This window comes from Pseudoflavonifractor sp. AF19-9AC (genome assembly GCF_003478995.1).
In the GTDB taxonomy this organism is placed as follows: Bacteria; Bacillota; Clostridia; order Oscillospirales; family Oscillospiraceae; genus Lawsonibacter.
This window is the reverse complement of sequence record NZ_QUGI01000006.1, coordinates 141,013-197,378: the sequence shown is the minus strand read 5'-3', so window position 1 is coordinate 197,378 and position 56,366 is coordinate 141,013. Positions and strand designations below refer to the sequence as shown.

General features: G+C 56.8%; 58 protein-coding genes (1 of these 58 running past the window's edge). 23 read left to right on the top strand and 35 right to left on the bottom strand.

Features of this window, described 5'->3' with window-relative positions; translation table 11 throughout:
- The 18 genes from DWX58_RS11605 to DWX58_RS11520 form a co-directional block, all read right to left on the bottom strand.
- On the bottom strand, window positions 1–621 hold the 5' portion of the coding sequence (locus tag DWX58_RS11605; RefSeq protein ID WP_118644006.1) for an energy-coupling factor transporter transmembrane component T. It extends 75 nt beyond the left edge of the window; only the first 621 of its 696 coding nucleotides appear in the window; its start codon is at window positions 619–621; the stop codon falls past the left edge of the window.
- Between the two features lies 1 nt (window position 622).
- Window positions 623–1,222 carry an MptD family putative ECF transporter S component gene (locus DWX58_RS11600; RefSeq protein WP_118644004.1) on the bottom strand — a complete coding sequence of 200 codons (600 nt, stop codon included), beginning with the start codon at window positions 1,220–1,222 and terminating at the stop codon, window positions 623–625.
- A 301-nt stretch (window positions 1,223–1,523) separates the two neighbouring features.
- Entirely contained in the window at window positions 1,524–2,243 is a 720-nt protein-coding gene (locus DWX58_RS11595; protein ID WP_243093447.1) for an L-2-amino-thiazoline-4-carboxylic acid hydrolase, read from the bottom strand.
- A gap of 109 nt (window positions 2,244–2,352) precedes the next feature.
- The gene (locus tag DWX58_RS15245; protein ID WP_158579272.1) at window positions 2,353–4,869 is read right to left on the bottom strand and encodes an ATP-binding cassette domain-containing protein; all 2,517 of its coding nucleotides are present in this window, start codon (window positions 4,867–4,869) and stop codon (window positions 2,353–2,355) included.
- A gap of 15 nt (window positions 4,870–4,884) precedes the next feature.
- Window positions 4,885–5,577 carry an energy-coupling factor transporter transmembrane component T gene (locus DWX58_RS11585; protein ID WP_279229866.1) on the bottom strand — a complete coding sequence of 231 codons (693 nt, stop codon included), beginning with the start codon at window positions 5,575–5,577 and terminating at the stop codon, window positions 4,885–4,887.
- 8 nt (window positions 5,578–5,585) lie between these two features.
- Complete coding sequence (locus tag DWX58_RS11580; RefSeq protein WP_118643998.1) at window positions 5,586–6,167, bottom strand: MptD family putative ECF transporter S component; 582 nt, start codon at window positions 6,165–6,167, stop codon at window positions 5,586–5,588.
- A gap of 176 nt (window positions 6,168–6,343) precedes the next feature.
- Complete coding sequence (locus DWX58_RS11575) at window positions 6,344–7,150, bottom strand: AraC family transcriptional regulator (RefSeq protein WP_243093443.1); 807 nt, start codon at window positions 7,148–7,150, stop codon at window positions 6,344–6,346.
- 272 nt (window positions 7,151–7,422) lie between these two features.
- Window positions 7,423–7,977, bottom strand: coding sequence for an SRPBCC family protein (locus tag DWX58_RS11570; protein WP_118643994.1), 555 nt, complete (start codon window positions 7,975–7,977; stop codon window positions 7,423–7,425).
- 69 nt (window positions 7,978–8,046) lie between these two features.
- The gene (locus DWX58_RS11565) at window positions 8,047–8,487 is read right to left on the bottom strand and encodes a DNA starvation/stationary phase protection protein (RefSeq protein ID WP_118643992.1); all 441 of its coding nucleotides are present in this window, start codon (window positions 8,485–8,487) and stop codon (window positions 8,047–8,049) included.
- Window positions 8,488–8,740: 253 nt separating this feature from the next.
- On the bottom strand, window positions 8,741–9,544 hold the full coding sequence (gene zupT, locus DWX58_RS11560; RefSeq protein ID WP_118643990.1) for a zinc transporter ZupT: 804 nt from the start codon (window positions 9,542–9,544) through the stop codon (window positions 8,741–8,743).
- 396 nt (window positions 9,545–9,940) lie between these two features.
- Window positions 9,941–10,603 carry a hypothetical protein gene (locus DWX58_RS15145; protein ID WP_147382268.1) on the bottom strand — a complete coding sequence of 221 codons (663 nt, stop codon included), beginning with the start codon at window positions 10,601–10,603 and terminating at the stop codon, window positions 9,941–9,943.
- A 3-nt stretch (window positions 10,604–10,606) separates the two neighbouring features.
- Window positions 10,607–11,452 (bottom strand): metal ABC transporter permease, encoded by an 846-nt coding sequence (locus DWX58_RS11550; protein WP_087260104.1) that lies wholly within the window; start codon window positions 11,450–11,452, stop codon window positions 10,607–10,609.
- Window positions 11,436–12,158 carry an ABC transporter ATP-binding protein gene (locus tag DWX58_RS11545; RefSeq protein WP_118643987.1) on the bottom strand — a complete coding sequence of 241 codons (723 nt, stop codon included), beginning with the start codon at window positions 12,156–12,158 and terminating at the stop codon, window positions 11,436–11,438. Before DWX58_RS11545 ends, DWX58_RS11550 begins: the two co-directional genes overlap by 17 nt.
- Window positions 12,159–12,173: 15 nt before the next feature.
- Entirely contained in the window at window positions 12,174–13,181 is a 1,008-nt protein-coding gene (locus DWX58_RS11540; protein WP_118643985.1) for a metal ABC transporter substrate-binding protein, read from the bottom strand.
- A 125-nt stretch (window positions 13,182–13,306) separates the two neighbouring features.
- On the bottom strand, window positions 13,307–13,603 hold the full coding sequence (locus tag DWX58_RS11535) for a hypothetical protein (protein WP_118643983.1): 297 nt from the start codon (window positions 13,601–13,603) through the stop codon (window positions 13,307–13,309).
- A 37-nt stretch (window positions 13,604–13,640) separates the two neighbouring features.
- Entirely contained in the window at window positions 13,641–14,036 is a 396-nt protein-coding gene (locus DWX58_RS11530) for a transcriptional repressor (protein ID WP_118643981.1), read from the bottom strand.
- A 508-nt stretch (window positions 14,037–14,544) separates the two neighbouring features.
- Window positions 14,545–15,351 carry a class I SAM-dependent methyltransferase gene (locus DWX58_RS11525; RefSeq protein ID WP_118643979.1) on the bottom strand — a complete coding sequence of 269 codons (807 nt, stop codon included), beginning with the start codon at window positions 15,349–15,351 and terminating at the stop codon, window positions 14,545–14,547.
- 2 nt (window positions 15,352–15,353) lie between these two features.
- Complete coding sequence (locus DWX58_RS11520; RefSeq protein ID WP_118643977.1) at window positions 15,354–16,223, bottom strand: alpha/beta hydrolase; 870 nt, start codon at window positions 16,221–16,223, stop codon at window positions 15,354–15,356.
- Here DWX58_RS11520 and DWX58_RS15420 point away from each other — a divergent pair.
- A complete protein-coding gene (locus DWX58_RS15420; RefSeq protein WP_147382267.1) occupies window positions 16,222–16,521 on the top strand; it encodes a hypothetical protein in 300 nt (99 codons plus the stop codon). The genes DWX58_RS11520 and DWX58_RS15420 overlap by 2 nt on opposite strands.
- Window positions 16,522–16,580: 59 nt before the next feature.
- Here the strand turns inward: DWX58_RS15420 and DWX58_RS11515 are convergent, their stop codons facing one another.
- The 5 genes from DWX58_RS11515 to DWX58_RS11495 form a co-directional block, all read right to left on the bottom strand.
- Window positions 16,581–17,096 carry a hypothetical protein gene (locus tag DWX58_RS11515; RefSeq protein WP_118643975.1) on the bottom strand — a complete coding sequence of 172 codons (516 nt, stop codon included), beginning with the start codon at window positions 17,094–17,096 and terminating at the stop codon, window positions 16,581–16,583.
- Between the two features lie 60 nt (window positions 17,097–17,156).
- Window positions 17,157–18,002 (bottom strand): class I SAM-dependent methyltransferase, encoded by an 846-nt coding sequence (locus tag DWX58_RS11510; RefSeq protein ID WP_118643973.1) that lies wholly within the window; start codon window positions 18,000–18,002, stop codon window positions 17,157–17,159.
- 194 nt (window positions 18,003–18,196) lie between these two features.
- Window positions 18,197–19,927, bottom strand: coding sequence for an ABC transporter ATP-binding protein (locus tag DWX58_RS11505; protein WP_118643971.1), 1,731 nt, complete (start codon window positions 19,925–19,927; stop codon window positions 18,197–18,199).
- Window positions 19,924–21,669 (bottom strand): ABC transporter ATP-binding protein, encoded by a 1,746-nt coding sequence (locus tag DWX58_RS11500; RefSeq protein ID WP_118643969.1) that lies wholly within the window; start codon window positions 21,667–21,669, stop codon window positions 19,924–19,926. Before DWX58_RS11500 ends, DWX58_RS11505 begins: the two co-directional genes overlap by 4 nt.
- A gap of 75 nt (window positions 21,670–21,744) precedes the next feature.
- Entirely contained in the window at window positions 21,745–22,374 is a 630-nt protein-coding gene (locus DWX58_RS11495; RefSeq protein WP_118644082.1) for a TetR/AcrR family transcriptional regulator, read from the bottom strand.
- Between the two features lie 166 nt (window positions 22,375–22,540).
- Here DWX58_RS11495 and DWX58_RS11490 point away from each other — a divergent pair, with 166 nt between their 5' ends.
- From DWX58_RS11490 to DWX58_RS15690, 6 genes are all read left to right on the top strand, one after another.
- Window positions 22,541–23,161: a TetR/AcrR family transcriptional regulator gene (locus DWX58_RS11490; protein WP_071432086.1), complete on the top strand. Its 621-nt coding sequence runs from the start codon at window positions 22,541–22,543 to the stop codon at window positions 23,159–23,161.
- Between the two features lie 69 nt (window positions 23,162–23,230).
- Window positions 23,231–25,027, top strand: a complete 1,797-nt coding sequence (locus DWX58_RS11485; RefSeq protein ID WP_118643966.1) for an ABC transporter ATP-binding protein — start codon at window positions 23,231–23,233, stop codon at window positions 25,025–25,027.
- The gene (locus DWX58_RS11480) at window positions 25,024–26,763 is read left to right on the top strand and encodes an ABC transporter ATP-binding protein (protein WP_118643964.1); all 1,740 of its coding nucleotides are present in this window, start codon (window positions 25,024–25,026) and stop codon (window positions 26,761–26,763) included. Before DWX58_RS11485 ends, DWX58_RS11480 begins: the two co-directional genes overlap by 4 nt.
- A gap of 183 nt (window positions 26,764–26,946) precedes the next feature.
- Complete coding sequence (locus tag DWX58_RS11475) at window positions 26,947–27,633, top strand: class I SAM-dependent methyltransferase (RefSeq protein ID WP_118643962.1); 687 nt, start codon at window positions 26,947–26,949, stop codon at window positions 27,631–27,633.
- Between the two features lie 6 nt (window positions 27,634–27,639).
- Window positions 27,640–27,885, top strand: coding sequence for a heavy metal-associated domain-containing protein (locus tag DWX58_RS11470; protein WP_118643960.1), 246 nt, complete (start codon window positions 27,640–27,642; stop codon window positions 27,883–27,885).
- Window positions 27,886–27,922: 37 nt separating this feature from the next.
- The gene (locus tag DWX58_RS15690) at window positions 27,923–28,150 is read left to right on the top strand and encodes a hypothetical protein (protein WP_243093441.1); all 228 of its coding nucleotides are present in this window, start codon (window positions 27,923–27,925) and stop codon (window positions 28,148–28,150) included.
- Window positions 28,151–28,264: 114 nt separating this feature from the next.
- Here the strand turns inward: DWX58_RS15690 and DWX58_RS11460 are convergent, their stop codons facing one another.
- Window positions 28,265–28,660 carry a metal-dependent transcriptional regulator gene (locus DWX58_RS11460; RefSeq protein WP_087388225.1) on the bottom strand — a complete coding sequence of 132 codons (396 nt, stop codon included), beginning with the start codon at window positions 28,658–28,660 and terminating at the stop codon, window positions 28,265–28,267.
- Between the two features lie 264 nt (window positions 28,661–28,924).
- On the opposite strand from DWX58_RS11460, the gene DWX58_RS11455 reads away from it, so the two are divergent.
- From DWX58_RS11455 to DWX58_RS11435, 5 genes are all read left to right on the top strand, one after another.
- A complete protein-coding gene (locus tag DWX58_RS11455; RefSeq protein WP_087294404.1) occupies window positions 28,925–29,476 on the top strand; it encodes a DUF3793 family protein in 552 nt (183 codons plus the stop codon).
- 45 nt (window positions 29,477–29,521) lie between these two features.
- A complete protein-coding gene (locus DWX58_RS11450; protein ID WP_006575242.1) occupies window positions 29,522–29,944 on the top strand; it encodes a flavodoxin in 423 nt (140 codons plus the stop codon).
- A gap of 110 nt (window positions 29,945–30,054) precedes the next feature.
- Window positions 30,055–30,969: an AraC family transcriptional regulator gene (locus tag DWX58_RS11445; RefSeq protein WP_118643958.1), complete on the top strand. Its 915-nt coding sequence runs from the start codon at window positions 30,055–30,057 to the stop codon at window positions 30,967–30,969.
- A 168-nt stretch (window positions 30,970–31,137) separates the two neighbouring features.
- Window positions 31,138–31,413: a DUF6110 family protein gene (locus tag DWX58_RS11440; RefSeq protein ID WP_118643956.1), complete on the top strand. Its 276-nt coding sequence runs from the start codon at window positions 31,138–31,140 to the stop codon at window positions 31,411–31,413.
- A 48-nt stretch (window positions 31,414–31,461) separates the two neighbouring features.
- Window positions 31,462–33,600 (top strand): heavy metal translocating P-type ATPase, encoded by a 2,139-nt coding sequence (locus DWX58_RS11435; RefSeq protein WP_118643954.1) that lies wholly within the window; start codon window positions 31,462–31,464, stop codon window positions 33,598–33,600.
- Window positions 33,601–33,653: 53 nt separating this feature from the next.
- Here DWX58_RS11435 and DWX58_RS11430 read toward each other — a convergent pair whose 3' ends face one another.
- Window positions 33,654–33,884 carry a helix-turn-helix transcriptional regulator gene (locus DWX58_RS11430; RefSeq protein ID WP_118643952.1) on the bottom strand — a complete coding sequence of 77 codons (231 nt, stop codon included), beginning with the start codon at window positions 33,882–33,884 and terminating at the stop codon, window positions 33,654–33,656.
- A gap of 697 nt (window positions 33,885–34,581) precedes the next feature.
- Here DWX58_RS11430 and DWX58_RS11425 point away from each other — a divergent pair.
- From DWX58_RS11425 to DWX58_RS11385, 9 genes are all read left to right on the top strand, one after another.
- Window positions 34,582–34,794, top strand: coding sequence for a helix-turn-helix transcriptional regulator (locus DWX58_RS11425; RefSeq protein WP_243093439.1), 213 nt, complete (start codon window positions 34,582–34,584; stop codon window positions 34,792–34,794).
- A 684-nt stretch (window positions 34,795–35,478) separates the two neighbouring features.
- Window positions 35,479–35,619 (top strand): hypothetical protein, encoded by a 141-nt coding sequence (locus DWX58_RS15240; protein ID WP_156417376.1) that lies wholly within the window; start codon window positions 35,479–35,481, stop codon window positions 35,617–35,619.
- A gap of 75 nt (window positions 35,620–35,694) precedes the next feature.
- Window positions 35,695–37,302, top strand: coding sequence for a recombinase family protein (locus tag DWX58_RS11420; protein WP_118643948.1), 1,608 nt, complete (start codon window positions 35,695–35,697; stop codon window positions 37,300–37,302).
- A complete protein-coding gene (locus DWX58_RS11415) occupies window positions 37,302–37,757 on the top strand; it encodes a recombinase family protein (protein ID WP_118643946.1) in 456 nt (151 codons plus the stop codon). The genes DWX58_RS11420 and DWX58_RS11415 overlap by 1 nt, the downstream gene beginning before the upstream one ends.
- Before the next feature lie 39 nt (window positions 37,758–37,796).
- A complete protein-coding gene (locus DWX58_RS11410) occupies window positions 37,797–38,045 on the top strand; it encodes a hypothetical protein (protein WP_118643944.1) in 249 nt (82 codons plus the stop codon).
- A gap of 6 nt (window positions 38,046–38,051) precedes the next feature.
- Window positions 38,052–39,677, top strand: coding sequence for a recombinase family protein (locus tag DWX58_RS11405; protein WP_118643942.1), 1,626 nt, complete (start codon window positions 38,052–38,054; stop codon window positions 39,675–39,677).
- 23 nt (window positions 39,678–39,700) lie between these two features.
- Complete coding sequence (locus tag DWX58_RS11400) at window positions 39,701–40,447, top strand: metallophosphoesterase (RefSeq protein ID WP_118643940.1); 747 nt, start codon at window positions 39,701–39,703, stop codon at window positions 40,445–40,447.
- Window positions 40,448–41,016: 569 nt separating this feature from the next.
- Complete coding sequence (locus DWX58_RS11390) at window positions 41,017–41,502, top strand: low molecular weight protein-tyrosine-phosphatase (protein WP_118643938.1); 486 nt, start codon at window positions 41,017–41,019, stop codon at window positions 41,500–41,502.
- On the top strand, window positions 41,483–42,325 hold the full coding sequence (locus tag DWX58_RS11385) for a KilA-N domain-containing protein (RefSeq protein ID WP_118643936.1): 843 nt from the start codon (window positions 41,483–41,485) through the stop codon (window positions 42,323–42,325). Before DWX58_RS11390 ends, DWX58_RS11385 begins: the two co-directional genes overlap by 20 nt.
- 432 nt (window positions 42,326–42,757) lie before the next feature.
- Here the strand turns inward: DWX58_RS11385 and DWX58_RS11375 are convergent, their stop codons facing one another.
- Entirely contained in the window at window positions 42,758–43,534 is a 777-nt protein-coding gene (locus DWX58_RS11375) for a hypothetical protein (protein ID WP_118643932.1), read from the bottom strand.
- 2 nt (window positions 43,535–43,536) lie between these two features.
- A complete protein-coding gene (locus DWX58_RS11370; RefSeq protein WP_118643930.1) occupies window positions 43,537–44,097 on the bottom strand; it encodes an RNA polymerase sigma factor in 561 nt (186 codons plus the stop codon).
- A gap of 239 nt (window positions 44,098–44,336) precedes the next feature.
- Here DWX58_RS11370 and DWX58_RS11365 point away from each other — a divergent pair, with 239 nt between their 5' ends.
- Complete coding sequence (locus DWX58_RS11365; protein ID WP_118643928.1) at window positions 44,337–45,224, top strand: hypothetical protein; 888 nt, start codon at window positions 44,337–44,339, stop codon at window positions 45,222–45,224.
- An 11-nt stretch (window positions 45,225–45,235) separates the two neighbouring features.
- Complete coding sequence (locus DWX58_RS11360) at window positions 45,236–45,493, top strand: helix-turn-helix domain-containing protein (protein WP_118643926.1); 258 nt, start codon at window positions 45,236–45,238, stop codon at window positions 45,491–45,493.
- A 126-nt stretch (window positions 45,494–45,619) separates the two neighbouring features.
- Here DWX58_RS11360 and DWX58_RS11355 read toward each other — a convergent pair whose 3' ends face one another.
- The 8 genes from DWX58_RS11355 to DWX58_RS11320 form a co-directional block, all read right to left on the bottom strand.
- Window positions 45,620–47,059, bottom strand: coding sequence for an aminoacyl-histidine dipeptidase (locus DWX58_RS11355; RefSeq protein ID WP_118643924.1), 1,440 nt, complete (start codon window positions 47,057–47,059; stop codon window positions 45,620–45,622).
- A 27-nt stretch (window positions 47,060–47,086) separates the two neighbouring features.
- The gene (locus DWX58_RS11350; protein ID WP_118643922.1) at window positions 47,087–47,428 is read right to left on the bottom strand and encodes a hypothetical protein; all 342 of its coding nucleotides are present in this window, start codon (window positions 47,426–47,428) and stop codon (window positions 47,087–47,089) included.
- On the bottom strand, window positions 47,425–47,787 hold the full coding sequence (locus DWX58_RS11345) for a PqqD family protein (protein WP_118643920.1): 363 nt from the start codon (window positions 47,785–47,787) through the stop codon (window positions 47,425–47,427). Before DWX58_RS11345 ends, DWX58_RS11350 begins: the two co-directional genes overlap by 4 nt.
- Window positions 47,788–47,868: 81 nt before the next feature.
- Complete coding sequence (locus tag DWX58_RS11340; protein WP_199648787.1) at window positions 47,869–49,761, bottom strand: oligopeptide transporter, OPT family; 1,893 nt, start codon at window positions 49,759–49,761, stop codon at window positions 47,869–47,871.
- Window positions 49,762–50,006: 245 nt separating this feature from the next.
- Window positions 50,007–52,376 (bottom strand): ABC transporter permease, encoded by a 2,370-nt coding sequence (locus DWX58_RS11335; protein ID WP_118643916.1) that lies wholly within the window; start codon window positions 52,374–52,376, stop codon window positions 50,007–50,009.
- Complete coding sequence (locus DWX58_RS11330) at window positions 52,373–53,035, bottom strand: ABC transporter ATP-binding protein (protein WP_118643914.1); 663 nt, start codon at window positions 53,033–53,035, stop codon at window positions 52,373–52,375. The genes DWX58_RS11335 and DWX58_RS11330 overlap by 4 nt, the downstream gene beginning before the upstream one ends.
- A complete protein-coding gene (locus tag DWX58_RS11325; protein ID WP_118643912.1) occupies window positions 53,013–54,908 on the bottom strand; it encodes a zinc ribbon domain-containing protein in 1,896 nt (631 codons plus the stop codon). The genes DWX58_RS11330 and DWX58_RS11325 overlap by 23 nt, the downstream gene beginning before the upstream one ends.
- A gap of 162 nt (window positions 54,909–55,070) precedes the next feature.
- Window positions 55,071–56,366: hypothetical protein (locus DWX58_RS11320; protein ID WP_243093437.1), on the bottom strand; the 1,296-nt coding region annotated here is incomplete at its 5' end.

Sequence of the window (56,366 nt, the reverse complement as noted above, 5' to 3'; positions counted from 1 at the left end):
GTCCACCGGCGTGGCCCGCAGCTCCACCAGACTGGTCTTAGGTGCTGGGTCCTCGATTCCCCGGGTTACTGCCGCTGCGGACAGCTCCTCCGCAGTGCCGGTAGCGGAAACCATCAGGGGAACCATGATCCCCTCCAGCTTTGCCAATCCCCGGATGCCCCGCAACCGCATCGCATCACGGATATAGCCTGTCTCTTCCCGAATGGCGGGAAAGTACCGCAGCGTCACCGAGACGGCTACGATCAGCCGCTGAGGGAAGTGGATCTTCCGCATTCCAGCCACCAGATAGGGCATAGGCGTCCGGCGAAACATCAGAAAGCCGATCATCAGGCAGGGCATCATCCGGCGGGCATAGTTAGCGAAAATGGAAAAGCTGGTAGCAGCCCATCCCGGCGCGGCCGGCAAAATCCAGTATTGCAGGCACAGGATTCCCCCAAAAATCAAGAGGCTTTTCCCCGCCATGGCAAAGCAGTGATGGAGCAGCATCAGGAACAGGAGAAAACCGATCCATGTCATTTCCATCCAAAAAGGCTGCTCACTGAAGGCCGCCAGATTGGCGAAGACCAGCAGAGCAAGACCCACCCTGGGGTCGAACACCAAACAGCGCCGTGCCTCCTCCATGTTACAGAATCCCCGCCTTCTCAAAGTGCTTGCGGAACATTCCCTTGGCCAGCAGGATACCCAGTATCGCTCCTACAATAGGAGCCCCCACCAGAACCACGATCATACCCGGGGAGGTCAATGCTGCCAAGGTAGAGACATAGGCTTCCGGCATTCCCTGCTGGCTGATTTGCGCCAGGAAACTGTCCCGCATGATCCAGACAGGCAGCGGGGAGCCGATCATCCCCAGCGAGAAGAACACATAGGCCAGAGCATTACCGCGGAAAGACCGGTAATGGCTACAGATCCGGCAAAGCTCCGCCAGGATGCAGCTCACCGCAAAAGCAATGAGAATCACCACCGTGAATTGGCCAGTAACAAAGTAGATCAAGGCCGTAATAAAGCCCATCAGGACCACTGCGCCGGTCTTTGGCACCTTAGTACACATCATCAGGAATGGGATACCCGCAAATACGGCGATCAGGCCAGGCATCAAGATCCAAAGCAGGGGATGCAGACCGCTGAGTAGCATAAAAGCAAAGTTGATGACAAAGTAGATGGCGGAGAAAATTCCCACCGTAATGATGTCCTTTCCCGCCATCCCTTTTTTCTGCGTGTTCATGATGTACCGCTCTCCTTTAACGCGGTTAGATTATGCTAACCGTTATTTCTGAGAAAAGGCGCTTAGCGCGCCCTTTCTTACTGAGTATAGCGACACATCGCCGTTCTTTCCGCTCCGTTTGGACGACTTTGTCCTATTTGGTCGGGAGATATATGCTTTATCATAACACAGATGCACCATTTTCACCATACTGAATGGATCTGAAATTGTCATGCGAACCCTGGTGGACAACTTCAACCTATTTTGAGAGATGTGACGATAATAAAAAACCGGCAATGTGGATACATCCAATGCAACAGCCTCATTTTAGCGGATCAGACGCATCCAGAATATGAGGCGGCCATACAGATGGAATGGGAGCGCTGCGCTTAATCTTGAAGTCGCACACGCCATCCCCGGCAGAGCAGGTCTTTTCCCGATACAAGGAAACCCCAAAGGCTCGGAACATAACATAGTCCAGGTTGCACATATAGGGCAGATACTCCATGTATCCTCTCTCTTTGCAAAATTCATAGATGGGGCAAACCAGATTATGATAGATCATGGAATACTCCTCTGTGGGTTCCATGGTCTGCGTCAAAAAGCTGCCAGGATTTTTCGCAGCGTTTTCCGCGTTCCTTTTGTCCTTTTTCTTCAACGCTTTCGCAACAAGGCCGGGACAGTGGTGAAACAGTCCGCCAGCCAACCGGCGCAGAAGGCGGGGCATTTGATCAAAATGGCGCTCATACAAAGTGGTTGCCAGCCGTCCCCAGTCGTTGGTGGAGAGACCATATTTCTTGCCCACCACACCGACAGCCACAAAGAACATGCAGCCGGTCAAATTCCTGGTGCCGCTGCTGCTGTCCCCTCCGATAAAGGGAAAGTGCTCCAGCATCTCCTGCTCATAGCAGGTCCAGATCTCTGCAAAAGCCTGGGGATAGGATTTCCCGAAAACCTCCTCAATCTCCGACCTGACAAGCTTCAGATACCCGTCCATTTCCTTTTGCAGTTTGCCCTTGTTTTTTCGATAATACTCGTGCATAGGTTCTCCCCCTGTGTTTGTATTTCCATGGCAAAGCGGGAGCGTCATCTTTGCGCTGATGACGCTCCCGTTGTGGATTTCAGGCAAACAAATCGTCCTGTCGGCCATCTTATTTTCGGATCACAAGGATATCCTGGGTGCCGGAGCACAGCTGTTCGGTGCGGCTCTCAATTTTAGTGAATCCCGCCGCCCGGGCTGCCGTTTCCACTTCTCCGGCGCGTACTGCAAGATCCATGCCGTTGAGGAAATAGGGGAGATAGCCCGTCATCATGTCCCAGGGGCCGGACAGGTCCTCTGCGATTCCCTCGGAGACCACCAGAAGCACGCCGCCGGGATAGAGCGCATCAAAGAACTTTTTCATCAGCGGCTCCATACCGCCCTTGGCAAAGAGCATGACGGATACGGCCAGAATCAAATCATAGCCGCCGCCAAGATCGTCGGTGAGGAAGTTCCCCTGCAACACCTTGACACGCTCTCCCAGCCCGGCGGCGTCCACCGAGGGCTGAATGATCTGAGATGGGATCTGATCCAACAGCACACCGGAGCGGCTTGCCCCGTCGCCGATGACAGCCAGCCCCAGCAGCCCGGCAGCACAGCCCACATCCAGCACCCGGCGGATCGTGCTGTTTTCCGGAAGCTCCCGGACAATGCGCAAAATTTCCTGCTGGCGGTATCCCTCCTCGGACATGCGGAGCATCTGGCCGTACTGGGCAAAATCCAGATTCTGCTCCATCTCCATCCGGGGCATGGGCTGAGGGCCTTCTGTCAGCAGCTTTTTCACATCCATGGGCACCATGCCCTCGTTCTGGCCGTAAAAATGGATGAAACCGCCCAGATAGTCCGGCGTTCCCCGGACCAGATACTTCTGGGCTTCCTGGGAATTGACATAGCCGTTGCCCTCTTTTTGCACAAAGCCGTAGGTACCGAGCGTTGCCAGCAGATACCCGGTATTCGTCTCGTTCCAGCCCATGGCCTGGGCCAGTTCTGCAGGGGTTTTCTTCTCCTGCAGATGGGTAAAGAGATCCAGTTCCAAAGCGCTGCTCACCACCTTGCCGTACAGGTTGAGATAAGGCAGCTGCACCAGCTGATTCCATACGCTTAAATACTTCATGTTGTTCAATCTCCTTTCAGAATCAAACTCATCAAATTCCGACTCTCCGAATATTTGCCACAGACGGGCGGCGCCGTCCCGATTCAGGGAAAAGAACGCCTGGGGTGTTCCATCCTTCAAATGCAGAATGTGGGTGGCGCACTGAAAGATCAGCTCCGGGTCATGGGTGACCATCAGGGTACAGACCGCATTCCGGTTCGCGCTCGCGATCTGCCGTGCGGTGCGCAGCAGGTTTTCTCCGTCCTGACCGCTGGTGGGTTCATCGTAGAGCAGGAGCCGGCGGCCGCTGGCCAGGGCGACGCCAAGGGACAGCCGCTGCTTCTGCCCGCCGGAAAGAGATCCGGGATGGCGGCTTTCCAGCCCCGCAAGCCCCAGAGCCGCCAGGATCTCCTGGGCGTCTTGCTCTGATATGTCGGGATCGTTCAGCGTCAGCTCTCCCAGCACCGTATCGGAAAACAGCTGGTGTCCCGCCTCCTGCATCACCAGATAAGACAGGCGGGACAGCGCTTTGGGCGCTGTCGGTTCCCCTCCAACTCTCACCGTTCCCCGGAAGCGCAGAAGTCCGCTCAGGGTCAGCAGCAGGGTGGATTTTCCCGCCCCGTTTCTCCCAACCACTGCGACGATGGCCCCTTTGGGAATCTGCAAGTGAGAGATATGCAGCACTTCCCGGCGGCCCCGGCAGCAGGAGAGGCCATGCAGCTCCAGACCGGGTTCCATCCGTTCTGCCGGCCGTGCCTGGGGACAAAGGGAGAACAACTGCCCTCGATCCACGGCCCGCAGACCAAGGGCCTGGCGTGTCTGCTGATCCAGAGCCGTCATCTGTTCCGGCGCAAGATCCCCACGGAGCTTCCCGCTCTCCAGCAGCAGATACCGATCCGCCAGACCGCGCAGGTACCAGAGGCGGTGTTCGGACACCAGGATTGTCACGCCGGAGGCTTTCATGGTCTCCAGCAAGCCCCGCAGTTTTCGGATGCCCTCCAGGTCCAGATTGGAGGACGGCTCGTCCAGCACCACCACCTGGGGCATGGACGCATAGACGCTGCCGCAGGCGATCTGCTGTTTTTCACCGCCGGACAGGGCAAAGATGCTGCGCTCCATCAACGACTCCAGCCCCAGCTCCGTTACCACCTGGTCCAGGCGGCACCGCATCTGCTCCCGGGGCATATTCTGGTTTTCCAGCTGAAAGGCCAGTTCTCCCGTGGTATCCGTGTGAAAGAACTGGGTTCGGGGATTCTGAAACACACTGCCCACCACCCGGGCGAGTTCCGGCAGGGAGGCCGATGCAGGCGCCATACCGCTTACCGAAACATCCCCCTCCAATCTGCCCTGGTAAAAATGGCAGGCCAGGCCGTTGACGATGCGAAGCAGCGTCGTCTTTCCGCAGCCGCTTTTACCGCACAGCACCACACATTGTCCCTTGGGAATGTGAAATGAAATGTGGTCCAGGCTGGGACTCTGCGCTTCCTCTGACCCCTGAGATAAATATGTATAGGAAACCTCCTGAAACCGAATCATCGGGCTGCTCCCCTTTCAAAACGCCAGATTCCATACTGTGACCGCCAGTGACGCAAGGATCAAAACCCAGTCCAATACGCCCAGTTTGAGTTCCAGGTAGTTGGTCCTGGGCCGATCCTTGTCAAAGCCCCTGGCCATAACCGCCGCCGACATTTCGTCCACCACCTCCGAGCACCGGAGGAGAAACGGGACCAGAAGATACTCCAGCAGCCGCATGGGGTGGAGGATGCTGTTGATTCCCGTGGCTCCCAGCCCCCGGAGGCGCAAAGCCTGAGAAACCGCCTGCCACTCCTCCGTCATGGTGGGAACAAAACGAAACATTACGGCCATGGGGATGACCACCAACCCCGGCAGGCGCATGGCGGTAAAGGCACTGATGTAAGCCCCCACCGTCACCGTCTTTGTGACCAGGTAGAAAGAGACGGCCAGCGGCAAAAGGAACCGCAGCACATGGCAGATCATCAGCACGGCATACTGAGCCACCCCGGAAAGCCGGCTCACCAGCAAATGGTCTCCCAGCGTCATCAGAAGAAACAGCAGAACCACCGCCACCGCCCTTCCAGCTTTTTTACTCAACAGCAGGACAACGATGCAGAGGAGCAGAAGGACGATCTCCTGCATCCGGGTCATCCCGGAAAAAACGCAGAGACAAGCCGCCACAAACAGGGCCAATTTACTTCTTGGATCGGGGTGAAAACGACTGTGCACCTGCCCACTCACACTGCCCCGACCTTTGAAAAATGCTTTTTCAGCAGTTTCTTTCCGAACATTCCTCCCAGGATGCCGCCCAACAGCGCCAAAGCAACAAATACGGCAATGATCCAGTCGGACGTCAGGCGGTCAATGGCATCGGCGTACTCCTGGCCATAGTAGGTCGCGCAGGTGGACAGAAAGGCATCCTTTGCCAACAGCAGGGAGAAAAAGGGCCCCATGGATGTCAGATTGAACACGCAGTAGCTGGCGGCCAGCGCAGTGGGCGAGCGTCTCCGTTTCCCCCACGCGATCCCTTCCGCAACCACGCCCCATACCACTGCGGCGATCAGAGGGTAAATACTTGCCATGGAAGTAATGGCGCCCACCAGCAGCGCAAGAATGAAAATGGCGCCTGTTTTAGGTACCTTCACGCAATACAGCAGATAAACTGTCCCCAATACAATGCCGGCAATCAGCGGAGTGGCCAGGTAGAGCACCGGAACAATGGGCAGCACCATGGTGGAGAGCACCGTCAGCAGCACCAGATATATGGCGGCAAACGCGCCAGCGGCGATCAAGTCTTTTGTGGTCAACTTGGACTTCATATGGAATCCTGCCTTTCAAGATCAATTTCTTTTGCCCTTGGTTAGCTATGTCTAACCTTCAATGATTATATGGTATCCAATTTCTTTGTTCCACTCTAAAAAGTCCGCTGAGGGCGTAAATGCTCCAAAAGGTCAAAAACATATCCCGCGGTCAGGCGGGATATGTTGGAAAGCATTTATTTGTTTTTCCTGCCGCTCCGGTACTGGGCCGGAGTGCAGCCTACAACCGCACGGAATGCCTGGGCAAATTTGCTGGGATTCTGATACCCCAGTTCCAAAGCAATTTCTCCAATCTGGAGATCTGTCTCCAAAAGACGCTGGGACGCACAGTGCATTTTATAGCTGCGCAGATAGGCGTAGGGAGTCTCCCCATAGATTTGCTTGAACCCGGCTTTCAACTGGGTCAGGCTGATTTCATGCTCCGCCGCAAGCTCCTTCAGACTGATCCGTCCGTCCTCATTCTGGAGCATATGATCTTTCACATGTTTGATCTTTTCCGTCAGCGCCTTGGGCAGATAGCCACGGTTTTCCTCAAAAATAGTCTGGTCGGCCCGAATGTGATAGAGCAGCTCCAGCAGCTTCAGTCGCAGGAAGGTCAACCGGGGGTTGGCCAGGCTTCCGTACAGCTCCCGATAAACATGCTCCACCGCCTCATTGCGGCGGAAGACCCGGCAATGTTCCGCCAGACCGTATTTCCGGAAAATCTCCCGGGCGCTGATCCCAAGACCGGCCAGCTCCGGCACATCGTCACAGGTCTGGGGGTACAGGATGATGGTAGAGCCAAAGTAATCCTTCAGGGGGAAGGAGGCGCCGATGGGCGGGTGCAGCATGCTGTTGAGGGCAATGTCCCCTTCGCCCATATAGACGTAGTTCCAGCGGTCAAAGACGCATTCAAACCGCCCGCGGGCACAGTGATGAATGCCGATCACATCCTGTTCCATGCCATCCTGAAAGCAGGTCTCACAGGCAAAATCCGTCACCATCAGCTGTACGCCCGGAAAAATATCATAGAGCCAAAGATCTGCATGGCCATCGTCCACAGGATATGTGGCATGGCTGACAAAGGGTGCCGGCCCTGGTGTTATAACTTTATCTTTCAGGTAGTTCAGCTCCTGCACCGGGTCTCACCTCGTTTCCATAGATCACGCAGCTCCGGCAATCGACTGACTGGGAAGCGGATGGCGCGGGGCTTTGAATACCGCGCGCCCCGCTTGCGTAAGGCTTTTCCCATGTGACGCTTTTCCGGCCCACGGGATCATCTCCTTTTGCCCGGAGCAGAAGACGGGCGGCCGGGCGGCATATGCTTCAGCCGCTCCGGCGCAATCCGGGCCGGATGGGTTCCGCTGGTCAGGATCTCCGCCAGGTAGCGGTTGTCCAGTGCCATGTCGGCCCGTATGAGCTCCCAGTCGGCCTTCTTCCGGTACAAAACACGGAACAGGATAAAATTGATGATGGGGCCGATGACAGGGGCGCCCAGGCCGAAGGATTCCGTATGCGTAAAAAAGCAGCCCTTGGCGGTTCGACGCCCCTCGAAGGTAATCCGGGCCGTTCCGGCGTCGCTTCGGAAGGTAAAGCGGAAGCGATCCGTGTCCTGCTCCGATTCCACGATGGTGCCGGTCACGTCGTAGTCCCTTCCCATGACGATCTCGTAAAATCGCACTCGGTCTCCTTTACCGATCCCGCCAGTGAGCAGCTGGCACTCCAGATGATAGGGGCTCCAGCGGACGAACTCCCGCTCAAAGTTGTCCACCCAGGCGCAGAGCGCCTCAAAAGGCGCGTCGATGTGAATGCTTTCCGTTAAAGTAATCATGCCGCCTCCTGTTCCGCCGCGCTGGGCCGCCGCCCGTAACGCACCCCCCAGTGAGCTCACCTGCGTCTTTTATTTGCCCATGGCCCGAAGGAACCAGAGGGTCTTGTTGTAATCGGTGAGCTGGTCCTCCATGGCGGAGGCCACGTCATACATCCCGGTCTCCTCGGCGCCGACGCGGATTTCCTCGGCTTGAGCCTTCAGCACCAGCAGATCGCCCCGCACGACGGCCAGCGCCTCGACGGCGGGCAGCTCTGCGGAATCCAGTTCCTGAAGGGTGGCTGCGGCCAGGTAATCCTTCATAGAGGCCAGCGGAGAAGCGTCGTGGATCTTCAGCAGCTCGGCCACGGTGTCCATCACGCCGGCAAAGCCGTCGTACAGCGTCTCCAGGTATTCGTGTACCTGCTTGAAGCTCGATCCCACCACATTCCAGTGGAGGTTGTGGAGTTTCACATACTCCACGGCCACATTGGCCAGATAGCGGTTCAGGTCAGCGGATAGTTCGTGTTTCATGGAGATGCTCCTTTCAGCAGATGAAGTCTTTTTCAGCGGCCCATCAGGCCGGGATCGGGCCTCATGGAATGGAACCTGCCCCCTTGGGAGAGCCGCATCCTTTGATGTCGGTTAGCAATAGCTAACCGCTGATGAAATTATAACAACCGGAAGGCGCGCCGTCAAGAGTCCCTTGAAGCGGATCGCCCTTCCTGTGCACCGGAAACCGCCCCCTCTCCAGAGGTCGTTCAAACCGGCATTCCGGGGGAGCGATCTATAAAAACAACAGCAAGCTGACCGCCATCACCACCATGCCGGAAATCAGGCCATAGATGGACAGATGGTGATCCCCGCATTCCCGGGCGGCAGGGAGCAATTCATCAAAGGAGATAAATACCATAATCCCGGCGACTCCGGCAAACAGCACTCCAAACACGGTGTCGCTCATCACCGGGCGTAAAACCAACCAGCCAAGCAGCGCCCCCAAGGGCTCCGCCAGCCCGGAGAGGAAGGAATAGCAAAAAGCTTTTCGCCGGGAACCCGTGGCCTGATAGATGGGCACGGATACCGCGATACCCTCCGGAATATTGTGGATCGCGATAGCTACTACAATGGGAATGGCTACGCCGGGTTCCTGCAGAGCCGATACAAAGGTGGCAAGCCCCTCCGGAAAGTTGTGGATAGCAATGGCCAGTGCCGTAAAGACACCCATACGCATCAAACGCCCCGGCTGATGGGCACCCTTCTCCGCGTCCTCCATGAGCTTTACTTCGTGGGGATTCTCCGCAGAGGGGATCAGCTTATCAATGACAGCAATCACCAGCATGCCGCCAAAAAACGCCGCAACCGTTGCCCAGCTGCCGGGGCGGGTCCCCATTTCGGCAATCAACGCATCCTGTGCCTTGAAAAATATCTCGATCATCGAGACATAGATCATGACGCCGGCGGAAAAGCCCAGGGAAACCGACAAAAATTTCCGGTTGGTGTGCCGGCAGAGAAACGCGATGTAGCTGCCGATCCCGGTGCTGAGCCCAGCCAGCAGTGTCAGAAAAAAAGCAAGCAATACGGTATGATCCAAGTGAAACCTCCTTCAAGCGCAGTGGTTAGTCATAGCTAACTCCTCTTGATTTTAGCACTGCCTGCATCAGATGTCAATGACATACCGTGTATTCCTGAAGGCCGGCATCCGCAGAATAGAAGCAGATTTTTTCAGATGGAATCAGAGGTGCTATTCTGAAGCATCCGTGGATCATAATGGACATTTGCATGGGCAGAGGGTCAATCATGGCTTGGCCGCCCTGGGATCCCCATGATAAACAGCGGTCAGCGCAGGTGCTTGACAAAATTATGCCCGCACTGCCAGCAAGGGAAGGCGGGGTACGAAGAAGCCTTCCCTTGCGTGGAAAGCCGGCTTGCGGCAAGCACGCAGAAAAAACGCCGTGCCTGGCGTTTCGGGCCGCGGGATCCGGGGCGCTTATTCAAATGTCACATTTTCCAACCGGAGAAAGATCATCCCGTATTCTTCCATGGAACGATCCGCCTGAAGCTCTCCCACAACAGTCACTTCCGATTCGGCGGGGGGATAGTCCTGAGGATAGAGGGCGTTTTCGGGCATGGCGATATCAAACCCCTGCGCACAGCAGGCGGTGGCGTCCTGTACAATCACGCCACAGTAGACCTGTTTCGTCTCAGGGTCCTGATATACCGTGAAAATTCCCGTTATGCGGATGGTTTTTCCGATATAGTCATCCGGCGACATCATCATGTTGAACACTTCCGCGTAGACCATGGTGCTGCTGAGGGTGGTCAGATCCACATCCACGGACACCGTGGTCACTTCCTGAGAATCCGGCTGCGGATCCGCAGCCGGGTTTTCTGTCTCTCCCTCTTCCGGCGCGAAACCGACAACCGGAGGCGCCGGGCCGTCTCCCTGCCCATCCCCGCCTTCTGCCGGCAGCGGTTCTTCCCCGGGCAATTCGGATTCGGCGGATGGTGTACCCTCCGGAGTTGCTTCCGCCTGTTGAGAAACAGTGGGCGGTGTCAGATTCTCAGCTTGCCCAGAGCCTTCATTTTTTCCACATGCGGAGCAGGCCAAGAGTAACATCCCCGCCAGAAACAAAATTGCTTGGCGTTTCATCGGTCATCTCCTTCCTATCCATCCTGCAAGGGAGCAAAGGACAAACAGTGCAATTTGCACGGCAACAATGGTGGACCCCACCGGTGTACCGGCCAGAATGGAGGTAATGATTCCTGCGGCGGCACAAAATACAGAGAGAACAGCGGCACAGATGGTAACGGCCCGGAAGCTTTTGAACAATCTCATGGCGGACATAGCCGGGAAGATCACCAGGGCGGAGATCAGCAAAGATCCCACCAGATTCATGGCCATCACAATGACCACCGCCGTCACCACCGCCAGAATCAGATTGTACACCCTGCCTCTGGTTCCAGTGGCCGAAGCAAAGCTTTCATCAAAGGTGACGGCAAAGATCTTGTGGTAGAAAAAGAGGTACAAGAGCACCACCACCACCGATAGTGCGGCACACATCCAGACCTCGGTCTGGGTAAGAGTGAGAATGGAGGTGGAGCCGAACAGGGTGGTACAGACATCCCCCGTCAGATTGGTGGAGGTGGAAAATACATTCATCATCAAATAGCCTATGGCCAGCGCGCCCACTGAGAGCATGGCCATGGCGGCGTCGCCTTTGATTTTGGAATTCTGACCCGCCCCCAGCAAAAGGATGGCACACAGCACCGTGATGCCCATGACCAGCGGCATGTCATTGATCAGGTTCAAAACAGAGGCCACCGACATGGCCCCGAAGGCCACATGGGACAACCCGTCCCCGATAAAGGAAAACCGCTTGAGCACCAGCGTGACCCCCAGCAGCGATGCGCACAGGGCCACCAGCACGCCCACCACAAGGGCGTAGCGGACGAAGGGATAGGCCCAGTATTGGACCAGCTTCTCAATCAGCAATTCCATGGTCGCTGCCTCCTCTCGGTTTCAGAATTCCACGACCGGGAGTGGATCGGACAAAGGCATCCCGGGTTCCGAAAAACACCTGCTCCCCCAGATAGAGGATGTGGCTGGCGTAGTGGAGAGCGGCCTCCACGTCGTGGGAGATCATCAGGATGGTCATGCCATCCTTTTGATTCAGCCGGGCAATGACCTGATACAGCTCCCGGCTGGCCGCCGGATCCAGTCCGGCCACTGGCTCGTCCAGCAGCAGCATCTTCCGGGCGGCGCAAAGAGCCCGGGCCAGCAGCACCCGCTGCTGCTGGCCCCCCGACAGCTCCCGATAGCATCGCCTGGAGAATCGTTCCATATCCATGCGCCGGAGGGACTGCCGGGCCAGCTCCTTTTCCGCCCTGGTGTAAAAGGGGCGCAGGCCGCACCGCCCCTGGCAGCCGGACAGAGCCACTTCCCAGACAGTGGCGGGAAAATCCCGCTGGGCCTGGGTCTGCTGGGGCAGGTATCCGATCTCATTGGCGCCCACCCCACCGCTCAGGGTCACCGAGCCCTCCAGGGGCGTCAGCAGGCCCAGGATGGTCTTCATCAGGGTGGATTTTCCAGCGCCGTTTTCCCCCAGGATGCACAGGTAGTCCCCGATGCTCACGGTAAAGCTCAGATCCCGCACCAGAGCAGAATCATAGCCCAGGGTCAGGCCCTGGCAGTTCATCTGGATCATGTGATGGCCCTCCTCTCAGCCCAGGGCGGTTTTCAGGGTCTCCAAGTTTTGCTCCATCATGCCCAGGTAGGTAGCTCCCCCCTCCACATCAGCAGCTGTTACCGACTGCATGGAGTCCAATACCAGGATCTCCTGGTTTTTGGCGCTGGTGTTTGCCACGACGGTCTGGGCAATATTGTGCGCGGCGCCTTCGATGGTCAGCACACAGGGCAGGGACAGCTCGTCCACCTTACCGGCCAGGAAGGCCACCGTCTCAAAGCTGGCCTCCGTTTCCGCCGAGCAGCCGGAAAAGGCGGCATAGTAGGTAAGCCCATAGTCGTCCGCCAGATACCGGAAGGGGAACCGGTCGGCAAAGAGCAGGGTGCGGGTGGAAGCGGCGTCCACGGCAGCCTGATACTGCCCATCCAGGGTACTGAGCTTCTGGATATAAGCGGCGGCATTTTCGGCGTAAGTCTCCTGATGCGCGGGGTCGATGACGCCCAAAGCATCTGCAATAGCGTCGCAGAGCACCGCGGCATGCTTCAAAGACAGCCAGATGTGCTCGTCCGCATGATCGTGGTCCTCGTGGTCGTGGTCCTCGTGATGCTTTTCTTCCCCGTGGTGATGATGCTCGCTCTCCTGCATTCCCTCAACCACTTCCTCTGTTTTTACGCCGTCCCCCAGCACCTCCATCAGGTTCATGGCCACCAGATCGGGATTGCCGGCGTTAGCCAGGGCGTCCTCCACCCAGGAGTCCGACGCTCCTCCTGTGTAGAGAAACAGGTCACAGTTGGAAATGGTGACCATATCATCGGCGGTGGGCTGGAAGCTGTGGAGATCTACGCCATCATCCAGGAGCATCGTCAGCTCCACATGGTTGGCCCGATCCCCCAGGATCTCCCGCACCCAGTCATACTCCGGGAAAATGGTGGTGACGATCCGCAGCGTTTCGCCGCCGCGTTCCGGGGCGGACGCGGTGCCGCAGCCGGACATAATCCCTGCGGCCAGCGCAAGGCAGAGAGCGATAGATATTGCTTTTTTCATAGGATAAAACCTCCGAATTCATACAGAAACTGAAAAATGGGCGCAAAAATACAAGGGGCTCCGGGCATGCGCCAGAAAAGCCTGTCCGGATGGGCAGACCGATCCCCTTGTCATTGGCGTTCTGTTTAATTCAGCAGTTTTACCTTCCACAAAACCGGGGAAGAGGCAGCAAAGACGTTCCACGTCCGCAGGACGAGGAGCAGCATGGAGAAGCCGAGCACCGCTCCTCCGGCCAAGGCTGTGTGGGCCGCGGAGAGCTGCTCCAGCAGCTTTTGGCAGATGTGGATCTGATGGCAGATGGTACAGTGTTCGCCGATACAGTCGTGGTCCGCCTCAGCGACGACAAAAAATACGGAGAAGAACAGAGCAAACACCAGCAGCGCCGCCCCGCAGGCGGCGGCAAAACGCATTTTTTTCGTCATGTTCTTCTCCCCCCTTTTGAAGTCTATGAGAATGATGTTATGTGCGGTGGCAGTCCTGACACACGCCGTACAGGACTGTCTTGAAAATATCCAGGTCGAACCCGTCCAGCTCCCACATGGCGCGGGTCAATTGCGCGGTGTGCTCCCCATCCATGTGGAAGGTCTTGCCGCAGCGGGTGCAGGACAGGTGCAGATGGGAGCGGCAGCCCTCCGCACCCGCAAACTGGTAATAGGACTCTCTGCTGCCCGGCTTTACCGATTTGCGGATCAGCCCTTCCGCCTCCAGCTGGGACAGATTCCGGTAGACGGCGCTGAGGCTGATCTGCCGGGCGCACAGCGCCTGGGCGATCTGCCGTACAGACAGAGATTGATCCGGGTGCTGATTCAAAAAGTCGAGCAGAGAATCCCTCTGACGGGTATCGTACCTTTTCATCCCCACGCCTCCCTGATTTGCAAATCATTCGCAAATCAGGATACCACCATACTGGAAATGTGTCAAGAACGATGTTGGAAGGCGCGCTGTTCCCCGATGATTTCATCGGCTCCTGACGCTCCTCTTCGCGCATTCCTCCGGACAGGAAACACGTATTGGAGAGAATCCGCCCCCCCACAACCTACAGGTGGCGGACAGCGATGACCTGTGCTGCTACATCCCCTAAAAGACTGCCCACCGGGCAAACTCTTTCCACCGGATGATGAAGCTGCTCCTTTGCGGCATCCGCAAAGGGACTTGATCGTCAAGGGTCAGCACCGAAAAGCCCCGTTCAAATCTTTTGAAGTGACGTCACAATTGGTCTGACAAGTCGATGCTGCCCGCAAACGGAAGAAAAATTTTTCCGCCCTGCGGATTTTTGTGATAACGGCATACAACGGCACAAATAACCGCTCGTCTATGCGCACCCGGAAGATCCCGCAATGAGACACAGACAAAACGGTCGCTTTTACAGCTTCAAATTTATCATCTTCACCATAAAGAGCCTGTCGGAAACCGCCATGCTGACCTTCGTGGATGGCTTCAACCCCTTCCGAGGGATATGGCGGTAATAGGGCTCCTCGGCCCGCACTCTGACCCCGCCGCCGATTTTCCCGGCCAGTTTTGCCGCCGAGTCCACATAGAAAAACATCTGCGCATCCGCGTGCCCCACCTGTTTCATGTATTTCTTTCGCATCATGGCCATACCGCTTTTGCTCACGGTGTCAAAGACGATTTCGATCGCTCCAAACCCTGTGAGCATCCGCAGAAGGTCCACAACCTTCCTTTCCTCAAAATAGTGGAACAGCCCGCCGGCGGTGACCAGAATGGGAGCATCCGGCACATCGGAGCGGACCTGCCTGATCCAGTCCTCGGCAAAGGCGTCTCCGGCGAGATAGATCTCCCGCTCCGGCTCCGGCAGCAGTGCCCGCCGGTACTCCACCACATGGGGCAGATCCACCGCATACCAGCGGATCCTTCCGTTGTCGCAGCGGTAATAGGTCGTCTCCAGCCCGCAGCCCAGCTGGACGATGACGCCGTCCGGTCTGCGCTCCAGAAACGCCCGGATGAAGCGATCCATATTGGCAGACCGAGCGGCGGAGGCCAGCAGGGTATACTGGCTCTGGCCGCTCTTCCCAAGCAAGCCGGGCGGCAGTTTCTTTTTCAGTTCCAGTGCCTTTTCATCGTACAAAACCTGCGGACAGTGCTCACTGGCATAGATCCTGCCCAGCATGGGAACAAACAGCGTGTCCTCCACAATACCTAACTTGGACATCGTCATCCTCCTGTTTGAGCCTTGATAAATTTTGTCACCAATTGTACATAGTCCTCCAGCCGCACCATCAGCGCCAGGTGCCCGCCGGTCAGATCAGTGACCACCGCGGGTTCGGGCATCAGGTCGATCAGGTCCTGTTTACAGGCCGGGGTGAAGGTGGTGTCATCCTCAGAGAGGATCAGCAGAACCTTCCCCTTCCAAGGGGCAAAGTCGTCCCCGGTCATGCCGAAATGGTGCTGCGCGTCCACCAGAAAGTCGATCATGTGCGCCTCGTAGGGCTTGGTAAGCTGCTCCAGCATGGCGTCGCACAGTTCCTCCATCACGGCCTTTTCCGCCCCGGTGAAGCCGACGGTTTTCTTCTTCATCACCGCCCGCTTCATCATCCGCTTGATGAGGGAAAAGGGCAGGACCGCCAGCCACTTTTTGAACGTCCGCTGGCTCTGGATCATCTTCATCAGGTCCTGATACCCGGCCTCGCTCATGCTGCCGGACAGGGAACAGGTATTGGAGAGGATCAAACCATCCACTACATCCGGATGGCGTCGGGCGATGATCTGAGCCGCCACGCCGCCCAGAGACTGTCCCACCAGCCAAACCTTTTCTTTCAGATGGCGGAGTAACTCCGCCACAGCGTCGGCAAACTGGGCGTTGTCCGCAAACGGAATCTGATAGTCAAAGGTCAACACGGAAAACTCCTCAGCAAACCGGACAAAATGTTTATAGAACAGATCAGACAACCCAATGCCACCGGTGAGCAGCACCAGCGTGGCCTTGGCGTTTGGATTTTCATAGTAGCGGTAGACAAAGGGCTTCCCACTGCTGACCAAAAAAGTGGCCACGGGATAGGCCCGGCGGAATTCCGCAAGCGTCATGGAAATCTTCCTCTTTCTATTTTTCCTGCCGTTCTTTGTCCCAATGGGAATTCTTTTTGCAGATATAAAAGTCACAGCTTCGCTCACTCAAGTACCCAGTGCCACGTTCAGCGCCATCATGAGGGCAGAGCTGGTACCAAATAGTGCGGGTCCCACATTGGATCGCTTGTTTACTGATATCTTCGGAATCATTTCATCTAATACCGCTGAAAGCCACACTCTTCATGCATCTTTTTTGCTTCCTCCAGCGGCCCCTCTGGGGGTATGGGAAACAATTTTTGCGCCCCCATCATCTTGACTGCCGGACTGATGATTTGAAAAGGAGCAGTCATGCGGCACATCTTGTTTTCTTACCGTTCACCAAAATATATCGATGAGCAGCCCCAGCCCTGCCTGGGCTGCCGCCAGGATGGGACACATCAAAAACGGCCACTGGAGCAGGTGCTCCGGCAGAGCGTAGTCCTTCATCCAGGCGTTGAACCCGTAGCCGGGGTGCCCTTCGGTTCCCAGGATGATAAACCGGCTTTTCGCCTTCTTCTGGATCAGCCAGAAATCCAGAAAGAACAGGTCGCAGAAATTGACCATCATCCACTGGATATACCCGGTCAGGGCCAGAGGCCAGAACCCTGTTGTCCCGCCCTCCATGGTACTGACCGCGCCATAAAGCAGGAGGGGCAGCAGCTCCCCAAAACAGATCCAAATCCAGTAAAAGCGGTTTTCCGCACTGGTGGGCGGATCTTTCGCCGCCTTGATGATGGCGGGCGGATAACAGGGGAACATCAGCCGAGGCTTATACAGCGCCACCAATCCGGCAAACAGATTAAAGTAGGCCGCCATAGCGAACCCGTCCAAAACGTTGCGCGTCCAGTTCATATACATCCCCTATCACGATCATTTGCTCGTATTCCGGGTGGAAAAAACGGTTCGGTATCATCATTCTGCAAAGTCGATCCGGACGATCTGCAGATGCATCGGTCCGTCGGCCAGCTTCGCCAGCAGCCGGTGGACGGGCCGAACCGCCGGATCATGAAGCGATTGATAGCCCAGCATATAGCCCCGGCTGGAAACAGAAAACAGCGGCGACCAGGGCTCCAGCTCCCGCTTGGCGTCCTTGACGGAAAAATAGGCGCCCACATCCCGGATGCCCGCCTGCTTCACCCAGGTTTTCAGCATCAGCCGGACAGCTGTTTGCCCGGCCGCATCAAAGACCAGCCGCCCTCTTGGGAAGCGTTTTGCGGCGCCTGTGGCCAGAGCTTTGACCTCTTCTGTCGTGAAATAGTAGAAGACTCCGGCGGCAAACAGCACCGCTCCATCATCAGGATCAGTGCGGACGGCATCCATCCAGCGCGGGTCTTTCAGATCAAAGGCTAAATTTTTCTCCCGTTCCCCGGCGGGAAGCAGGCGATTCCGCAGCTCGATCACATCCGGCAGGTCGATGTTCCAGATGCTGCACCGGCCGTTGCCACAGGCCCGTCCGGTGTTGTCCAGACCGCAGCCCAGATTGATGACGGCGGCTCTGGGGTGGGCATTCAGATAGTCCCGCACCTCCCAGGCAAGGTCATTCTGGCGCATGGCCGCCTCCAGCGCGCCGAAGGTCTGCATCAGACCGTTTGCCTGCCGCTCCAAAGGGGAGAAGTCATAGTCCACCTTCTCCATCAGCATGGCCGCCGCGGCATCCCGATACAGTCCGGGGAACCGCTGCGAGCAGAGCCGCCGGCCATACAGCGGGATGATGAGCGTCTCCTGCACGGAGTCCTTCTCGATTTTGTACTTCTCCATAGGCCCTCCTCAAAAGGAACGGTACTCTATGTTTGATTATAGTTAGCAACTACTAACCAGTCAAGCGATTTTCCGTTTGCAGTATCAATTGCCCCTTCAAGCGCAATCTCCCGGACACAACAGAGGAGTGCCGCCGCCGGAATATCCCCGGTGACGGCACTCCTCTTTTCATAACGGTTTGGGCGTTTTCTCGCTCAGAGCTTCCACTGGCCGGACTCTTTACGGCCAGATACGAACGCTCGATACAAGCCCTCCTGGGCCATGAGCTGGCTGTGTGTGCCTCGCTGAACAATCTGTCCACCGTCCAGCACCAGAATCTGGTCAGCGTTACGGACCGTCTTCAGCCGGTGAGCGATCATCAGAATGGTCTTGTTCCGAGTCAGGGCTTCAATGGCCTTTTGCAGCCGGTCCTCATTCTCCGGGTCTACATTGGCGGTGGCTTCATCCAGAATCACGATGGGAGCATCCTTCAGGATAGCCCGGGCAATGGCGATGCGCTGGCGCTCGCCGCCGGAAAGACTGGAGCCACCCTCGCCGATGACGGTGTCGTAGCCTTGGGGCAGGGTGAGAATAAAGTCGTGGCAGCAGGCCTTCTTCGCCGCGGCCACCACTTCCTCATGGGTGGCACCCGGGCATCCAAACTTGATATTGTTTTCCACTGTGTCAGCAAAGAGATAGACTCTCTGAAATACCATGGAGATCTGATCCATCAGGTCCTCCAGAGTATAGTCCTTCACATTCTGACCGCCCACAAGGACGGTGCCGCTCTCCACATCCCAGAACCGGGCGATGAGATTACACAGTGTGGTTTTCCCGGAACCGCTGGGGCCCACGATGGCGGTGGTGGTTCTGTCCGGGATGGCGAAGGATACATCCCGCAGGATAGGCCGCTGGTCATAAGAGAACGAAACATGGTCGAAGGTAATGCTGTGCTCCCTGGGCGTGCCGGCCCGACCGGTCTCTGCCAGCTGGGGCATGGCGTCCGTCTCATCGGCATGGGCCATGCAGCTGCTGACGATACGCAGCAGGGACATACCGCTACCCGCCGAGGAGATCTGAGCAAAGACCAGGAAGGACATGATGACCACCATCAGGGCGTTGGCCAGGATCATGGTCCCGGAGAGATAGAACCATACCGCCGCAAGCATCATGGCCACGCTTCCCAGCTGGAGCGCGATCCCCTGCGCCATAATATAAGGGGTGAACATCTTTTCGATGTTCAGGTTGCTGCGGCAGTTGTATTCCAGTGCTTCCTGCAAGGTGCGGTCACCCCGTCCGGTGAGGTTGAAGGACTTCACCACGCTCATGCCCTGCACATACTCCAGCACCGCCTCCACCAACTTGGCCTCGGACTTCTGACGGTGCGGGGCGAGGGCGGCGGATTTTTGCTCCATGGCTGAGGTGATGAACAAATAAACTGCTGTGGCCGCCACCACAATGAGACCGATCCGCCAGTCAAAAATCAGGATCATCACCGTAAAGACCAGAGCGTTGAGCATCCCGCCCAGCATGGTCACCAACACCATGGGGGCCACAGTCTCCACATTGTCCAGTACAGTGGTGCAGACCCCGGTGAGCTCTCCCAGGCTGTTGTCGTTGAAGTAGCCCATGGGGACGGATTTCATCCGCTGCCCGATGGCCACGCGCTTATTTGCCGCCATGAAGTACCCTGCGTGGGTCTGCTCAAGCTGGGAGAAATATCTGGTCACGGCGCTGCCCAGAATACTGACTGCCAACAGGCCCAGCGCCTGCCACGCCGTGGCAGGGCCGGTTTTTCCATCCAGCAGAGCCAGGATGGTGTAGTAGATGGCGGCAATCTCAAACATATGGAATACCGCATTGAAAAAGCAGGCGATCACCGAGCGCCGGATGTTGCGCTGTTCCTTACCGGCAAACCGCCAGATACCTCTGAATGTCTCGATCATACCGTTTCTCCCTCCTTTGCGCCCATGTGAGCCTGCCACAGATCGGCGTACAACGGACAATGGAGCAACAGGTCTTCATGCCTGCCCTGCGCCTCGATGCTTCCATCCTTCACCACCACAATCTGATCCGCGCCGGTGATGGTGGACAGGCGGTGGGCAATGACGATGACCGTCTTACCCTCCACCAGTTTTGCCACTGCCCGCTGGACCACTGCTTCATTCTCCGGATCAATGTAGGCGGTGGCCTCGTCCAGAATCACCACGGGGGCGTTTTTCAGCATAGCCCGGGCGATGGCGATACGCTGCCGCTCTCCTCCGGAGAGATGGGCGCCTCCGCCGCCCACCCGGGTGTCATAGCCATGCTCCAACTGGCGGATGAAACCGTCGCATCCGGCGGCTTTGGCGACTTGTTCCACTTCTTGATCAGTGGCATTTACTCGGCCCATGCGGATGTTTTCCCGGATGGTATCGTCAAAGAGATAGTTGTCCTGAGAGACAAAGGCCACCTGGTCGTAGAGTTGTTCCAGAGGGATACGGCTTTCCTCCACGCCGCCCAGGGTGATGCGGCCCTCGGTCACATCCCAGAAACCGGCGATGAGCTTGGCAATGGTGGACTTGCCCGAACCAGAGGGACCAACCAAAGCGGTGAGGCTGCCGGCCGGAATGGTGAGGGAGATGTTGTGGAGGATCTCCTTGTCCTGGGCATACCCAAAGGAGACATGATCCAAGGCGATATCCGGTCTTCCCAGCTGTGCCGGCTGTGTTCCGTGATCCTGCTCCGGCTTCAGGAGGATCTCGTCCACCGAACCCACGATCGTCCCTACCTTGGCCAGATTATCCACAAAGCCCATGGCGGCAATGAGAGGTCCCACAATACTCATGGACAGGATGATGGTGGTGAGAAATACCTCCGCGGACAAACTGCCGTCCGTGTAGAAGATCCAGCCCACAGGCAGCACCGTAATAAGGGTGGTGGGAGCGATGGCATAGGCCAGCGCCATTCCGAACTGGCATTTCTTCATCCAGCTGTAGTAGTAGGCAGCATTGGCCCGTACCCGGGAGGAGAACTTCTCATAGGAATTCTTCCCCTGATTGAAGGCCTTGATGACTTCAATGCCGCCGATGTATTCCACAATGGTCTCGTTCATAGCCTGGGTCGTCTCCACCGCGCCCTGATAGTCCTTGCCATAGCTGCCCATGATGGCCATCATAAAAGCCATGCCCACAGGAATGGACACCAGACTCAGCAATGCCATGCGCCAGTCCAGCACAAACAGGTACGCAAGGACGCATACCGGCACCAGCAGATTGGAGGTCATCTCGGGCAGCAGGTGGGCCAGCGTCGTCTCCATGCTCTCCACCTGATCCACCACGATCTGCTTGAGCCGCCCGCTGGAGGTATCCAGAATATCTCCCAAGGGTAAGCGGGGCATTTTAGACAGAACCATCTTCCGGATGTCCCGCAGGATCTGGAAGGTGGCCTTGTGGGAGAGGGAGAGCGCCAGATTGTAAAGCAGAGTTTTGGCCAGATAGCCCCCCAGGGCCACCATACACCACAGAAGATAGAAGTTCCAGTCCCGCTGCCCGGTCAAAAGCGCTACCAGGATATGCCCTGCTGAGAGATACGGCAGCAGCCCCAGTAGGACACCCGCCACCGCGCAGAAGATGGCGGCAATCAGGCCGCCGTGATGTTCCCTGCCCAGCTGCCACAGCCGTAGCAGCGGGCTTTGCGTTTTCTGCATAAATAAGCCTCCTTTAGTTAGTTATTGCTAACCTTTGGTTCTATGAAAAGGCCGCCGGGAAAGCGGCCTTTTGCACTACCGGAAGTTTTCAGGATGAAAGATCGTCTCAAATCCTGCCATGTGATAGCGGTTGAGCTGGCGGATATAGTGGAGCGCCCGGGCCTTATCCATGCGGTGCCGCACCGGCTCAAACATTCCGTTGAAGTAGGCGGTGGTAACGATATGGATCAAGTCCTCGGTGACCTGACCGGAGCGAACGCTCTCACAGCCGATGACCTCCATGTATTTGTAGGTGTAACTGACTTCGATCTCCACCAACTCGTCAATATAGTGGGCATATTCCGTCCCGGCGGCCCGGCGGAGCAGCAGTTCAAACTCCGACAGGTGCTCATAGATGTAATCAAACAGTCCCTCCTGGGCATGGGCAGTGTAACGCCCCATCTCCTCCTGCTGGGTTTGGCCGTCAAACCGGTGAAAAGACTCCTGAATCTCCAAAAAACGGCGCTTCAGTTCTCCGGCAGCAGGCTCCACCAGGGCCCGGAACAATCCCGCCTTGTCGGTAAAGCGGGTATAAATGGAGCCGGTGCTGGTTCCCGCCGCTTTGGCGATGTCCCGCAGGGAGGCCAGAGCAAAGCCTTTTTCCAAAAATTCCTGACGGGCACAGCGGAGTACATTTTCATAGACCCCTTCGATCTGCTTTGCCATGGTATCACCTCGCAATTCAAAACAGTGTTTCATAACGATGTTTTGAATATACAACCAAAAAGCGAGTTTGTCAAGAGAGGATTTCTCCTTGACAGGGATAGAAAGGGATGCTATATTGATAATCAGATTATCGGTAATCAAATTATCATTTGTCGGGAGGGGTGTTATGGCAAGACCGGATACTTCCATCGACCCTCGGATCATGGACAGTGCCAGAGAGGAGTTTCGGACGCTGGGCTTTGAGCAGGCTTCCCTGAAATCCATCTGCCAGCGGGCTGGGGTGACAACCGGCGCCCTTTATAAGCGTTACGCCGGAAAAGAGGAGCTGTTTCGCGCTGTGGTGGCGGATACGGTGGCGGATTTGGATGCTGTTTATGAGGAGCGGACGGCGGTGCCGGCATCCGCCCTCTCCGACGAAGACCTGATCCGGGCGTGGTATATGGATGAGGAATACATGCTGTGGTGGTTCCGCTTTCTCAATGAGCGGCGGGATGGCTTTGTGCTGCTGCTCACCGGAGCGGAGGGCACCGCTTACGCCAACTTCCAGCACGACTGGGTGGAGAAAATGACGGAAGGCACCTGGACCTACTACGCCGAGGCCAGACGCCGGGGCTTGTGTACTGTGGATATGACGCAGGAGGAGCTCCATGTAGTCCTGTCCGCCTTCTGGACCACCATTTACGAGCCCTTTATCCACGCCTTCGCCTGGCCGGAGATCCAGCGCCACTGCACTTTGGTCTGCCGTCTCTTTGACTGGTACGCTGCCCTGGGATTCCCCAAGGGATGAAAAACGCCTCTGCGGAGGCTTTTTTCTCGCTAATAAGTTAGCAATAACTAACTAAAAAGGAGTGATACTGTGTTTCAAAAAGTCCTGCGCTACACTGGACGCCACCGGAAGACGACTTATGCCTCCATTCTGGTACTGGTGGCCGGCGTGGCCATGAGCGTGCTGCCCTATTTCTTCCTCTACCGCCTGCTGAGACCCCTGCTGACTGGGGGCAGTCTCACATTGGAGGAAACCCTGTTCAACGCCGGGGCCATGGCTCTGTGCATGGTCCTCTACGGCCTTCTCTATGTGGAGGGGCTGGCTCTGTCTCATCGCTCCGCCTATCATACTTTGGAAAACCTCCGGCTCCATCTCCAGAGCAAGCTGGAAAAGCAGCCCCTGGGCGCGATCCAGGAGAAGGGCGTTGGAGTCTGGAAGAAGATGTTCATTGACGACATTGAGAGCATGGAACTTCTGCTGGCCCACGCCCTGCCGGAAGGGCTGTCCAATCTGGCGGTGCCGGTGGTGGTATTTGCGGCCATGTTCCTCACGGACTGGAAGCTGGGTCTGCTCTCCCTCTGCTCCCTTCCGCTGGGCGTGCTGGCCATGGGCATGATGTACCGCTCCGGCATGAGCAAGATGGGAGACTACTACGCCGCCGGGCAGAAAATGAACAACACCATCGTGGAGTACATCAACGGCATGGAAGTCGTGAAAGTCTTCAACCGGGACGGAGAGTCATATCACCGCTTTGAGACCGATGTAAAAAACTACCGTGATTTTACTCTGGATTGGTTCCGGGCCTGCTGGCTGTGGATGGCCCTCTACACCAGCATTTTGCCCTGCGTGGCGCTGGTGCTGCTGCCAGCCGGCGGCTATCTGGTACTCACCGGCGCCTCCACCTTGCCGGATTACGCGCTGGTATTGTGCATGTCTTTTTCCGTGGGACCGCCTCTGATCCGAGCCATGAACTTTATGTCGGTGCTGCCCCAGCTGAGCTACAAGATCGACCAAATGGAATCTCTGTTCAATATTCCGCCCCTGAAAGAAGGAAAAACGGATTTCAACGGAAACGATTTGCAGATCCGCTTTGAGAATGTGCGGTTTTCTTACAAGGTGAATTCCGCCGAAGGCGGAAGAGAAGGCGGCCTGGGCCGCGAAAAGGACGAAGTCCTCCACGGCATCTCCTTCTCTGTCCCACAGGGGAGCCTCACTGCTTTGGTGGGAGAATCCGGCAGCGGGAAGTCGACCCTTGCCAAGCTGCTGGTCCACTTTTACGATGTGACGGACGGACGCATCACGCTGGGGGGGCAAGACCTGCGAGAGACGTCCCTCGCCTCTCTGAATGAGCAGATCTCCTTCGTCGCGCAGGAGCAGTTCCTGTTCAACACCAGCCTGTTGGAGAACATCCGGCTGGGAAGACCCGGCGCCACCGACGAGGAGGTGCTGGCGGCGGCGGAACGGGCTCAATGCGGAGCGTTTCTGAAACGGCTGGAAAAAGGAATCTATACCATGGCCGGCGATGGCGGCAAAGGGCTTTCCGGCGGGGAGCGGCAGCGGATCGCCCTGGCCCGGGCGATTTTGAAGGACGCTCCCATCGTGGTGCTGGATGAGGCCACCGCTTTTTTGGACCCGGAGAATGAGGAGAAAATGAACGCCGCCATTGCCGAGGTGATCCGGGGCAAGACGGTCATCGTCATCGCCCACCGGCTTCAGTCCATTGCAGGTGCCGATCAGATCGTGGTGCTGGATCAGGGCAATGTGGCAGGGATTGGCCGCCACGATACATTGCGAAAGACTTGCCCCGCCTATGAAAAACTGTGGCGGGCTGCCGAGGGAGCCGCTGCCTGGCGTGTCTCTGCGGAGAAAGGAGGCGACGAGGCATGATCGCGCTGATGAAACGAATCCTGTCCGTATCCGGCCCCTATCAGGGGCGGATCAAGCTGGCCTTTGTCTTTGCGTTCCTGAAGGCCATGCTGTCCAAGGCCCCCATCGGTCTGTCCTTCTTGGCCCTGAGCGCTTTTCTCCAGGGAACCATGACGGCACGGCTGTGCCTGTGGCTGGCGGTGGGCACGGTGGGCTGCGTTCTGCTGGAGTGCCTGTGCCAGAACATCGCCGACCGGCTCCAGGCCGCGGCGGGCTATATGGTATTCGCCGATCTGCGCATGGAGCTGGGACGGCATCTGCGCCGCCTGCCCATGGGCTATTTCACAGAGGGCAACATCGGCAAAATCAGTTCCGTTCTGTCCACCGACATGGTGTTCATTGAGGAGAACTGTATGCACGACATTGCCAACATGATGAGCTATACCTTTGCCCAAGCCATTCTTGTGCTGTGGCTGGCCTTCCTGAATCCCTGGCTGGGACTGGCCGCCTTGGTGGTGGTAGGGATCATTTGGCAGCTGGGCCGCGCTTCCCTGGGGAGCACCCTGGCTCACTCTGATGTCCGACAGGAGCAGAGCGAGGCTCTCACACGGGCAGTGCTGGACTATGTGGAGGGCATTGGTATTGCCAAGACCTTCAACCTGCTGGGAGAGCGTTCCGAGCAACTCACCGAAAATTTCGCCCGGAGCCGCAAGGTCAGCATCGAGCTCGAGGAGAGCCAGGCTCCCTGGATGCGGGCCCTCTATCTGGTGTGCGGTCTGGGCTCGGTGCTGATAATCCCCCTGTCACTCTGGCTCTATGGCCGTGGGCAGCTCTCCATCACCTTCCTGCTGGGTGTCTTGCTCTTCGTCTTTGACCTCTTCGGCCCCATTAAGGCACTCTATAGCCAAGCCACCCGCCTGACGGTGATGAACGCCTGCATGGACCGGATCGAGGCGGTACTGGCCCAGCCAGAACTACCTGACCGGGGCCGGGAGACCTTACCCAAAGCCGGCGGTGCCCCGGAGGTGGAGTTCCGAAATGTCACCTTCGCCTACGGGGAGAAAGAGGTACTGCATGATGTCTCTTTCACACTGGAGAAAAACCGGATGCTGGCCCTGGTGGGGCCCTCTGGCGGCGGTAAAAGTACGGTAGCCAACCTGCTCTCCCGGTTTTGGGATGTCAAACAGGGACAGATCCTGGTGCGGGGCAGAGACATCCGCGATATTCCTCTTTCTGATCTGATGGATCAGATCTCTATGGTGTTCCAGCGGGTCTACTTATTCCAGGATACCGTCTATAACAACATCGCCATGGGACGGACAGACGCCACACGGGAGGAGGTCTATGAGGCGGCCAGAAAAGCCCGATGCTATGACTTCATCATGGAACTGCCCGACGGCTTTGACACGGTCATCGGGGAAGGCGGGGCCAGCCTGTCCGGCGGAGAGCGGCAGCGGATCTCCATCGCCCGCTGCATTCTGAAGGACGCGCCCATCGTCATTCTGGATGAGGCCACTGCCAGCGTGGATGCCGATAACGAGAGCTACATCCAGGAGGCCATCACCCAACTGTGCCGGGGCAAGACCCTGCTGGTCATTGCCCACCGGCTCAATACCATTCGTCACGCCGATGAGATCCTGGTTATCGACCAGGGGCGCATCGTTCAGGCCGGCGCCCACGACACACTTATGGAGGAGGAGGGCATTTATCGCCGCTTCATCATCGCCCGCTCCAATCCCACCAGTTGGTGCCGGTAAAGGCAGAGGCGCGAAAGAAAAGAATGACCGGGATGCGTGTCCCGGTCATTCTTCGTTCCAGCTTCTTCCCTTGATTGATCCCGGGGGCATACAAATCCAATATAGTGGCATCTTGCAATTTCATGCGACAAAGAGTATGATGTGGTTAGCAGGAACTAACCATCATTGAGGTGACCATACTGTATGGATGACAACAAGCAGTTTTGGGAGCGGTTTTCACGGCATTACGCCGGCTTCATGCGCCGCTCTCAGGCGACCTATCAGCAGATCTGCAAAGCAATGCGTCCTTTTCTGAAACGGGACATGGATGTGCTGGAGTTGGCCTGCGGAACAGGCCAGCTGTCCGTGCCGCTGTCTCCATGTGTCCGGAGCTGGGAGGCAACCGACTTTTCAGCTGAAATGATCCGTCAGGCCAAAAAGCAGGTGCATTCGTCCCGGCTCCATTTCTCCGTCCAGGACGCTACCAAGCTGCCCTACGGCCCGGAGAGCTTCGATGCGGTCGTGATCTCCAACGCCCTCCATGTCATGCCTCACCCGGAAAAAGCTCTGGCGGAAGCCTGGCGGGTTCTGAAGCCGGGGGGATGGCTGTTCGCCCCCACCTTTGTCTGGGGCAAAAGCCGAAGCGCCAGACTCCGGCTCTGGTTCATGGGGCTTTCAGGCTTTCGGGTGTATCATGTCTGGACTGCCGGGGAGCTGATGGCATACCTGTCCGAGCGCGGCTATTCCATCGTTCGCCATCCACTTCTCGGAAGTTCGTTGGCGCCGCTGTGCTGTCTGATGGCCAGGAAGATCCCCGATGAACGGACTGCGGCACGGCAGACCACCGTCCGGTCCGCGCAGCTCGATGATCCAAAAGTCAAGAAGGAGTGAGAGAACATGTGGAAGTACACAGTGGAAGTCAATGGAATGATGTGCGGGATGTGCGAGGCCCATGTCAATGACGCTGTGCGCAAAGCCTGCCCGGTCAAAAAGGTGAGTTCTTCCCGGAGCAAAAACCAGACCGTGATCCTCTCTGAAACAGAGCTGGACACAGAGGCTGTTATGAACGCCATTCGCAGCACGGGGTATGAGGTCGGCACAATCCAAAAGGAGCCGTACAAAAAAAGAGGATTGTTCGGTTGAGTTCATTGGCGGCAGCGGTCAGAAAAGAGGCGTGAATATGAACACGGCAATGCAGTCGTTTGGATATGGATTAGCGGCTCTGCTGTTTTGCATCGCTATTCTTGGCGTGTGCCATAATATCAAAAAAGCCGCCCGAAAGGTTTTGAAAAGCCAGCAGACACATAAGGATGAGCTTGCCGTAAGCGTTTGGAGCTATGGAGCAGGTACGCTTGGCGGTGAACTTACACAGCAGGTCGCTCCTGATTTAAAAGCGCAGATCACATAAAATGCGGTGGAGGCCATATCCATGCTCCACCGCATTTGATATTCCGTGCCAAATGGCAGGTATTCACTTTTCGCGTTGCCGCTCGATAGCAAAGTCCGCCAAATTTGCATAGCCTCATTGCCCGTGCGCATCTTCCCGCATTTTCGTTACCTGCTCCAAGTGCGCCTGCACAGCCGCAAAGGATTTTTCGCTGATCACATGCTCGATCCGGCAGGCATCTTCGGTCGCAGTCTCCTCGTCCACGCCCAATTCCATCAGCATCTGGCTCAACACCGTGTGGCGGGTGTACATCGTCTTAGCAATGGCAAGCCCGGTCTCCGTCAGGGTAATTGCTCCGTCAGCATCCACATTCACATATCCGTCCTTTTTCAGAATGGACATGGCTCTGCTGACACTGGGCTTGGTAAAGCCCAACTGCTCTCCCACATCGATAGCTCGAACAAAGGTGCTGTTCTGCGAAAGAATATAGATGGTTTCCAGATACATCTGGCCAGACTCGTGAATCGCCATAGGAACCTCCAAAAAACGGGCGTTTTGCTTATTATAACACAGGCGTCCGACAAGCGCCATTTTTTCTGTTTGCAAAATCCATCCGTCCTCTTGACAAGCGAACGAGTCCTATATATAATTGCATTAGTTAGCCATCGCTAACCAAAAAGCGGTGGCCATATTTTCGATGCATCGGTTAGCTGCTGCTAACCGCCTTAAATTGTCAGTATTCCACATTTCACCGCACTGTCCGCATCTGGACATGATTTTGTGAGGGAAACGCCTATGTCAGAGGATCTGCTGATTCGCCACTGTTCTCCCACCCTGGCCGGGATCAAGACGGGAAACCTCTTTTCCTGCGCCTGCCCCAGCCGGAAAGATCTGACGAGAGACTTATGCCGGCTGAACAAGAAACTGGTGCCCAAGGGCATCCGCGTTCTGCCGCTCCGGGTTTGCAAAGGCCGCGCTTTGATTTACGCCTACCGGCCCAATGCGCTGGAGAGCGATCTGACCGATCACCGCGCCAGAGCCTTGCTTCTGAAATACGGCTATGTGCCGGAAAACCCCAATGGCTGTGTGGTTCACCTGATCCACCGGCTCCGGAGCGAGGGGGAATTCCCCCATGAAATCGGCCTGTTTTTGAGCTATCCACCGGAGGATGTGCTGGGCTTTATCTGCAATCGGGCGTGCAATCACAAGTGCGTGGGCTGTTGGAAGGTCTACGGCGACGAACAGGCCGCCAGAAGCATCTTTGAAAAATACGAGATGTGCAGCAAAATCTACTCCCGGCAGTGGCAGCAAGGGAAATCCATCGAGCAGCTCACCGTGGCTGGTTGATGTTTCTACCATAACAAATCCAGAAAGAAAGGTCGCTAAAGTCTTATGAGTAAAGTTGCAGTTGTGTATTGGAGCGGCACGGGAAACACCGAGGCCATGGCCATGGCGGTAGCCGAAGGCGCCAAAGGCAAGGGCGCCGAGGTATCTGTGATCACCGCCGCAGAGTTCTCACCGGAGCAGGTCGGCGAGTATTCCGCCATCGCTTTCGGCTGCCCCTCCATGGGGTCGGAGCAGCTGGAGGAGAGCGAGTTCGAGCCTATGTTCACCGCCTGTGAGGGCAGGCTGAGCGGGAAGAATATTGCTCTGTTCGGCTCCTACGGCTGGGGGGACGGCGAATGGATGCGCAGCTGGGAGTCCCGCTGCAACGACGACGGCGCCAATCTGGCCTGTGAGAGCGTGATCTGCAACGAGGCTCCGGACGATGACGCTCTGGCAGCCTGCCGCGAGCTGGGCGCATCGCTGGCCTGACAAAAGCACCGCAGAAGGCAGGAGGCGCTTGTCTCCTGCCTTCTCTCTGGTTCCCCGGTCAGCATAGGTAAAACCAATTCCGAACCCAGAGAAACAGGTCGTGAGAAATCATGCTGAAAGAATATTTATTGAGCCAGGACTCCGGCACAGGCCGTTGGGGCCACGGTATGCCGGGGGTGGAGATCTGCCGCTTTTCCTTGCCGGAGCAGGAACCTCTGCGACCTATCCCAGTGTGCGGCGCACCGCTCCAGTTTGAAGTGCTGTTCTGCCTGACCGGCCGCCTTACTGTCCGAGCGTTGCAGGGTACTTCCTACACGGTGGAGGCTCCGGCCATCTTCCTCCTCTCCGACAGCTCCGCTCTCCGCTCGTGTCAGTATAGCGGAAATCTGGGCGGCGTTTTGATCGCCGTAGACGCCAAAGCCGCAAAAGAAAGCCTTGTGACGGTCTGCTCCACCCTGGGGATGAGGTTGGACACCAGGATCGTCAAGGAGAAGATGACGGCGAGGAACGGCTGCATGGCCCTGTGCGGCACACCTTGGACGCAGTCATTTTTTGAAACGGTTCGCTATCTGTCCGAGCAGGAGCAGGAACGCTACTGTGTTTTCAAGTCGGTGGAACTGCTGTATCTGCTCTGCACCGAGGTATCTGAATCGGACGAACCTTTCTCCGGCTCAGGCTGCCCAGTATCCCACAGTCTGTTGGAAGTCAAGGCATACATCCAGACGCATCTGTCTGATAAGCTTACCATTGCGTTCCTCTGCAAACAGTTTTCGCTTTCCCCGACCTTCTTGAAAGAAGGGTTCCGCCGCGCCTATGGCATGCCGATTCACAGCTTTTTGGTTCAACAGCGCCTCCGACGGGCACAGGCGCTGATCCGCACCACCCGGATGCCCATTCAGCAAATTGCGCAGGCTGTGGGGTATGAGGGTATGAGCCAGTTCAACGCAGCGTTCAAGCGGGAGTATGGCATGACCCCCGGCCAGTATAGAAAAATGTCGGAAACCGCAACTCCGCGTCCGTTTTGACAGCGACAAACACCCGCCTTTTCTGTTACAATATTCAGACATTCCAAAGCATTCAAAGGAGTGACAGCGATGAAACAGCATCGTTTTTGGGCGTGGGGCGCTGTGATCTGCATGATCATGGTCATGGTCACCGGCTACAAACGGAAATAAGGGAAAGGAAGGATCACAATGAGCGTTTATACGAAACTTGCCTGCTTTGCGGGTGGTGCGTTGTTTGGTTCTTTTGGCATCAAGCTGCTGTCCAGCAAGGACGCCAAGAAAGCCTATGTCCATGTCACGGCCGCCGGCCTGCGGATGAAGGATTCGGTCATGGGGACTGTGACCACGGTGCAGGAAAACGCCGCGGACATTCTGGCCTCCGCCAAGGAGCTGAATGAGGACCGGGCTGCGAAGGAAGCGGAGGAAGCCGCCGCTGCCAATCTGGAGAGCGAAGAAGCCGATTGACCCAGAGGGAGCCGCCAGCGGCTCCCTCTTTTCGTGAAGGAGGAACCTATGAACGCAACCATATTGCACGAAAGCCGGGGGCGCATCCGGTTCCGGCTGCGGCAAAAACAAATGACACTCGCTCAGGCGGATCTGCTGGAGGCATGGATTCAGGGAAAATCATGGTGCCGGCAGGTCACCGTCCATGAGCGAACCTGCTGCGTCATCCTGTACTACGATGGGACTCGCCAAGCCGTGCTGAACGAAATTCGGCATTTTTCCTGGCAGGAGGCGGAGCGGACCACCGCGCTGCCCGCCCACAGCAGCCGGGCGCTGAACCGGGAATTTGAGGAGAAGCTGGTGGCAAAGGTGGTGTGCAAGGCCGCCTGCACCCTGTTTCTCCCGTCTCCATTGCGGATTGCCCGCATTCTCTGGCACATGATCCCCTTTGTGCGGAGAGGACTGCATTGCCTGCTGCGCCGCCGCATCAAGGTGGAGCTGCTGGATGCCCTGTCTATTTCCATTTCCGCCTGCAGAAGGGACTTTGGAACCGCCGGAATGGTCATGTTCCTGCTGGAGGTAGGTGAACTGCTGGAGGAGTGGACAAGGAAGAAATCTGTGGCGGATCTGGCCCGGTGCATGTCGCTGAATGTGGACCGGGTCTGGCTGCGCACGGTCCAGGGCGAAGTGCTGGTTCCTGTGTCCCAGATCCAGCCGGGGGATGCCGTAGTCGTCCGCGCCGGCGGCATCATCCCCGTGGATGGTCTGGTGCTGGAGGGGGAAGTCACTGTCAACCAGGCGTCCCTCACCGGAGAGTCCATCCCGGTACCCAAGCGCCCCGGCGGCGCGGTCTATGCCGGCACCGTGGTGGAGGAGGGCGAGTGTGTGCTGGAGGTACGCCAGGCCTCCGGTCAGAGCCGCTATGACCAAATCGTTCACATGATCGAGCAGTCGGAGCAGATGAAGTCGGAGGCCGAGAGCAAGGCTGCCAATCTGGCAGACAAGCTGGTGCCCTATACCTTCGCCGGGAGCCTCATCAGCTTTGCCCTCACCCGGAATGTGGCGCGAGCCCTGTCGGTGCTGATGGTGGACTTCTCCTGCGCCCTGAAACTGGCTATGCCCTTGGCTGTCCTCTCCGCCATGCGGGAGGCTGGCAAGTCCCACATCACCGTTAAGGGCGGCAAGTTCCTGGAGGCGGTAGCTGCCGCCGACACCATTGTCTTTGACAAGACCGGCACCCTGACCCACGCCTGCCCTCGGGTAGCTCAGGTGGTGCCCTTCGGCGGCAAAGAGGAAGCCGAAATGCTGCGGCTGGCCGCCTGTCTGGAAGAACACTTCCCCCATTCCATGGCCAACGCCGTGGTGGAGGAGGCCAAACGCCGGGGCCTGCGTCACGAGGAGTACCACTCCAAGGTGGAGTATCTGGTGGCCCACGGCATCGCCAGCACCGTCGATGAGGAGCGGGTCCTCATCGGCAGCGCCCACTTTGTCTTTGAGGATGAGGGCTGCATCATTCCGGAGGGCGAGCAGGAACGCTTTGACGCCCTGCCGCCGGAGTATTCCCACCTGTATCTGGCGGTGGGGAGACAGCTTGCCGCTGTGATCTGCATCTCCGACCCGCTGCGTGAGGAGGCGAAGGAAGTCCTGTCCGCCCTCCGCGCCCTGGGGATCGCCAGTACTGTCATGCTCACCGGCGACAGCTACCGTACCGCCGCAGCCATCGCCGCCCAGGTGGGAGTGGATGACTTCCGTGCCGGAGTCCTTCCGGCGGACAAGGCGGAGTATGTGGCACGGCTCCGCCGGGAGGGGCATACTGTCCTGATGGTGGGCGACGGCATCAACGACTCACCGGCCTTGTCCGAGGCGGATGCGGGCATTGCCATCAGCGACGGCGCCGCCATCGCCCGGGAGATCGCGGACATCACCATTGCCGCCGACAGCCTGTGGGAGCTGGTGGAACTGCGCCGGATCGCCATGGCGCTGATGGCGCGCATCCACTCCAACTACCGCTTCGTTATCGGCTTCAACGGCGCCCTGATTGCCCTTGGTGTGGCCGGTGTTCTGCCGCCCGCCACCTCTGCCACGCTGCACAATCTCTCCACCCTGGGCGTCAGCTTACGGAGCATGAGCCGGCTGGCACCGATGAACAAGGTGAAACGAAGGGCACTCTTAACGAATCAATTTGGGCTTTCCTCGCCAGAATATTGACGAAAAGAGTAAAAAGCTCGTAGGAAGGAGCAGTATGCTCCGACCTACGAGCCTTATTTTTCCGTATCATTTGGAGGTACAAACTCAAGCAAATCTCCAATTTCACAATTCAACACCGTACAAAGCCTTGCGAGAACATCTATATCTAAACGAGTAATCTGGTTTTTACAATAATTGTTGATCTGCGTCCGCTGCATTTCGGCTCGATGGCTTAACATGTTCTTGCTAAGACCGGATGCCTTCAACAGCTCGTCCAGCTTAATGCGAATCGTTCCATATTCCACTTGCCAACCCTCCAACCACAAGAAATATGTTGACAAGTTTAGTGTACCCTTGGTAGAATAGAAAAATAACATGTAGAAAGTCTTGTCAGATTAATTGCACATATATAATGCATAGTTTTGGCTTGTGCTTTTTAGCCAATATGAATATATAATAATACAAAAAGCGGATAATCTTCAAATTTCAGCAAAACTGCCTAAAACCTAAGCGATTTCTAAGAAACCCCTAAAAATTCCCTATTATAATACCCCCATCGAAACGGTGAGGGGAAACGCACTTTTTGTCTGTTATCCCCGCAAGGGGAGAATATGGCAGGAAATCGTATAGGGAGCAATGAACACCCGCCGGGGGTCAGGGAAAAAAGAACAACATTACATACCGCAATCCTCCAAGGGGTTGCGGTCCTTTTTTATTCGACACCATTTGTCCTTACTCACTATATACCGCTAAAGCTCGGCAAATATTTCTCTTCGTATGCACTCACCGCACGGTGGGTGCATTTTTTGTTTGTCGAAAAATGGCGGCCTCTGCTCAGCGTCCGGTATGTCCGGTCGCTCCATTGCCGCGACCCACCGCTCCGAAATTTGGTTCGCATCCAAATTTCAGAAGACGGAGTAAATCACCATGTACTTTAATAGAGAGGACTATGGTTCAAGGATCAGGAGCTTGCAAAAAAAGCGTGGGCTCACACAGGAGCAGTTGGCAGAGAAGATGAATGTCAGCACTCCATACATCGCAAAAATCGAAACTGGAAAGCAGACTGGCCCAGTCGAGCTGGCCGTAGAGTTTGCAGCATTCTTTGATGTTTCTCTGGATTATCTCCTGGTGGGAAAAGGAGATTTTGCAGAGGAACAGAAGCGCGGACTGCGGATGGCCATCTCTCTGCTGTCCGAATTGGAGGCATCCCTCTAAAAACTTTCCATTTTGGGTTGGTAAACTTTCCATTCTGTTTCTGTTGGAAGAATACGCGCAGAGTTACAATCTTCGTGAGATCAAAACATCTCAGCGAACCTTGAAAAACACTGCCCCAGGCGGTCATATCCGGCAACTTGAATACCTTAGCTGATCGGGAGAGCGTCAGACCGAGTGCGCGAAGACCACCTGTGCGGAGCAGATCCGCATCAAAGGACGGCCAAATAAGGTGCAGAGCGACACCCACTCAGGACAAGGCAGCCTTGGCAAGCTGTCCCCGCCATGACCTCGTCAGCCTACAATGATACTTCTGCTTACGCGGCTCGGAGAGATCCTCGGAGGGGTGAGAGTCCCATGATGTGCGCCAGCACAGTTCAAGTTGCCGCCCTGCCTGGGGAAGTAGTGTCGAATACAGGCGACTAAGTAGCATCAAGAAACAAAGGGCCGTTCCAGACTCGGAGCCTACACTCGCTCACCTGACCTTTGGGAGCGGCCCTCTGTTTTTCTTTTGATAGCAGAAATATGGGATATGATCACAGTACATCCTCTTCTTCTCCTCAACCCCCGTTCCTCTGAGTTCTTCATCTTTCCTCCTCTACACTCCTCTTCCTTTTCTCCTCAAACTCCCTGATTGGGTCCCATATTTCTGTTATCAAAACAAATCCACGAAAGCGAGGAACCGAGATGACAAATATCGATTTGTGTGGCATTGCCCAACTGCTCCGCACGCTGATAGAGCAGAAGAAAACCACAGAAAGAGAGGCCCGCAAAATTTTGGCCAGAATTGCCGCACAGACCGGTGCGGACATTATCCTTTCTTTCTGAAATCGCATTCTTTTCAATAGCTATTTCAAAGGTGTTTTGGTATTGTTTGTGTTGCAAAAAAGGAGGTGAACTGACATGGCGGAAAAGCTGATGACCGACGGCAGCATGGCACTTCGAGAAAAGCAATACCGGGTCATCACCATCGAGGCAACCGAAAAGCCCCAAAACGCCAAATTGCGGGTTGCGGCATACGCCCGTGTCAGCTCCACCTCTGATGACCAGCTCAACTCCTTCGCCGCCCAGAACCGTCACTACAGTGACCTGATCTCCAGCAAGGAAAACTGGAGAATGGTTGACATATACGCAGATGAGGGTATTACTGGGACATCGGCTGAAAAGCGTGAGGACTTCCAGCGACTCTTGGCAGATTGCCGCAGAGGGCTGATCGACAGGGTTCTGGTGAAATCCATCTCCCGCTTTGCCCGCAATACCAAGGAATGCCTGGAAACCATCAGAGAGCTGAAATCGCTCGGTGTCGGCGTCTACTTCGAGAAAGAGAACATTGACACTGCGACGATGTCCGGCGAAATGATGACTGCGCTCTTCGCATCCTTCGCCCAGGCCGAGAGCGAATCCATCTCTGGCAATATGAGGTGGGGCATTCAAAGACGAATGCAGGCCGGAACATATATACCCGCAAACTTGCCATACGGATATACTCTACAGGATCATTCCATACGCATTGTGGAGGAACAAGCTGTTATCGTACAACGGATATTCAAAGAGTATCTTTCCGGCAAAAGTACAGAGCGGATAGCATCTGACCTGCGAGAAGAAGGCATCCCGTGTAAATCTGGTGAAGTCGCTTGGGATTCAACTGCTATTCGATATATTATCTCGAATGAAAAGTACATTGGCGATTCTGTGTGGCAAAAATACTTCTCAACAGATACGCTTCCATATAAATGCCGGCTGAACCGAGGACAGAAGGTTTCTTACTACGCATACGGAACACACGAAGGAATCGTGCCAAAAGAAGATTTTGAGAAAGCAAATGCTTTGATGAAATCTCGTGCTCAGAAGATTACATTAACGAAAAACAGTCCGTATGCGTTTCGGAAAAAAATAGTATGTGGCGACTGCCAGTCACTATTTCGTCGCAAGGTTGTGCGCGGCATCACATACTGGGTATGTATAGGACACGATAAAAAGAGACATGGCCTCAAATGCGGCATTACACCAATTGCAGAAGATGAAATAACAAATGCTTTCATCCGCCTATACTATAAGCTCAAGCACCATGGCGAACCCATCCTCATGGGAATGACCACCTCGCTCCAAGCCATCCGCAACCGCCGGATGCTCTGGAGCCTGGATGTCATTGAACTTAACAAACAAATATCCAATCTTACCAGTCAGAATCAAATGTTGGCCACACTGAAACAACAGGGCCTCATTGATCCTGACATTTTTATAGCCCAGAGCAATGAGTTGACCGAGCAGCTCCGCGCTGTAAAGCTGAAAAAGGAGCGTCTTCTGGCCGTCGATGGCGACAACACCATCTCCCAAACAAGAGAGCTGATGGAAATCTTGAATGATGGCCCGGACTTCCTTGACAGCTTTGACGCAGAGCTGTTCGGTGAGCTCGTTGAAACAATCATCGTGGAAAGCAATGAGCGAATCCGCTTCCGCCTGAAAAACGGGCTGGAGCTGACCGAAACCATAGAAAGGACGGTGCGCTGATGGGCAATCGGAAGCAGCCGTTTGGCTACAGGGTGGTTATGGGAGAAATTGCCCTCCATCCGCAGGAATCAAAGCTGGTAGAGTACATCTTCCAACAATACCTTGCTGGTGCTACCTACAACACCTTGGTAGAGGAGCTTCGAGAACAGGCAATTCCCTATGACGAGGGAAAGCTATGGAACAAAAACATGGTTGCCCGAATTCTGGAAGACAGCCGCTATACGGGAGAGCGCGGCTATCCGCCGGTCATTGATCGAGAAGCCCTGGAGAAAGCATTGGAAAAGCGAAGCGCAAAACAGACGGCAGCTCCCAAAACGGATACGCAGAAGCTCCTCCGCCGCTTCAGCGGGCGGCCATCAACAGCGCACATGGAGCGGCAGGTGCTGGATCTGCTCAACAGCCTGATCGTATCGCCGGAACAGCTCCGGCTTCCGGCAACAGCGCCGCCTGATTGATCCACTGAGCTGAATCTGCAGCGTGAGCTGGACAGGGTGATGGAATGTCAGCCAATCGACGAGGATGCCGCAAAGGCGTTGATCCTGTCCATCGCTGCGGCTCAGTACAGCGCCGTCGACTCCCGCGAATACGAAACGGTTCGTCTGCGCAGAGTGTTTTCCGGGCGTCAGCTCATGACTGCGTTGGAAGCAGAACTGCTTCAAAGTTCCGTGTCCGCCATCCATTGTCATAACGATGGAAGTCTGAATATCAAGCTGAAAAACCGTCAAGTAATTGGGAAGGAGTGAAACAGCATGAGAGAAAGCCCGCCCAAAGTCATCACCATACCCGCAAAGCCGGAGGTCGCAAGCCGGCAGGCGGTCCAGCGCCAGCTTCGCGTGGCTGCCTACTGCCGGGTATCCACTGATGACGAGGAGCAGCTCACCAGCTATGAGGCGCAGCAGAACTACTACACCGACAAGATCATGACCAACCGGGAGTGGACCATGGCCGGGATCTTCGCAGACGAGGGCATCACAGGGACATCGGCTCGGAAGCGGCCCGAATTCCTGAAGATGATCCGGCTGTGCAAGCAGAAGAAGATCGACATCGTCCTGACCAAATCCATCTCCCGCTTCGCCAGAAATACGGTGGACTGCCTGAATTACATCCGGGCCCTGCGGGAATTGGGCATTGCGGTCATCTTCGAAAAGGAGAACATCAACACGCTGGAAGCCGACAGCGAGATCCTCATCACCATGCTTGGAGCCTTCGCTCAGGCAGAAAGCGAGAGCATCAGCGCCAATGTCCGCTGGGGCAAGCGGCAGGCCATGCGCGAGGGAAAGACAATCATACAGTATAACCGGCTGTACGCCCATGAAAAAGGCGAGGACGGCAAGCCGAAAATCATCCAGGAGCAAGCAGATGTGGTTCGTTCGATCTATGACCAGTATTTGAGCGGAGCCAGCCTTCGGATGATCAAAGACAGGCTGGAAGCGGAGCAGATCCCCAATGTGACCGGCGGCTCCCAATGGACGACCACGGCGATCCGAAGCATCCTGACCAATGAGAAGTATTGCGGAGATGTCCTCCTCCAGAAGACCTACATCAGCGACTGCATCAGCCGCAAGGTCATCCGCAACACGGGGCAGCTCCCCATGTATCTGGTGCAGAACCATCATGAGGGCATCGTGGAGCGCAAAACCTTCGATGCGGTACAGGCAGAGATGGCGCGGCGCAGTGCCGGGAAAAGCCCTTCCAAAAAGAATGCCCCCACGGGGATGACATCCTATGCCAGCAAATACGCCTTGTCGGAGCGCCTTGTCTGCGGCGAATGCGGCACCCTGTACCGCCGCTGCACCTGGTCCAAGCAAGGCAGGAAGCGCATCGTGTGGCGCTGTGTCAGCCGGCTGGACTACGGCACCAAGTACTGCCACAACTCACCAACACTGGACGAGGAGCCGCTCCAGAAGGCAATCCTCGCCGCAATCAACTCCGTCATGAGTCAAAAGAGTACGCTGATCCGGCAAATCACCTCCGCCATGGAAATGGAGCTGGCTCCGGTTCCCGGCGAGAGCATGAGTCTTGCCGATATTGAAAGGCGGCTGGGCGAGCTGAACGACCAGACCCGTGAGCTGGTGGCAGAATCTGCCCGAGCGGAGGACGCCTCCGCCTGCACCGCCCAGCTGAGGGCCATTATGAATGAAGCTGCCGCACTGAAAGAAAAGCGAGCCCTGATCGAAGAACAGCGTCAGAGCAACGCACAGGCCGTGCGGCGCATTGAAGATGCCGCTGCCGCGATGGCTCAGGCGTCCACCCACATCAGCGAATGGGATGAAGCTCTCATCCGACAGCTGGTGGATACGGTCAAGGTCAACTCAGCGGAGAAAATCACGGTCTTCCTCCGCGGCGGCATCCAGGTGGAGCAGGATATGATATAATAAGCAAAAGAAGGTGAACCGAAATGATCTATGCAACCGGCGATACCCATGGCAACTTCCAGCGGTTCGCACCCGAACACTTCCCCGAGCAGGCCGGAATGACCAAGGAAGACTACATGATCATCTGCGGAGATTTTGGTGGCGTATGGGATGGGGGCAAGAAGGAGGAGCGGAATCTGGACTGGCTGGAGGATCTGCCCTTTACCACGCTGTTCATCAGCGGCAACCATGAAAACTTCGACCTGTTGAGCAAATACCCGACAGAGGAATGGAACGGTGGAACGATCCAGCGAATCCGGCCTCATGTAATCCATCTGATGCGCGGGCAGGTCTTTGACCTGCAAGGATACTCCTTCTTCACCATGGGCGGTGCCAGGAGCCACGACATCGAGAATGGCGTTCTGAATCCCAAAGCGCCTGATTTTGAAGAACAATACTGGGCTCTTCGCAGAATGGGCGCCCGCTTCCGGGTCAACCACCGATCCTGGTGGAAGCAGGAGCTTCCCAGCAAGACGGAATATGAGGAAGCCCAGCGCAGTCTGGAGCGTATTCACTATGAGATGGACTATGTGATCACACACTGCGCCCCAAACAGCATCGTGAACATACTGGGAAACGGTGGATATGTTCACGACCACCTGACCGGCTTCCTGGAGGAAGTCAAAGAACGAGCCAAGTTCCACTACTGGCTGTTCGGACATTACCACGACAACAAAATCATCGACGACCGCTTCGTCCTGCTCTGGGAGCAGATGGTACAAGTGGTGTAACAGGCCAAAGAGAAACGCAGGAGGGACCTCCTGTGCTTCTCTTTGGCCTGTTTCAAAATAAGGCAGGTTCTGCCGGAAAGGAGAAGCCATGAACATCCGCAAAAATATCGATTATTCCGCCATGTTTGCAGCCCTGGACGCCGCGCTGAACGCTGAGCTGCCCCAGATGAAACTCTGCTGCGAACTGGGCCGCATCGTCTGCTCCAGGCCGGAGAAAGGCGCGGCTGTGGCCGCAGCCGAACACCTGCACAGCCGTTTCCCCGATGTTTCCGGCTTCTCCCCGCGCAACCTTCGCCGGATGCGGGAGTTCTATCGGATGTATGAGGACACCCCCGAGTTGCTGAAGCTGGCCATGGAGATCAGTTGGACGCAGAATGTAGTCATTCTGGAAGCAGACATGGAGCCGGAGGAGCGGCGCTGGTATCTTCGTGCCGCTGGTCGTTTCGGCTGGTCAAAGGCAGAACTCCAGAGAAAAATCGATTCTGCCGCCCATCTGGAAATCCAACTCGACGAATCTGAGGTTCCGTGCTATACTGAGTGCGATAGTAATGAGTTGGAGTGTACAGAGCATGATCAGGATACTTTTTCTCTGCCACGGCAATATTTGCAGAAGCCCGATGGCCGAGTTTATCATGAAGGATCTGGTGAAGAAAGCCAGTCTGGAGCAAAGCATTCAAATCGAGTCGGCAGCTACCAGCACCGAGGAGATTGGCAATCCGGTGTATCCACCAGCCCGCCGCAAGCTGTCCGAGCATGGCATCGACTGTTCCGGCAAACGAGCCCGGCAGCTTCTGAACAGCGATTACGAGAAGTACGACCTTCTGATTGGCATGGATCGAGCCAATCTGCGGAGCATGTACCGGATCTGCGGCGGCGATTTTGCCGACAAGATGCACCTGCTGATGGACTTTACCAACCGTCCCGGAGAGGTGGCCGATCCGTGGTACACCGACGATTTCGACACGACCTGGCGGGATGTGGAGGAAAGCTGCCGGGGGTTGCTCCAAAAAATAATCAGCAAGGAGGTGCAGACGAGTGGACAAACTGGTTGTTAAGGGAGCGGAAATTAGTGTACAATGGAATCCCGAGCGAGATGACTTTATCAGCTTGACTGACATCGCCAAGCTGAAGGATAGCGACAATCCTCGCTACATTATCCAAAACTGGCTGCGGAATCGGAACACGATTGAGTTCCTGGGTGTTTGGGAATCTCTATACAACCCGTCTTTTAACCGTGTCGAATTCGATGCGTTTAGGAGTCAGGCCGGCTTGAACAGCTTTGTGATGACCCCTCAGAAATGGGTGGAATCGACCGGGGCTATCGGCATCATCTCTAAGGCTGGTCGCTATGGCGGTACTTACGCCCACAAGGAGATTGCCTTTGAGTTTGCCTCTTGGATCTCTGTCGAATTCAAATTGTATCTGGTCAAGGAGTTTGAGCGGCTCAAGACCGAGGAAATGAAACAGCTTGGCTGGGACATCAAGCGAAACCTGGTCAAGATCAATTACCGCATCCATACAGATGCCATCAAGGAGAACCTGATCCCGCCGGAGCTTTCCGCAAAGCAGGTTTCCATGGTGTATGCCAGTGAAGCCGATGTGTTGAACATGGCCCTGTTCGGTATGACCGCAAAGCAGTGGCGGGACAGCCATCCCGAACTGAAAGGGAATATCCGTGACTACGCCAATGTCTCTCAACTGGTCTGCCTTTCCAATCTGGAGAACCTGAATGCGGTGTTCATCAGCGAAGGAATGTCTCAGGCCGAGCGGCTGGCAAAGCTCAACGCCATCGCCATCAGTCAGATGGAAATCTTGACGCAGGATCACCGCATCGAAGCTCTGGAGGCTCATAGCGGAGAACTGTCTCCCAGAGAGTAAAATAATATACTGGACGCTTGCGAACGGGCGAAGGCTGTGGCATCTATAGTGTTGCGATGTTCCAAAAAGAAAGACACGCTTGGGCGTGTCTTTCTTTTTGGGTTTCGCCGCCCGGAGGGCAGCTCCACCCTTTCGATTGAAATGCTCGGGGTCGGCAAAGCCGCCCCTGCGCAATTCTCCGCTGCGCTCCGAATTTACGCCGCACTTGCGGCGCGGCCCAGAAGGGCCGTGTTATGGGCTGGGTTGCGATTTGGGTTTGGGTGCAGACCTAAAGACTTATTCTCAAAACTGTTCACCCGTTTCAAAAAGAAAGACACGCTTAGGAGTGTCTTTCTTTTTGGGTTTCGTCGCCTGGAAGGCGGCTTCACCCATTAGATTAAAATGCTCGGGGTCGGCAAAGCCACTCCTGGGTAAATCTCCATTGAATATTGCTTACTCAGTTATTGCTTCTGCATCCTCGGCATCGGAAATACCGCTTTCTTCTAGTAAATCTGTGGGGATTGCGCTTACCGATAACTGTTCTTCTTCCGACAGACTATTATACCAGTCTAGCCATTGAAGGGTTGTTTCAGATAAATTACCAGACTTTAGCAGTCTGTCTCCAAACCACACCAAATTTGCATCGTTTTCTTGGAAATAAGCTGCCGAATTTACCATCTTTAAAAAGTCGCTATTGTTTTTCATACTTACAATGCAGGAGTATAGGACAACATAATCCCCACCATCAATATAGATTTCATTTTCGGTTCCCCGTGTTGTTTCTCGATAAATTATAGTATTCAGCTCTAAGTCTGGATGCTGTCCATAAAACCATTCTCTACTTGTAATTTGTATCAGTAACTCATCAACATGACTTTCGCTATAAAACCTCGCACGTAATACCGTATCGCCAAATATACCAGCAGAACCTTCAAGAGTATAATCTTCAAAAATCCATGTAGGGAACAACTTGCCAAAAGTTTCATGATTCACGGCTTCTTCTAAAGTGATTTCAATTACGGGTTCAATATCTGCTCCGTGAGCATTTTGCCCTTGTTCGTGGTAGAAGCGCGCAAAGAGATAGGAAGCACCTATGACTAAAATGCAAAGGCAGGCTACCATAGCACTCCATTTCATCCGACTGGACTTTCTGGCTTTCTTCTTATAGTTAAGAGCTTCCTCAATATATTTTGTATCAAGTTCAGTCATGGCATCGGAAAACGTCTTCATGTTCACATTAACACCCCTTTTCCCACCAAATATTGTTTCATTTTCTCGCGGATACGGGTCAGCCGGACGGAGACGTTTTTCTCCGAAAGACCTACAAACTCAGCTATGTCTTTGTAGCTGTCAGCAAACCAATAGCGGCGCATGAAAATAACGCGATTTGCGGCGGTCAGCGTGTCCAAAAACGTCTCGATGATACGGGCCAACTCTCTGGCTTCAATTTCATCTTCCACGGTTCTCAGATCTGCAATACAGTCTTCAATTTCCTGTAAGGCGATTGTATATAGCCCGCTTCGTTTGTCCGCTTCCTTCCTCCAATAGCTTTTAAGTGAAAGATTCCGAACAATCTTCGCAATGTAAGAGAGCAGTGGATTGGGTCTCGTTGGGGGAATGGTATTCCACACACCCAAGTAAGCATCATTGACACATTCCTCTGCGTCCTGCCTGCTGTTCACAATGTTGTACGAGAGATTGTGACAGATTTTTCCGTATTTGACGTCCAACTCTCGGATGCCTTGCTCTGACCGTACAAAAAACATTTCTATGATTTTTTCATCGTCTATCATCTCACCGCCTCCTTTCTGGCTTCACTTATATACTACGATTTTAGCAGTAAAAACTACATCAATATCAAAATAATTATATCATGTTTTTGTGAGGCTGCTGGTAGAACCCGCCGTTTGATTCAAATGCTCAGCGAAAACGCTTGACAGGAAATGGGGCGTATGTTATTTCTAAATCGTAAGTAGTAAGTAATAAGTAAAGGAAACGCATTGATTGCCCAGCGGCAGAGGAGGGATTGAACGTGGAGCTGAACCATGTCTATGCGCTGATTGCCATGAATGGGCTGGAGTCCAGCCGGAACAGTCTGGCCCGCCAAGCTGTGGATCGGGCTTTGGCTGCCGCGGAAATTTTGTCCCCGGCATTGGATTTGGCCCTGGAGTCGCCGGAGGAGTTCGCCGCCAAAGTCCGGGCGGCCGGACAGGCGGCCCGGAAGCTGAGAGGCCGTGCGGCCAGGACGTTGGAAAAGGAGAATTTTTCTGCTCTGAAGGCGATGGGAGTGATGGAAGAGGCGCCTGCGCTAATGGGCAGCGATATGCTCTACGCCACCTCTGGTGTGGAGCTGCTGATGTGGCGCGGGGAAGAAGGGGCCTGGCGGAAAGCGGTGGAGGAGTTCCGGGCGGAGCTGCTGGAGCTGGGAGAGCCCACTGTGGAATGTGGGGCGCTGTTCTGGCTGCTGCGGGAGAGCTGTGTGCTCAATGAGCTGTTCAGCACCCGGGAGCAGGACGAGGTGCAAAGCCGGGTAACCGCTCTGGCGACCGAAAATCCGGTTTGGCGCTGTCTGGTGGAGGAGGAATTCCATGATGCTCTGGTTGCCCTGGGACTGAAGGCGATGCGGGCCAAGCGGGCGATGTTCCGGAACCCCTATCTGGAAGGTGTAGCACTGTTTTTCCCGTTTTTAGAGCGGAGGGCGTCCATTTTTATTGACCAGGTGGTACTGGGCACTACGGTGAAGGAGCGCCGGACGGCCGTGGTGGAATATCTGAAGGCACGGGGCCACCGGGTACGGGAGGTACCCAATGGGAGCGAGACCCTACTGGAGATTGATGGAAGCTTCTACCGCGCCTGGCCTACCACCCGGACTGTCAGGCTCCCGATTCAGGGTATGGCCCTGGTCCCGGTGTATCTCTGAGGGTTGGCTCTATGTCCAGACGACGCAGTATGGAGGCAATCCTCCAAGATCAGTGGGTGACCATTGGCGAGTTGGCCCGCCTGACCGGCCTGCGGTACAGCACGCTGAAATTCTATACTGAGGAAGGGATGCTTCCCTTTTGCCAGCCGGAGAGCAACCTGACCCGCCGCTACCGCCGTGTAGAAACCATGGGGCGCCTGGAACGCATTGGGGAGCTGAAGGCACAGGGACTATCCATCCCTGAGATTCAAGCGAGGCTGGCCGAATAGCTTTTTTCATCCCGGCGAAGCAATGATGTACCCTGCGCAAACAGCAGCGGGGTCAAAATAGTTCTTGAAACGAAAAAGGAGGACACGACAACGTCGTGTCCTCCTTTTTGCCTTTATGATTAAAGCTTACTTGGAGCGCTTCAGAACCTCCAGCAGGAAGTTCCACACCCGCTGAACGGAGGAGATGCTCATTTTCTCTCTGGGGGTATGGATCTCCAGCAGATCGGGACCCAGGGAGACGCAGTCCAGCCCAGGCATCTTTCCGGCAAAGATGCCGCACTCCAGTCCGGCGTGGATGGCCTCAATCTTCGGGTCCTTGCCGTACTGATCGCGGAAAACCTCCACCATCAGCTCCCGCAGGGGAGACTCCTCCTGATACTGCCAGCCGGTATATTCTCCGGTAAACTCTACCCGGCCGCCCAACTGCTCCATCAGGCAGCTGAGACGCTCTTTGAGCATCTGCTTCTGGGAGTCCACCGAGCTGCGTACGCTGTAAGAGGCCTGTACGGAATCCTCCCCGGTGACCAGAATTCCCATGTTGAGGGAGGTCTGGACCAGACCGTGAATCTCGGCGCTCATGGCCTCGATCCCGTTGGGCAGGCACTGGAGCATGCAGATCACCTTTGCTGTGGAGGACGGATCCAGAGGAAGTCCAGATGCATCCGCAGCTTCCGCCTTGACAAACAGGGCGGGATCGGTGGTGTGGTACTCGTTTTGCAGGATATGCTCCATATCCTGGGCCACCTGCTGGGCGGCCTGGGAGTCAGACACAATCACGACTGCCCGGGTTTCCACGGGGATGGCGTTGTCCTTCAGACCGCCGTCCACGCGCTGGATGCACATGGGGGCCTTCTTCGCCAGGGCGCGGAGTACCCGGCCCATGAGCTGGTTGGAGTTGGCGCGGCCCTTGTGGATCTCCGCGCCGGAGTGTCCGCCAGTGAGGCCGCCCACAGTAATCAGAAGGGCGGTGCCCCCGAAGGCGGCACGGGTGATGGGAAGAATGCAGGTGGTGGTGTTGCCGCCGGCGCAGCTGACGGTAAAGATTCCCTCTGCCTCGGAGTCCAGGTTGATCATCTTTCTTCCCTTCAGAGGGGCGACGTCCATGGCGGAGGCGCCCAAGAGGCCAATTTCCTCATCGGAGGTAAATACGGCCTCGATCCGGGGGGCGGGCAGAGTGTTGTCGTCCAGGACGGCCAGGGCCATGGCCACGGCGATGCCGTCATCGCCGCCCAGAGTAGTGCCCTTGGCGTAGACATAGTCCCCGTCAATGGCCAGATCCAGGCCCTCGCGCTCCATATCCTTGGTGCAGCCCGCAGCCTTTTCACACACCATGTCCAGATGGCCCTGGAGAATGATGGGCTGGGCCTCCTCATAGCCGGGAGCGGCGGGCTTGACGATGATCACGTTGTTGTTGGCATCCTGATGGTACTCCAGTCCCCGCTCCTTGGCGAAGGCCACGCACCAATCACTGATCGCCTTCGTGTTCCGGGAGCCATGGGGAATGGCGCACATGGCCTCAAAAAACGAAAATACCTTCTTGGGTTCCAGATGTTCCAAAACCTGCATGGTTGCTTTGCTCCTTTCGATACCTGCTTATCTCAGACAAAACCGGTTGCCGGGCAGCTCCTTGACCAGCAGCTGCTCCGTCATATACTGGGCCAACTTCGGGGCAAAAAGCCGGGGATTTTGCACGGCGGCCTTTTTTCTGGACCAGAATTGCCCCGCCTTTACGTCCTTGCACAGCCGGCCCATCTCCTCCAGGGAGATGCTTTCGTGCTTTTTCAGATAGTTTACCACCTTCCGGGCGCTTTTGCTCAGCAAAATGCGCTCCAGGTCCTCCTGCTGGGTCATGCTTTTGTGCAGGCCCCAGGTATAGAGCACAGCGGTGACCAGAGCGAAGGCCAAAATACCCAGAATGATCTGCGGCGTATTCAAGGCTTCACCCGATCCTTTCCCTGAAACAAGATAAACTTGTTGTTGTGCAGAATCTGCATATAGTGTACCAGCCGGTCATAGAGCGGTTCGGCCTTGTCGCCGAATTGCTCCTTCATCCGCTGGGCCAGCTGGCCCACGGTGCGCCGGCCATCCAGTTCCTTCCAGAGGAAGCTGCCGTACTCGTCCAGCTTGATGTGGCTGACCCGGGGCGTGTGGAAGAACTTCTGCGCGATGGCGGCGTAGAAGCCGCGGTGGACCATGTGGATGGTGACAACGCCCTCCTCGTCCTCGCTCCAGTCGTTTTGGGGATTTATGATGGGGATGAAATCCAAATAGTTGTTGTTCTTTTTACTGGCCATATCGGTTTCTCCTCATGGATAAATAGCCCAAGCCGGGCCGCATACACAAGTATACAGCCCGGCTTGAAAAAAGACAATGTTTTATTTCTTCTTGCTGTCCTTGGTGGCGAAGAAGTAAATGGAGAGCAGAATCAGGGCAAAGCACACCAGGCCGCCGATGTTGCCGATGGAGAACAGCTCGCTGATGTTAACCTTGTCGCTGAGGTAGAGGGTCTTGCCCTCGGCGTTCAGACCCATGGGGATGACGGCCAGCACAGCCAGCAGGATGCCCACGATACCCTCGCCGGCGATAAGGCCGGAGGAGTACAGAACACCGGACTGAACCACGTTGTCCTTGGCCTTCTCAGAGGCGTACTTGCGCTTCTCCAGGTACCAGCGCAGCAGGCCGCCCAGCACCATGGGCACGGACAGGTAGATGGGCAGATAGAGGCCGATGGCGAAGGGCAGTACCGGGATGCCCAGCACCTCCACCACCAGGGCAATGAACACGCCCACGAACACCAGGTTCCAGGGCAGGTTGCCGCCCATAACACCCTCGACGATCATCTTCATCAGGACTGCCTGGGGAGCGGGCAGGTCCTCGGTGCCGTAGCCGCCCCACGCGTTGCTCAGCAGGTACAAGATGGCGCCGATGGCCACGGCGGACACCGCCACGCCAATCAGCTCGCCAATCTGCTGCTTCTTGGGGGTGGCGCCCACCAGGAAGCCGGTCTTCAGGTCCTGAGAGGTATCGCCGGCGATGGCAGCAATGACGCAGATGATGCCGCCGATGACGATGGCGGCGATCATGCCGTTGATGCCGTCGTTGCCGGTGGCCTTCAGCAGCAGGGTGGAGATGAGCAGGGTGGCGATGGCCATGCCGGAGACGGGGTTATTGGAGGAACCAATGAGACCCACCATCCGGGAGGACACGGTGGCAAAGAAGAAGCCGAAGACGATGACAATGAGGGCGGTGAACAGGTTCAGGGGGATGACAGGCAGCAGCCACATCACAACGGCCACCACCAGGATGCCCAGCAGAACGATCTTCACGGAGATGTCCTGCTCGGTGCGCAGGGTGCTGTTGCTTCGGCCCTTGCCGTAGTCACCCATGGCGTCCTTGAAGGTGCGCACGATGAGGGGCAGGGACTTGATGAGGCTGAGCACACCGCCGCAGGCCACGGCGCCGGCGCCGATGTAGCGCAGAAAGTTGCTCCACAGGTTGGACACGCCGCCGGGGGCAGCGATCAGCTCGTTGATGGTCTTGTCCGCAGGGAACAGAACCAGGTCGCCGCCGAACAGGGCCATCAGAGGCATGATGACGAACCAGCCCAGCACGCCGCCGGCGAACAGATAGGAGGACACCTTCACGCCGCAGATATAGCCCACACCGGCCAGAGCGGGCAGCACGTCAATGCCAACGCCGGAGCCCTTGTAGGCGGAGATGTCGTAGGTGATCTCGCTGGGGAACAGCTTCAGACCGTCGGCAATGAACTTGTAGACGGCAGCAATGCCCAGACCGGAGAACACGGTGGAGGCCTTGGCGCCGCCCTCTTCACCGGCAATGAGCACCTCGGCACAGGCCTGTCCCTCGGGGTAGGCCAGCACGCCGTGCTCCTTGACGATCAGAGCGCTGCGCAGGGGGATCATCATCAGAACGCCCAGCACACCGCCGCACAGAGCGATGAGACCGATCTCCACCAGGGAGGGTACGTCGCAAAGACCATCCTTTGCCCACATGAACAGGGCGGGCAGAGTGAAGATGGCACCGGCGGCCACGGACTCACCGGCAGAACCGATGGTCTGGACCATGTTGTTCTCCAGAATGGAGTCACGGCGCAGGATCTTGCGGATCACTCCCATGGAGATGACCGCGGCGGGGATAGAGGCAGACACCGTCATACCCACACGCAGGCCAAGGTACGCGTTTGCTCCGCCGAAGACAATGGCCAGAATAGCGCCCAGGACGATGGAGACCACCGTGAACTCAGGCATGACCTTGTCTGCCGGAACATAAGGTTGGAATTTTTTCTCTTCCACGATATTCGTTCCCTTCTGTCGATTTGCTGTGCGGAGGACGCTCCATACTCACTTCTGCGACAGGAACATAACACACAACCTCACCATTTTATTAAAATATCTTCGGTTCGTCAAGGTATTTCCCTATTTATCGTTGGATTTGACGAATAGGACAGCTTTGCGGAAAAAGGAACCGTATGTCGTGTCCTTCATTTTGCTTTTTAGGGAATGGGTCTGGAGCCTGTTCCAGCGCTGGGCTTGCCCAGGAACAGGAAGAGCAGGCCCTCTCCCAGCAGGGCCGCAAGGGCCAAAAGGCTGCCGGATTCCGCCATCCGGGCAAGACCGGGGGGCGTAAGAGAGGACAGCAGGGCGAAGGAAGAAGAAAACTGGGACAGGTCCAGGAAACATCCGCCCAAAAGGCAGAGGATCAGGGCCAGGAAGGGGGCCAGAGCGTCCACTCTGCCCTCCTGGGCCGTGAACCGGGTTACAGCCAGAGCCAGCGCGGCAGCGGTAAAGGCATAGCCCACGGCGCTGACAACACCCCAGGCAGAGCTGCCGCTCGGGTACAAAATGGCCAGAGCGGTGAGGACCCCCAGTCCGGTGAGCGCCAGACAGTCGCTGCCGTAGGACAGCAGCCGGCCCCGGGCCACGCTGGCCATCCGGGCCTCCACCCGGCGGCTGTCGCTTCCGCCGCTCCAGGCGGCTGCGGTGAGCAGGGTCAGGAGTACGGCCAGGCAGGAGACGCCCAGGGGACTTGGATAGAAGGGAGAGCTGGGCGCTGCCCCCCGGGAGGAGCTGGTGTGAAACGGGGGAGGCATCTCCGCCTCAGCCTGTGCGATCTGTGCCAGCAGGGCCTGCTGCTCGTCCTGGGACAGAGCGCGTTCCAGACGGTCCTGGGCCTGAGACAGGGCACGCAGGCGGCTGCGCTGGACGGCCACCTGGCCGGCAATCACCTCCCGGGCTCCCTGGGCGGAGAGGGAGGCTGCGGCCTGCTGGTAGGAGAGGGGCAGCGTGTCGGAGGACTCCAGAGCCTCCTGGTAGCCCTCGCCGATCACCAACAGGCCTTCTACCTCGCCCAGCAGCACCATTCGCTGGCCCTGAGCCGGGGTCTGACAGCGGGTGAGGGTAAGGCCGTCCCGGGTATCCAGTGCCTCGCCAAGGGCCTGGGACAGGTTGCTTTGGTCCTCATCCACCAGGGCCAGACGGAGGGAGGAGGCGCTTCCACGGCTCACGGAGAGAGCGGCCCCGCCGCACAGAAGGGCCGCCGCCAGCAGGGCGGCCAGCCCGGCTCTGCCGCCCCCCATGACCCGGAGCTTGAAGAGGGACAGTCCGGCCAGACGGGCGGGCGAGGGAGAGAGGGCATCCGAAACCGGAAGGGACCGGGAAGCCGGAGAAGCCGGCACCTCAGTTCCGCCGCTCCGGCCCTGAAGACGCCGGAAGCCAGGAATGGCCAAAGCCGCACCGGCCGCGCCCAGGGCAAAGACGGGCCAGAGCAGGGCGAGAAGCTCCCGCCCGGACAGTCCCCGCTGGATGGCCTCCAGCCCCAGAACCGCGTAGTAGGGCAGGGTCAGCTTGCCCAGGCTGGGCAGAGGACCGGGGAGCAGGTGGCGGGGCCACAGGGTTCCCCCCAGCACCAGGGAGAGCAAAATAATGAGATTGCCCCACCGCTGGACCGAAGCGGCATTTCCCGCCCAGGCGGCCAGCCCCAGCAGCACGCCGAAGGAGCCCGCCAGCAGGACGAGGGACAGGACCAGGACCGCCGCCGGATGCTCCGAGGGGAAGGCCAGGAGAATGAGAATCAGGGTGGGCAAGGTGAGCAGAAGGGAGACCGTCAGCTTGGACAAGACGAACCCGACCCGCCTGCCGCCGATGCCCTGAAAGCGGGGGAGCACCCCCAGGGCCAGCTCTTCCGGGAGGGTTTTGACGGCCAGCAGGGGGAAAAAGAGGGCCAGCATGGACAAAACGCAGGCCAGGAGACGCCGTTCCATGGCCCCTTGGACGTCGGCAAGCTGGGTGTGGGTGTCAAACACCGTCTGCCGGCTCAGCGCGTCCACCAGCAGGTGCTCTGACGTCTCCCGATACAGCTGGCTTTGAAGCTGGGGAGTCAGTTCCCCATAGCAGAAGCGGTATAGGCCGATTCCGGCGGACTGGTCGGCCCGGATGATGTCCATGACCGAGGTAAAAATGGTTTCAAACAGGGTGGATTCCAGGGGCATATCGGCGTTGAGCACCACATCCACCGGGCAGTCTTTCATGCTGTACAGATCGTAGAAGAAATCCTTGGGGACGGTGACCACCGCCGCGGCTCCACCGGCCAGAGCCTGCTCCGGGGATTCGCCCTCCTCCAGGACTTCCACCTGGGAAAAAAGCTCAATTTCCCGGATTTGGGAGATGAGGGAGCGGGACATGATGGTGCCGTCCAGGTCCTGTACGGCAATGGGGAAGGGTTGGACATAGGCCTGGCGGGAGAGGTCGGCCATCCCTAAGCGGAGGGCCAGGAGCAGCAGAAAAGGCAGGACCAGTGCCAACGCTCCGGTCCCGCGGAAAAACAGTTTGAAATCCTTGTAGAGTGCGGCCCTCAGTCCTCTCACGGCACTTGGCCTCCCTCCGAAATCCGCCCGTCACGCAGGGTCAGAATGGACTGGCACACCTGCTCCAGCTCTCCGGCCTGGTGGCTGATGAGCACGACGCCGCAGCCCAGCGTGCGCAGATGGGTCAGGGTGTCCAGAATGAGGCGGGTGGAGCGGCTGTCCGCCCCTACGGTGGGCTCGTCCAGCAGCAGAAGCCGGGGCGTGACCATGAGGGCGCTGGCCAGATGGAGCCGGCGCTTCATGCCGCCGGAATAGGTGGACACCGGCTTTTTTGCCTTTTCCGTCAGCTCCATCTGCTCCAGCAGCCACCGGCTCCGGGTGGAAATAGCCTTTGAGGGCAGGCCGCAGGCCAGCCCCCAAAAGCGCAGATTATCAAGTCCTGTGAGGACGTTGTAGAGCGACAGCTCCTGAGGCACGTAGCCGATGTGGTCCCGTACGCCGGGGGCGTAGGTGACCGTACCCCGGTCGGGGGTCAGCACGCCGGCCAGCAGATTCAGAAGCGTGCTCTTTCCAGCCCCGTTGGGGCCCCGGATCCCCAGAACCTGTCCGGCGTGGATGTCCAGGGAGAGGGGGCCCAAAACGGGAGCAGAATGGGAGCCGTAGCTCTTTTCCACCTCAGTGAGGTGGCAGAGGGGCTCAGAAATAGTAGTAGAGATCATACATCAAGGGCTCCAGATTGTCGATGAGGTCCTGCTGCAGCACCGAGCCGATCTCGGTGAACAGCTCCTCCAGCTCACGGGTGCTGTAATCGGTGATGTCCACCGTCTTCCCGCTGGGCTTCTGGGCGGTACTCTTGTCCGTGGCGTTGATGGTGAGCTCCAGACGGTCGAAGGGAGCATAGTAGGAGAGGTCCTGAATGTTGTAGAGGGAGAGAATGTGGTCCACACCGCCCTCGTCGCCCTCACGCACCTCCAGGGAGAAGTTGACCCCCTCGTCGGGCATAGACAGCTCATAGGTGCCGTAATAGGTTCCCAGGGCCGAGCGCTTTTCCTCGTCCAGCTCATAGTCCATGATCACGGTGCTCTCGTAGGGAATGGTAATCACAAGGCTGCCCTGGGAGACGGAGCCCTTCTTGGTGTACTCATGCTCCAGCAGCACCTGGCTTTCGCCGTAGGACTCCACATAGAGCACCTCGTCGAGACCGCCGGACTCGGAGCCGTCCCGCTCATAGACTACGGCCTGGCCGTCCGCCTCCAGGCGGATCATACGTACTTCCTTCTTTTCCGTCACCAGAGTCCAGGTGAAGTCGCTGTCCTCCACGGCGCGGCCGATGTCGGAGGCCTGCTCCTCCAGGGTGTCCGCCAGGGAGAGAATGGCCTCGTCCAGCTGCTCCTCCAGGTCGTAGCCGCCGAATACCTCCTCACCAAAGGCCGCTTCCAGAGCCTCAGGGGACACCACGTCCAAAATCATGGAGCGCAGGGTCTCGTCCTTCTGCAGGTTGTCGGCGATTTTCAGGAACATGGCCTCCACATCCTCGCCGCTGGGGGAGAAGGTGTAGACGGTGCCGTCAAAGCGGCGGTCCAGCTCTTCCAGAAGGACGCTCTTGTTCTTCTCAACCTCCACATTGTCCTTGGTCACCACAGTGTACACCGTGTCCAGATAGGACTGGAGCAGAGAGCGCCATTCTTTGCCGGAGATCTCGGGCAGGGCCAGCTGGCTGAGATCCACCTCCTGGCCGGTGAAGTCATAGATCATGGAGGAGAGGTCCATGACGTAGTAGTTGTCATCCACCTCGGGCAGGGAGAAGCCCACCTGACCCTTGTCATAGGTGCCCACCGCGTTGAGCACCGGGCTGCCCATCAGGACAAGCTGGCCCTCCGCCAGCAGGGTGTCCCGGTTGAGATCCAGCTTCAGACCGATGGAGGAGTCCTCCAGATAGCGGTTGATTTCCGGCGTGTCCACGCTGGCAGAGAGGGTCAGATCGGTGGAGAACTGGCCGGTGCCGTAGACATCCAGGGTCTCTTCCAGCTGGTCCATGACCCGGTCCACAAACAGCTCCTGCTGAATCTGAACAAATTCCTTCTCGGGAGAGGAGAAAAGGCCGGGCAGAGCCACCGCTCCGATCACGCACAGAACCACAACGGCGGCGGCACCCAGAGCAATGCCCAGAATAGGCTTCTTGGGCTTGGCAGGACCGGGCTTGGCCGGGTCGGGCGAATCCAGATGGGCTCCGCAGTTGGGACAGAATACAGCGTCCCCCTGAATGCGCTCCCCGCAGTTGGGGCAGAAGCTGTCCGGCTGAGGGGGCTGGGGATCCTGCCGGGGCGGCTGGGCTTCCTGAACGGGCGGCTGTTCCTCCGGCTGGGGCTGCTGTTCCTCGGATTGGGGCTGCTGCTCTTCGGAGTCCAGAGGCTTGGCGCTGGGCTCGGGCTCACCTTCCGGCTGGATGGGCGGGGTGTTCTGTTCCGGTTGTTGTTCCGGCTGGAGCGGCTGCTCCGCCGGCTCAGGCTGGGGAGAGAGTCGTTTTCCGCAGTGACCGCAGAAAATGGCGTCATCCGGCAGACTTTGACCGCAATTCGAACAGGTTTTCATTCTATCTCCTCCAATGCACACAACTCAACTGGTTCCCACATCATAACGAGCTGGGAACACTTTTATTGTAGACGCGCCATAGAGCAAAGTCAACAAAATCCGAGCTTTTGCGATGGATAATTTTAGAAATATTCCAAAAAGAAAAGAGCGGTCGGGGCACCGTCAGCGCTCCAGCAGAGGCATCAGCTGGTTTTTGCAGATCCACTGGGGATTATATTTGCGGCGGATGATGGATTTGGCGTTCAGGCTCCGGTCCTCCCGCATCAGATTGACGATGATGCCCCCGTGCTCCAGGTAGTAGTCCCGCTCCGAAGGCACATAGTTTTCCTGGGTGTCATAGCCGAAATTGCGGGCATCCCAACGCATAAAATAGGCGCCCAGGGAGTTCCCAAGCTCCTTCAGGGCCGGGACGGCCTCATTCAGCACCAGAAAGTTTCCACGGCTGCCGGCCTCCAGCACGGTGAGACCGAAGGACTCGGAATAGGAAGGGCAGAGGAACAGGTTGGAGAGCTGAAACAGCTCAAAGACGCCCGCACGGGGGAACCCGTCCGGGTATCCCAGGTCGGAGGTGAAGAGCATGTCTCCGTCCTCCAGCCCGAAGCGCTTTCCCTCCATGCGGATCATGGCCTTGTAGGTCTGACTGGGGATGTCGGCGCTGGGGAAGTCGCAGAACACCACCTTGGTGGTCAGCTCGGACTTGCTTTTGATGGCGCCGGCCAGGGCCGCCACCTTTTCAAACCGCTTTCCTGTGGTCAGCCGGGCGGGATAGACGGCCAGAATATCCGCACTCATCAAATCCATCTGTGCCGCCACCCGCTGCACATCCGGGCTCATGGACTGCAGCAGGGGGAGGGTGTTGTACACCACCGCGCAGTTGCCCTCCGGCACATCGTACTGTCTGGCCAGAGCGGAAAGCCCGGAGTAGGTGGGGTAGACGAAGGTTGTCCGGGGCATGCCCGTGAAGCGGGCGGAGAAGGGATACTCCATGGTTCTGGGGCGGTTTGCTGGCAGGGAATGGGTGAAGGCCAGAAAACGCACATGGGGCAGCTGGGCCTGGGCCTTCCGAATGGCAATGTTGTGCACCAGATGCCAGCCCTGGTAGAGAATGTCGTGGAGGATACACACGTCCACATCCTCCAGCAGCCGCACAAAATCCTGGGCGATGAGGTTGGCCTCCTGGAAAAAGGTCTCGTGTACGGTTCCGGCGGCGCCGGAGTAATCGTGCCACTGGATGGGGACTCCGTCGCGGGTGTTGGTGACCTTTTCCCAGACGATTCGGGGGTCCAGGAAGACCCCGAACCGCTCCTCGTCCGGGCAGGATTCACTCACCAGCACTTTGACGTCCACACCGGCCTGCAGCAGCATTTCCAGCTGGTCCGCCACCACGTTTACCAGGGAATAGGTGGTGGACAGGCCGGAAAACATGGTGAGAATGGCAACCTTCATATGATGCTCCCC

Bases quoted from the DNA above. Each gene is read 5' to 3' on its own strand.
- DWX58_RS11420 (WP_118643948.1), top strand. From the start codon at position 35,695: ATGGCGGAAAAGCTGATGACCGACGGCAGCATGGCACTTCGAGAAAAG.
- DWX58_RS11595 (WP_243093447.1), bottom strand. From the start codon at position 2,243: ATGCACGAGTATTATCGAAAAAACAAGGGCAAACTGCAAAAGGAAATG.
- DWX58_RS11480 (WP_118643964.1), top strand. From the start codon at position 25,024: ATGATCGCGCTGATGAAACGAATCCTGTCCGTATCCGGCCCCTATCAG.
- DWX58_RS15145 (WP_147382268.1), bottom strand. From the start codon at position 10,603: ATGAAACGCCAAGCAATTTTGTTTCTGGCGGGGATGTTACTCTTGGCC.
- DWX58_RS11510 (WP_118643973.1), bottom strand. From the start codon at position 18,002: ATGGAGAAGTACAAAATCGAGAAGGACTCCGTGCAGGAGACGCTCATC.
- DWX58_RS11415 (WP_118643946.1), top strand. From the start codon at position 37,302: ATGGGCAATCGGAAGCAGCCGTTTGGCTACAGGGTGGTTATGGGAGAA.
- DWX58_RS15420 (WP_147382267.1), top strand. From the start codon at position 16,222: ATGGAAATCTTCCTCTTTCTATTTTTCCTGCCGTTCTTTGTCCCAATG.
- DWX58_RS15690 (WP_243093441.1), top strand. From the start codon at position 27,923: ATGAACACGGCAATGCAGTCGTTTGGATATGGATTAGCGGCTCTGCTG.
- DWX58_RS11345 (WP_118643920.1), bottom strand. From the start codon at position 47,787: ATGGCCAGTAAAAAGAACAACAACTATTTGGATTTCATCCCCATCATA.
- DWX58_RS11600 (WP_118644004.1), bottom strand. From the start codon at position 1,222: ATGAACACGCAGAAAAAAGGGATGGCGGGAAAGGACATCATTACGGTG.
- DWX58_RS11490 (WP_071432086.1), top strand. From the start codon at position 22,541: ATGGCAAGACCGGATACTTCCATCGACCCTCGGATCATGGACAGTGCC.
- DWX58_RS11410 (WP_118643944.1), top strand. From the start codon at position 37,797: ATGGAATGTCAGCCAATCGACGAGGATGCCGCAAAGGCGTTGATCCTG.
- DWX58_RS11390 (WP_118643938.1), top strand. From the start codon at position 41,017: ATGATCAGGATACTTTTTCTCTGCCACGGCAATATTTGCAGAAGCCCG.
- DWX58_RS11540 (WP_118643985.1), bottom strand. From the start codon at position 13,181: ATGAAAAAAGCAATATCTATCGCTCTCTGCCTTGCGCTGGCCGCAGGG.
- DWX58_RS11535 (WP_118643983.1), bottom strand. From the start codon at position 13,603: ATGACGAAAAAAATGCGTTTTGCCGCCGCCTGCGGGGCGGCGCTGCTG.
- DWX58_RS11440 (WP_118643956.1), top strand. From the start codon at position 31,138: ATGAGCGTTTATACGAAACTTGCCTGCTTTGCGGGTGGTGCGTTGTTT.
- DWX58_RS11435 (WP_118643954.1), top strand. From the start codon at position 31,462: ATGAACGCAACCATATTGCACGAAAGCCGGGGGCGCATCCGGTTCCGG.
- DWX58_RS11505 (WP_118643971.1), bottom strand. From the start codon at position 19,927: ATGATCGAGACATTCAGAGGTATCTGGCGGTTTGCCGGTAAGGAACAG.
- DWX58_RS11515 (WP_118643975.1), bottom strand. From the start codon at position 17,096: ATGAACTGGACGCGCAACGTTTTGGACGGGTTCGCTATGGCGGCCTAC.
- DWX58_RS11325 (WP_118643912.1), bottom strand. From the start codon at position 54,908: ATGAAAACCTGTTCGAATTGCGGTCAAAGTCTGCCGGATGACGCCATT.
- DWX58_RS11525 (WP_118643979.1), bottom strand. From the start codon at position 15,351: ATGTCCAAGTTAGGTATTGTGGAGGACACGCTGTTTGTTCCCATGCTG.
- DWX58_RS11445 (WP_118643958.1), top strand. From the start codon at position 30,055: ATGCTGAAAGAATATTTATTGAGCCAGGACTCCGGCACAGGCCGTTGG.
- DWX58_RS11580 (WP_118643998.1), bottom strand. From the start codon at position 6,167: ATGAAGTCCAAGTTGACCACAAAAGACTTGATCGCCGCTGGCGCGTTT.
- DWX58_RS11470 (WP_118643960.1), top strand. From the start codon at position 27,640: ATGTGGAAGTACACAGTGGAAGTCAATGGAATGATGTGCGGGATGTGC.
- DWX58_RS11355 (WP_118643924.1), bottom strand. From the start codon at position 47,059: ATGCAGGTTTTGGAACATCTGGAACCCAAGAAGGTATTTTCGTTTTTT.
- DWX58_RS11400 (WP_118643940.1), top strand. From the start codon at position 39,701: ATGATCTATGCAACCGGCGATACCCATGGCAACTTCCAGCGGTTCGCA.
- DWX58_RS11450 (WP_006575242.1), top strand. From the start codon at position 29,522: ATGAGTAAAGTTGCAGTTGTGTATTGGAGCGGCACGGGAAACACCGAG.
- DWX58_RS11370 (WP_118643930.1), bottom strand. From the start codon at position 44,097: ATGATAGACGATGAAAAAATCATAGAAATGTTTTTTGTACGGTCAGAG.
- DWX58_RS11550 (WP_087260104.1), bottom strand. From the start codon at position 11,452: ATGGAATTGCTGATTGAGAAGCTGGTCCAATACTGGGCCTATCCCTTC.
- DWX58_RS11500 (WP_118643969.1), bottom strand. From the start codon at position 21,669: ATGCAGAAAACGCAAAGCCCGCTGCTACGGCTGTGGCAGCTGGGCAGG.
- DWX58_RS11460 (WP_087388225.1), bottom strand. From the start codon at position 28,660: ATGGCGATTCACGAGTCTGGCCAGATGTATCTGGAAACCATCTATATT.
- DWX58_RS15245 (WP_158579272.1), bottom strand. From the start codon at position 4,869: ATGATTCGGTTTCAGGAGGTTTCCTATACATATTTATCTCAGGGGTCA.
- DWX58_RS11330 (WP_118643914.1), bottom strand. From the start codon at position 53,035: ATGATCTCTACTACTATTTCTGAGCCCCTCTGCCACCTCACTGAGGTG.
- DWX58_RS11530 (WP_118643981.1), bottom strand. From the start codon at position 14,036: ATGAAAAGGTACGATACCCGTCAGAGGGATTCTCTGCTCGACTTTTTG.
- DWX58_RS11340 (WP_199648787.1), bottom strand. From the start codon at position 49,761: ATGCCTGAGTTCACGGTGGTCTCCATCGTCCTGGGCGCTATTCTGGCC.
- DWX58_RS11360 (WP_118643926.1), top strand. From the start codon at position 45,236: ATGTCCAGACGACGCAGTATGGAGGCAATCCTCCAAGATCAGTGGGTG.
- DWX58_RS11565 (WP_118643992.1), bottom strand. From the start codon at position 8,487: ATGAAACACGAACTATCCGCTGACCTGAACCGCTATCTGGCCAATGTG.
- DWX58_RS11570 (WP_118643994.1), bottom strand. From the start codon at position 7,977: ATGATTACTTTAACGGAAAGCATTCACATCGACGCGCCTTTTGAGGCG.
- DWX58_RS11475 (WP_118643962.1), top strand. From the start codon at position 26,947: ATGGATGACAACAAGCAGTTTTGGGAGCGGTTTTCACGGCATTACGCC.
- DWX58_RS11375 (WP_118643932.1), bottom strand. From the start codon at position 43,534: ATGAAGACGTTTTCCGATGCCATGACTGAACTTGATACAAAATATATT.
- DWX58_RS11455 (WP_087294404.1), top strand. From the start codon at position 28,925: ATGTCAGAGGATCTGCTGATTCGCCACTGTTCTCCCACCCTGGCCGGG.
- DWX58_RS11520 (WP_118643977.1), bottom strand. From the start codon at position 16,223: ATGACGCTTGCGGAATTCCGCCGGGCCTATCCCGTGGCCACTTTTTTG.
- DWX58_RS11575 (WP_243093443.1), bottom strand. From the start codon at position 7,150: ATGGTGACGGATTTTGCCTGTGAGACCTGCTTTCAGGATGGCATGGAA.
- DWX58_RS11405 (WP_118643942.1), top strand. From the start codon at position 38,052: ATGAGAGAAAGCCCGCCCAAAGTCATCACCATACCCGCAAAGCCGGAG.
- DWX58_RS11495 (WP_118644082.1), bottom strand. From the start codon at position 22,374: ATGGCAAAGCAGATCGAAGGGGTCTATGAAAATGTACTCCGCTGTGCC.
- DWX58_RS15240 (WP_156417376.1), top strand. From the start codon at position 35,479: ATGACAAATATCGATTTGTGTGGCATTGCCCAACTGCTCCGCACGCTG.
- DWX58_RS11545 (WP_118643987.1), bottom strand. From the start codon at position 12,158: ATGATCCAGATGAACTGCCAGGGCCTGACCCTGGGCTATGATTCTGCT.